50 protein-coding genes, 3 tRNA genes, 2 pseudogenes and 1 riboswitch (1 of these 56 cut by a window edge) are annotated in these 55918 nt (G+C 66.8%); of the genes and pseudogenes, 31 read left to right on the top strand and 24 right to left on the bottom strand.

Features of this window, described 5'->3' with window-relative positions:
* Together ABIB14_RS13160 and ABIB14_RS13155 are read left to right on the top strand one after the other, a co-directional pair.
* Positions 1 to 1789, top strand: the 3' portion of a protein-coding gene (locus ABIB14_RS13160) for a prolyl oligopeptidase family serine peptidase (protein ID WP_354236344.1). It extends 458 nt beyond the left edge of the window; 1789 of the gene's 2247 nt are visible here — the last part of the coding sequence; its start codon lies off the left edge, out of view; it ends in the stop codon at positions 1787 to 1789.
* 181 nt (positions 1790 to 1970) lie between these two features.
* Positions 1971 to 2058, top strand: a tRNA-Ser gene (locus tag ABIB14_RS13155).
* 117 nt (positions 2059 to 2175) lie between these two features.
* Here ABIB14_RS13155 and ABIB14_RS13150 read toward each other — a convergent pair.
* Complete coding sequence (locus ABIB14_RS13150; protein WP_354236343.1) at positions 2176 to 4377, bottom strand: RecQ family ATP-dependent DNA helicase; 2202 nt, start codon at positions 4375 to 4377, stop codon at positions 2176 to 2178.
* A gap of 135 nt (positions 4378 to 4512) precedes the next feature.
* Here ABIB14_RS13150 and ABIB14_RS13145 point away from each other — a divergent pair, with 135 nt between their 5' ends.
* From ABIB14_RS13145 to ABIB14_RS13130, 4 genes are all read left to right on the top strand, one after another.
* The gene (locus ABIB14_RS13145) at positions 4513 to 5931 is read left to right on the top strand and encodes a phosphomannomutase/phosphoglucomutase (RefSeq protein ID WP_354236342.1); all 1419 of its coding nucleotides are present in this window, start codon (positions 4513 to 4515) and stop codon (positions 5929 to 5931) included.
* Between the two features lie 5 nt (positions 5932 to 5936).
* Complete coding sequence (locus ABIB14_RS13140) at positions 5937 to 6446, top strand: hypothetical protein (RefSeq protein ID WP_354236341.1); 510 nt, start codon at positions 5937 to 5939, stop codon at positions 6444 to 6446.
* 14 nt (positions 6447 to 6460) lie between these two features.
* The gene (locus ABIB14_RS13135) at positions 6461 to 6910 is read left to right on the top strand and encodes an RrF2 family transcriptional regulator (RefSeq protein ID WP_354236340.1); all 450 of its coding nucleotides are present in this window, start codon (positions 6461 to 6463) and stop codon (positions 6908 to 6910) included.
* 155 nt (positions 6911 to 7065) lie between these two features.
* Positions 7066 to 8226 carry a globin domain-containing protein gene (locus ABIB14_RS13130; RefSeq protein ID WP_354236339.1) on the top strand — a complete coding sequence of 387 codons (1161 nt, stop codon included), beginning with the start codon at positions 7066 to 7068 and terminating at the stop codon, positions 8224 to 8226.
* Position 8227: 1 nt separating this feature from the next.
* Here ABIB14_RS13130 and ABIB14_RS13125 read toward each other — a convergent pair whose 3' ends face one another.
* The 3 genes from ABIB14_RS13125 to ABIB14_RS13115 form a co-directional block, all read right to left on the bottom strand.
* On the bottom strand, positions 8228 to 8503 hold the full coding sequence (locus ABIB14_RS13125) for a histidine kinase dimerization/phospho-acceptor domain-containing protein (protein WP_354236338.1): 276 nt from the start codon (positions 8501 to 8503) through the stop codon (positions 8228 to 8230).
* Between the two features lie 2 nt (positions 8504 to 8505).
* Positions 8506 to 8796: a hypothetical protein gene (locus tag ABIB14_RS13120; protein WP_354236337.1), complete on the bottom strand. Its 291-nt coding sequence runs from the start codon at positions 8794 to 8796 to the stop codon at positions 8506 to 8508.
* Between the two features lie 84 nt (positions 8797 to 8880).
* Entirely contained in the window at positions 8881 to 9141 is a 261-nt protein-coding gene (locus ABIB14_RS13115; RefSeq protein WP_354236336.1) for a hypothetical protein, read from the bottom strand.
* 171 nt (positions 9142 to 9312) lie between these two features.
* Here ABIB14_RS13115 and ABIB14_RS13110 point away from each other — a divergent pair, with 171 nt between their 5' ends.
* Entirely contained in the window at positions 9313 to 9606 is a 294-nt protein-coding gene (locus ABIB14_RS13110) for a hypothetical protein (protein WP_354236335.1), read from the top strand.
* A 431-nt stretch (positions 9607 to 10037) separates the two neighbouring features.
* On the opposite strand, the gene ABIB14_RS13105 is transcribed toward ABIB14_RS13110, so the two are convergent.
* Entirely contained in the window at positions 10038 to 11147 is a 1110-nt protein-coding gene (locus ABIB14_RS13105) for a C45 family autoproteolytic acyltransferase/hydrolase (RefSeq protein WP_354236334.1), read from the bottom strand.
* 248 nt (positions 11148 to 11395) lie between these two features.
* Between ABIB14_RS13105 and ABIB14_RS13100 the strand changes: the two genes are divergently transcribed.
* The 3 genes from ABIB14_RS13100 to ABIB14_RS13090 all read left to right on the top strand — a co-directional run bounded on the left by ABIB14_RS13100 (position 11396) and on the right by ABIB14_RS13090 (position 15073).
* A complete protein-coding gene (locus ABIB14_RS13100; protein ID WP_354236333.1) occupies positions 11396 to 12772 on the top strand; it encodes an amino acid permease in 1377 nt (458 codons plus the stop codon).
* Between the two features lie 73 nt (positions 12773 to 12845).
* The gene (locus tag ABIB14_RS13095) at positions 12846 to 14141 is read left to right on the top strand and encodes a pyridoxal phosphate-dependent aminotransferase (RefSeq protein WP_354236331.1); all 1296 of its coding nucleotides are present in this window, start codon (positions 12846 to 12848) and stop codon (positions 14139 to 14141) included.
* A gap of 38 nt (positions 14142 to 14179) precedes the next feature.
* Complete coding sequence (locus ABIB14_RS13090) at positions 14180 to 15073, top strand: MurR/RpiR family transcriptional regulator (RefSeq protein WP_354236330.1); 894 nt, start codon at positions 14180 to 14182, stop codon at positions 15071 to 15073.
* 205 nt (positions 15074 to 15278) lie between these two features.
* Here ABIB14_RS13090 and cynS read toward each other — a convergent pair whose 3' ends face one another.
* Positions 15279 to 15749 carry a cyanase gene (cynS, locus tag ABIB14_RS13085; RefSeq protein ID WP_354236329.1) on the bottom strand — a complete coding sequence of 157 codons (471 nt, stop codon included), beginning with the start codon at positions 15747 to 15749 and terminating at the stop codon, positions 15279 to 15281.
* Positions 15750 to 15783: 34 nt separating this feature from the next.
* Positions 15784 to 16443, bottom strand: a complete 660-nt coding sequence (locus ABIB14_RS13080) for a carbonic anhydrase (RefSeq protein ID WP_354236328.1) — start codon at positions 16441 to 16443, stop codon at positions 15784 to 15786.
* Between the two features lie 114 nt (positions 16444 to 16557).
* On the opposite strand from ABIB14_RS13080, the gene cynR reads away from it, so the two are divergent.
* The 3 genes from cynR to ABIB14_RS13065 all read left to right on the top strand — a co-directional run bounded on the left by cynR (position 16558) and on the right by ABIB14_RS13065 (position 18492).
* On the top strand, positions 16558 to 17430 hold the full coding sequence (gene cynR, locus ABIB14_RS13075) for a transcriptional regulator CynR (RefSeq protein ID WP_354236327.1): 873 nt from the start codon (positions 16558 to 16560) through the stop codon (positions 17428 to 17430).
* A 121-nt stretch (positions 17431 to 17551) separates the two neighbouring features.
* Positions 17552 to 17794 (top strand): hypothetical protein, encoded by a 243-nt coding sequence (locus tag ABIB14_RS13070; protein ID WP_354236326.1) that lies wholly within the window; start codon positions 17552 to 17554, stop codon positions 17792 to 17794.
* Positions 17791 to 18492, top strand: a complete 702-nt coding sequence (locus tag ABIB14_RS13065; protein ID WP_354236325.1) for an amino acid ABC transporter ATP-binding protein — start codon at positions 17791 to 17793, stop codon at positions 18490 to 18492. The genes ABIB14_RS13070 and ABIB14_RS13065 overlap by 4 nt, the downstream gene beginning before the upstream one ends.
* Before the next feature lie 135 nt (positions 18493 to 18627).
* Here ABIB14_RS13065 and ABIB14_RS13060 read toward each other — a convergent pair whose 3' ends face one another.
* A complete protein-coding gene (locus ABIB14_RS13060; RefSeq protein WP_354236324.1) occupies positions 18628 to 20460 on the bottom strand; it encodes a phosphoenolpyruvate carboxykinase (GTP) in 1833 nt (610 codons plus the stop codon).
* Positions 20461 to 20737: 277 nt separating this feature from the next.
* Between ABIB14_RS13060 and ABIB14_RS13055 the strand changes: the two genes are divergently transcribed.
* The 6 genes from ABIB14_RS13055 (at position 20738) to ABIB14_RS13030 (ending at position 26704) form a co-directional block, all read left to right on the top strand.
* Positions 20738 to 20814 (top strand) — tRNA-Arg (locus tag ABIB14_RS13055).
* A gap of 243 nt (positions 20815 to 21057) precedes the next feature.
* On the top strand, positions 21058 to 22515 hold the full coding sequence (locus tag ABIB14_RS13050) for a dihydrolipoyl dehydrogenase family protein (RefSeq protein WP_354236323.1): 1458 nt from the start codon (positions 21058 to 21060) through the stop codon (positions 22513 to 22515).
* A gap of 81 nt (positions 22516 to 22596) precedes the next feature.
* Positions 22597 to 23292: a sugar ABC transporter ATP-binding protein gene (locus ABIB14_RS13045; RefSeq protein ID WP_354236322.1), complete on the top strand. Its 696-nt coding sequence runs from the start codon at positions 22597 to 22599 to the stop codon at positions 23290 to 23292.
* Complete coding sequence (locus ABIB14_RS13040) at positions 23289 to 25334, top strand: YhgE/Pip family protein (protein WP_354236321.1); 2046 nt, start codon at positions 23289 to 23291, stop codon at positions 25332 to 25334. The genes ABIB14_RS13045 and ABIB14_RS13040 overlap by 4 nt, the downstream gene beginning before the upstream one ends.
* On the top strand, positions 25331 to 25972 hold the full coding sequence (locus ABIB14_RS13035; protein WP_354236320.1) for a TetR/AcrR family transcriptional regulator: 642 nt from the start codon (positions 25331 to 25333) through the stop codon (positions 25970 to 25972). Before ABIB14_RS13040 ends, ABIB14_RS13035 begins: the two co-directional genes overlap by 4 nt.
* Before the next feature lie 33 nt (positions 25973 to 26005).
* The gene (locus ABIB14_RS13030; RefSeq protein WP_354236318.1) at positions 26006 to 26704 is read left to right on the top strand and encodes a hypothetical protein; all 699 of its coding nucleotides are present in this window, start codon (positions 26006 to 26008) and stop codon (positions 26702 to 26704) included.
* 110 nt (positions 26705 to 26814) lie between these two features.
* Here ABIB14_RS13030 and ABIB14_RS13025 read toward each other — a convergent pair whose 3' ends face one another.
* From ABIB14_RS13025 to ABIB14_RS13010, 4 genes are all read right to left on the bottom strand, one after another.
* A complete protein-coding gene (locus ABIB14_RS13025; RefSeq protein ID WP_354236317.1) occupies positions 26815 to 27324 on the bottom strand; it encodes a hypothetical protein in 510 nt (169 codons plus the stop codon).
* A 115-nt stretch (positions 27325 to 27439) separates the two neighbouring features.
* On the bottom strand, positions 27440 to 27967 hold the full coding sequence (locus tag ABIB14_RS13020) for a SixA phosphatase family protein (protein WP_354236316.1): 528 nt from the start codon (positions 27965 to 27967) through the stop codon (positions 27440 to 27442).
* 207 nt (positions 27968 to 28174) lie between these two features.
* Entirely contained in the window at positions 28175 to 29044 is an 870-nt protein-coding gene (locus tag ABIB14_RS13015; RefSeq protein WP_354236315.1) for a winged helix-turn-helix domain-containing protein, read from the bottom strand.
* A gap of 535 nt (positions 29045 to 29579) precedes the next feature.
* Positions 29580 to 30464 carry a hypothetical protein gene (locus tag ABIB14_RS13010; protein WP_354236314.1) on the bottom strand — a complete coding sequence of 295 codons (885 nt, stop codon included), beginning with the start codon at positions 30462 to 30464 and terminating at the stop codon, positions 29580 to 29582.
* A 247-nt stretch (positions 30465 to 30711) separates the two neighbouring features.
* Here ABIB14_RS13010 and ABIB14_RS13005 point away from each other — a divergent pair, with 247 nt between their 5' ends.
* Positions 30712 to 31452, top strand: coding sequence for a response regulator transcription factor (locus ABIB14_RS13005; protein WP_354236313.1), 741 nt, complete (start codon positions 30712 to 30714; stop codon positions 31450 to 31452).
* Positions 31453 to 31455: 3 nt separating this feature from the next.
* Entirely contained in the window at positions 31456 to 33126 is a 1671-nt protein-coding gene (locus ABIB14_RS13000) for a sensor histidine kinase (RefSeq protein ID WP_502909663.1), read from the top strand.
* Between the two features lie 91 nt (positions 33127 to 33217).
* On the opposite strand, the gene ABIB14_RS12995 is transcribed toward ABIB14_RS13000, so the two are convergent.
* Positions 33218 to 33784, bottom strand: a complete 567-nt coding sequence (locus tag ABIB14_RS12995; RefSeq protein WP_354236311.1) for a PASTA domain-containing protein — start codon at positions 33782 to 33784, stop codon at positions 33218 to 33220.
* A 323-nt stretch (positions 33785 to 34107) separates the two neighbouring features.
* Here ABIB14_RS12995 and ABIB14_RS12990 point away from each other — a divergent pair, with 323 nt between their 5' ends.
* The 5 genes from ABIB14_RS12990 (at position 34108) to ABIB14_RS12970 (ending at position 40914) form a co-directional block, all read left to right on the top strand.
* Positions 34108 to 35559 carry a bifunctional glycosyltransferase family 2/GtrA family protein gene (locus ABIB14_RS12990; RefSeq protein WP_354236310.1) on the top strand — a complete coding sequence of 484 codons (1452 nt, stop codon included), beginning with the start codon at positions 34108 to 34110 and terminating at the stop codon, positions 35557 to 35559.
* Positions 35560 to 37668 carry a glycosyltransferase family 39 protein gene (locus tag ABIB14_RS12985; RefSeq protein ID WP_354236309.1) on the top strand — a complete coding sequence of 703 codons (2109 nt, stop codon included), beginning with the start codon at positions 35560 to 35562 and terminating at the stop codon, positions 37666 to 37668.
* A 6-nt stretch (positions 37669 to 37674) separates the two neighbouring features.
* Complete coding sequence (locus tag ABIB14_RS12980) at positions 37675 to 39489, top strand: ArnT family glycosyltransferase (protein WP_354236308.1); 1815 nt, start codon at positions 37675 to 37677, stop codon at positions 39487 to 39489.
* The gene (locus ABIB14_RS12975; protein WP_502909664.1) at positions 39489 to 39704 is read left to right on the top strand and encodes a mannosyltransferase YkcB-related protein; all 216 of its coding nucleotides are present in this window, start codon (positions 39489 to 39491) and stop codon (positions 39702 to 39704) included. The genes ABIB14_RS12980 and ABIB14_RS12975 overlap by 1 nt, the downstream gene beginning before the upstream one ends.
* A gap of 241 nt (positions 39705 to 39945) precedes the next feature.
* A riboswitch (cyclic di-AMP (ydaO/yuaA leader) is annotated at positions 39946 to 40115 on the top strand.
* Entirely contained in the window at positions 40114 to 40914 is an 801-nt protein-coding gene (locus ABIB14_RS12970; RefSeq protein ID WP_354236306.1) for an aggregation-promoting factor C-terminal-like domain-containing protein, read from the top strand. (Overlaps the previous riboswitch by 2 nt.)
* A gap of 104 nt (positions 40915 to 41018) precedes the next feature.
* On the opposite strand, the gene ABIB14_RS12965 is transcribed toward ABIB14_RS12970, so the two are convergent.
* Genes ABIB14_RS12965 through ABIB14_RS12955 form a run of 3 tightly spaced genes read right to left on the bottom strand, consistent with a single transcriptional unit; the run spans position 41019 to position 42983 of the window.
* Entirely contained in the window at positions 41019 to 41396 is a 378-nt protein-coding gene (locus ABIB14_RS12965) for a glyoxalase superfamily protein (RefSeq protein WP_354236305.1), read from the bottom strand.
* Positions 41397 to 41445: 49 nt separating this feature from the next.
* Entirely contained in the window at positions 41446 to 42081 is a 636-nt protein-coding gene (gene upp, locus ABIB14_RS12960; RefSeq protein ID WP_175323800.1) for a uracil phosphoribosyltransferase, read from the bottom strand.
* A complete protein-coding gene (locus ABIB14_RS12955) occupies positions 42027 to 42983 on the bottom strand; it encodes a phosphatase PAP2 family protein (RefSeq protein WP_354236304.1) in 957 nt (318 codons plus the stop codon). The genes upp and ABIB14_RS12955 overlap by 55 nt, the downstream gene beginning before the upstream one ends.
* Before the next feature lie 82 nt (positions 42984 to 43065).
* Between ABIB14_RS12955 and ABIB14_RS12950 the strand changes: the two genes are divergently transcribed.
* Positions 43066 to 43569 carry a nucleoside deaminase gene (locus tag ABIB14_RS12950; RefSeq protein WP_354236303.1) on the top strand — a complete coding sequence of 168 codons (504 nt, stop codon included), beginning with the start codon at positions 43066 to 43068 and terminating at the stop codon, positions 43567 to 43569.
* A 76-nt stretch (positions 43570 to 43645) separates the two neighbouring features.
* On the opposite strand, the gene ABIB14_RS12945 is transcribed toward ABIB14_RS12950, so the two are convergent.
* From ABIB14_RS12945 to ABIB14_RS12930, 4 genes are all read right to left on the bottom strand, one after another.
* The gene (locus ABIB14_RS12945) at positions 43646 to 44740 is read right to left on the bottom strand and encodes a DNA glycosylase AlkZ-like family protein (RefSeq protein ID WP_354236302.1); all 1095 of its coding nucleotides are present in this window, start codon (positions 44738 to 44740) and stop codon (positions 43646 to 43648) included.
* A 204-nt stretch (positions 44741 to 44944) separates the two neighbouring features.
* Positions 44945 to 46120: a glycosyltransferase gene (locus ABIB14_RS12940; RefSeq protein ID WP_354236301.1), complete on the bottom strand. Its 1176-nt coding sequence runs from the start codon at positions 46118 to 46120 to the stop codon at positions 44945 to 44947.
* Between the two features lie 7 nt (positions 46121 to 46127).
* Complete coding sequence (locus ABIB14_RS12935) at positions 46128 to 46526, bottom strand: 6-pyruvoyl trahydropterin synthase family protein (protein ID WP_354236300.1); 399 nt, start codon at positions 46524 to 46526, stop codon at positions 46128 to 46130.
* A 3-nt stretch (positions 46527 to 46529) separates the two neighbouring features.
* Positions 46530 to 47570 carry a dehydrogenase gene (locus ABIB14_RS12930; protein ID WP_354236299.1) on the bottom strand — a complete coding sequence of 347 codons (1041 nt, stop codon included), beginning with the start codon at positions 47568 to 47570 and terminating at the stop codon, positions 46530 to 46532.
* 169 nt (positions 47571 to 47739) lie between these two features.
* Between ABIB14_RS12930 and ABIB14_RS12925 the strand changes: the two genes are divergently transcribed.
* A tRNA-Ser gene (locus ABIB14_RS12925) sits at positions 47740 to 47829 on the top strand.
* A gap of 429 nt (positions 47830 to 48258) precedes the next feature.
* Here the strand turns inward: ABIB14_RS12925 and ABIB14_RS12920 are convergent.
* Positions 48259 to 49051: pseudogene (locus ABIB14_RS12920) on the bottom strand (transposase).
* A gap of 179 nt (positions 49052 to 49230) precedes the next feature.
* On the bottom strand, positions 49231 to 50160 hold the full coding sequence (locus ABIB14_RS12915; protein ID WP_354236297.1) for a LysR family transcriptional regulator: 930 nt from the start codon (positions 50158 to 50160) through the stop codon (positions 49231 to 49233).
* A gap of 129 nt (positions 50161 to 50289) precedes the next feature.
* On the opposite strand from ABIB14_RS12915, the gene ABIB14_RS12910 reads away from it, so the two are divergent.
* The 3 genes from ABIB14_RS12910 to ABIB14_RS12900 are packed head-to-tail and all read left to right on the top strand — an operon-like array spanning position 50290 to position 54060.
* Positions 50290 to 51603 (top strand): MFS transporter, encoded by a 1314-nt coding sequence (locus ABIB14_RS12910; RefSeq protein ID WP_354236296.1) that lies wholly within the window; start codon positions 50290 to 50292, stop codon positions 51601 to 51603.
* 33 nt (positions 51604 to 51636) lie between these two features.
* Complete coding sequence (locus ABIB14_RS12905) at positions 51637 to 53094, top strand: aldehyde dehydrogenase (RefSeq protein ID WP_354236295.1); 1458 nt, start codon at positions 51637 to 51639, stop codon at positions 53092 to 53094.
* Between the two features lie 9 nt (positions 53095 to 53103).
* Entirely contained in the window at positions 53104 to 54060 is a 957-nt protein-coding gene (locus ABIB14_RS12900) for an NAD(P)-dependent oxidoreductase (RefSeq protein WP_354236294.1), read from the top strand.
* Positions 54061 to 54445: 385 nt separating this feature from the next.
* On the opposite strand, the gene ABIB14_RS12895 is transcribed toward ABIB14_RS12900, so the two are convergent.
* Entirely contained in the window at positions 54446 to 54841 is a 396-nt protein-coding gene (locus ABIB14_RS12895; RefSeq protein ID WP_354236376.1) for a beta-ketoacyl-[acyl-carrier-protein] synthase family protein, read from the bottom strand.
* A pseudogene (locus tag ABIB14_RS12890) lies at positions 54801 to 55505 on the bottom strand (beta-ketoacyl synthase N-terminal-like domain-containing protein). The gene ABIB14_RS12895 and the pseudogene ABIB14_RS12890 overlap by 41 nt, the downstream one beginning before the upstream one ends.
* Positions 55506 to 55918 lie beyond the last annotated feature (413 nt).

The following is a 55918-nucleotide window of genomic DNA, read 5'->3' as shown; positions in this document are numbered from 1 at the left end:
GTTACTGGCGCTCTCCCCCGACGGCGGCGACGCGAACCGCTACCGCGAGTTCGACGTCGAGACCCGCAGCTTTGTTGACCCCGCCCAGGGCGGCTTCGACCTTCCGACTGCCAAGGGCAACGTGTCGTGGCTCGACGCGGATACTTTGCTGGTCGCGAGTACGGCCGCGGGACTGCCGCGCACCAGTTCCTCGTACGCCCGGACCGGGGTGGTCCTGGGCCGCGGCGATTCGCTGGACTCGGCCGAGCGGCTCTTCGAAATTCCCGAAGACCACATGATGGCGCTCCTGGCGCATGACTCCACCCCCGGCTTCGAACGGACTTTCGCCGTGGATTGGATCAGCTTCTTCGAAAAGCGGACCTCGGTGCTGCGCGACGGCCAGTGGCTGGAAATCGACGTGCCGTCGGACGTGAACCTGAGTTCGCACCGGGAATGGCTGCTCTTCCGCCCGCAGCGCGAGTGGACCGTCAACGGCACCAGCTACCCCGCCGGGTCCCTGCTGGCGGCCGACTTCGAGGACTTCCTGGCCGGCGGCCGGGAGCTCTCTGTGCTCTTCACCCCGGACGCGCACACCTCCCTCCAGTCCTGGAGCTGGACCCGGGACTTCCTGCTGCTGAACCTGCTTCGGGACGTTTCCTCCGAGATCCGGGTGCTGGACCCGCAGCGGCCCGGCACCGACGTCGCCTGGGCCGCCAGCGTGCTGGATGCCTGCCCGCCCCTGCACGATGTCAACGCCTACGCCGTCGACGACGAGGACGACAGCGGCGACGGCGACACCGACGGCACCGACGGCACTGCCGGGAACGACTTCTGGCTGGTCGCCACCGGCTTCGCAACACCGAGCACCCTGACCCGCGGCACCCTGGCGCGGGCCGGCGTGGACGGCGTCGTCAGCAGCCACGAGGTGATCCGGACCGCGCCGTCGTTCTTCGACGAGGAGGCCTACGAGGTGCAGCAGCATTTCGCCGTCTCGAGGGACGGCACCCGGGTGCCCTATTTCCAGGTCGCCGCCCGTGACCTGGTGCTCGACGGACAGAACCCCACGCAGCTCTCCGGCTACGGCGGATTCGAGATTTCCCGGACTCCGGCCTACAGCGGTGCTGTCGGCCGGGCATGGCTGGAACGGCGCACAGAAGCAGCAGCGGGCGCGGACGGCGAGGCGGCTCCCGGCCGCGGCGGGGTTTACGTCGTCGCGAACATCCGCGGCGGCGGCGAATACGGCCCCTCGTGGCACCGTGCCGCGCTGCAGGACCAGCGGCACCGCGCCTACGAGGACTTCGCCGCCGTCGCACAGGACCTGATCTCGCGCGGCGTGACGTCTCGCCAGCGGCTGGGCTGCGTGGGCGGCTCCAACGGCGGTCTGCTGGTCGGGAACATGCTCACCCAGTACCCGGAACTATTCGGGGCCGTGTCCTGCGGGGTTCCGCTGCTGGACATGCGCCGGTACACCAAGCTCTCCGCCGGGTACTCCTGGATTGCCGAATACGGCGACCCGGACGTGCCCGAGCAGTGGGAATTCATCCGGACCTTCTCGCCCTACCACCAGCTCCGCGACGGGGTGGAGTACCCGGAAACCTTCATCTGGACCGCGACCTCGGATGACCGGGTGGGCCCGGTGCAGGCCCGCAAGATGGCCGCCCGGATGCAGGCCATGGGCATCCCCACCGTCTGGTTCCACGAGGCGCTCGAAGGCGGCCACGCGGGAGCCTCGGACAACCGCCAGGCCGCTGCGCTGCAGAGCCGCAGCCAGCATTTCCTGTGGCGCGCGCTGGCAGGCGGGGCAGCCTGAGGCAGGCCGCTCACCGACGGCGGCAGGCAACGCGGGTGTCACTTCCCGCCCGTACGGCAGCCCTCGATGGGCCGGGGGTGACCGTTTACTGGGCTGGTCGTGACCCCGAGTTGCTCCGGACGGGCCGTTTTGCACTGCGTGGCCCCTTCTGCGTATTCTTGGTGGGCTAGGAATAGCGATTGGAGACGTGCCAGAGCGGCCGAATGGGCTTCACTGCTAATGAAGTGTGGGGCACAACTCCACCGGGGGTTCAAATCCCCCCGTCTCCGCGTTTGGCCCCGGTCCTGGACCGGGGCCTTTTGCGTCCCTGGGGCAATTTAGCCTGGCCGGGCGTACGGCCGGGCGTTCGACGGCGTCGGGCAGTCCTGAGCCCGGCCGGCCGCGGTTCAGCCGGCCTGGCCGAGTACGAGCGGCAGCACGGCCCCGGCACCCGCGAGCCGGAGGGCACGTCCGGCCACAGTCACGGTCCAGCGGCTGTCCACCAGATCGTCCACCAGCATGATGCTCCGGACCTGGAGGCCCTCCAATGCTGCGGCCAGCTCCGGACCGACCTGGAGCCGGTCCCAGACGCCCGCGAGGCGGTAGGCGCTGTTGCCGCCGCGGCTCCCGGTGGGTCCGCCGTGGGCGAGCTGCAGCTGGCCCAGGTAGGGCAGCCGGCCGATCTCGGAGATCCCTCTCGCGAGCGACTCCACCAGTTCGGGTTTGCTGCGGGAGGGAATGCTGACGACCGCCGCGGGCCGGCCCGCGCCGCTCCAGCCGGGCGTGCGGGCATCGCCGGTTCCCCACTCCCGCAGGACCTGCACGCAGGCCCGCAGCATTCCCGGGTCCACGGCGCGGTCCGGGGCGCCGGCGGCGAAGGTTTCCCGAAGCGCCCCGCCCCAGCCGAGATCCGTCAGCCGCGCCAGCACACGGCCGTTAGCCAGGCTTTCCTCCGGCTTGATCTTGCCCTTCACGCTCACGCCCAGCCGGTCCATGCCGCTGGGCCACTGCAGCCGCGGCTCCAGCACCGTCCCGGCCCGGCTCAGGGTCGCGCCCGCCGCGGCGGTGGCGTCGGTGGCGATGTCGGCCGGGAACCACCGGCCGGCGCAGTTGTCGCAGCGGCCGCAGGCCCGGGCCGTCTCGTCATCGAGCACCGAGGTGATGTACTCCATCCGGCAGCCTGCGGTGTCCTGGTAGATCACCATGGAATCCTGCTCATCCACCCGCGCCTCGGCAATCCGGCGGTACCGTTCGGCGTCGTACGTCCACGCCTGCCCGGTGGAGCGCCACCCGCCGCCCACCCGTTCCACGGCACCGTCCACGGCCAGCACCTTCAGCAGCAGTTCCAGCGGCGTCCGCCGCAGGTCCACCCTGGCCTCTAGCGCCACGGTGGAGACTGCAGTGCCCGCCTCGGCGAGGGCGCTTAGAACGGCAGCGGCCTTTTCTTCGGAGGGCATCGAAGCGGTGGCGAAGTACTGCCAGATGTCGCGGTCCTCGGAACCGGGCAGGAGCAGCACGTCGGCGTTTGCAGCGCCGCGGCCGGCGCGGCCCACCTGCTGGTAGTAGGCCACGGGGGACGACGGCGCGCCGAGGTGCACCACGAAGCCCAGGTCCGGCTTGTCGAATCCCATGCCGAGGGCCGAGGTGGCCACAAGGGCCTTCACCTGGTTGTCCTTGAGCAGTTGTTCGGCGCGTTCCCGGTCCGCGGGGTCGGTCCTGCCGGTGTAAGCGAGCACTTCGTGGCCGGCTTCGGCCAGGAGACGGGCGGTGTCCTCGGCGGCGGAAACGGTGAGGGTGTAGATGATGCCGCTGCCGGGCAGGTCCTTCAGGTGCGTGAGCAGCCAGCCCAGCCGCTCCCGGGAGTCGGGCAGACGCAGGACGCCCAGCCGCAGCGACTCACGGCCCAAGGCGCCCCGGATGGTCAGCACGCCCTCGCCGAGTTGCTCCTCGATATCGTGCACCACCCTGGAGTTGGCGGTGGCAGTGGTGGCCAGGACCGGCACGCTGTCCGGCAATTGGGTGATCAGGTCCGCGATCCGCCGGTAATCGGGGCGGAAGTCGTGGCCCCAGTCCGAGATGCAGTGGGCCTCATCAATCACCAGCAGGCCGGTCCGGCGGACCAGCTCGGGCAGCTGGTTCTCGCGGAACGACGGATTGGTCAGCCGCTCCGGGGAGACGAGGAGCACGTCCACCTCATCGGCCGCGAGCTGTTCGCGGACCGTGTCCCAGTCCAGCTGGTTGGCCGAGTTGATGGCCACCGCCCGGACGCCTGCCCGCGCGGCGGCGGCGACCTGGTCGCGCATCAGGGCCAGGAGCGGGGACACGATCAGGGTGGGGCCGGCGCCGCGGCGGCGCAGCAGCAGCGACGCAACGAAGTACACGGCCGATTTTCCCCAGCCGGTACGCTGCACGACCAAAGCGCGCCGGCCGCCGTCGACGAGGGCCTCGATGGCCTCGAACTGGCCGTCGTGGAATTCCGCGCCCGGGTGTCCCACCAGTTCACGCAGCACCGCCTGGGCCTGGTCACGTGTCCCGCCGCCCGCGGCGGCCGTGCCGAACGCGGCAGGTTCGGAAGCGGAAAGGACTGCAGCGTTCTGGTTATTGGCCATTGATTCAGTATCCCAGCCCGCTCCGACAGCCGCGACGCAGACGGATGCCTATGTGTAGATTCCTTGTCCACCTACGCCTCCGCCTCCGGCGGCACGCTTCGGCGGCCCCGCTCCGACGGCCCGTAAGATGGTCCCGTGACTAGCGACCAGACAAAGACTTTTGACCTCTCGGCTTCCTTCAAGGCATACGACGTGCGCGGAATCGTGGGCGAATCGATCACCGCGGAAATCGTCGAGGCCGTGGGGGCTGCCTTCGTGGACGTCCTTGGCCTTGCCGGGCAGACTGTGCTGGTCGGTGGCGACATGCGCCCCTCCTCCCCCGAGTTCAGCCGGGCCTTTGCCGGCGGAGCAGCCACCCGGGGGGCCAACGTGCAGCTGCTGGATTTGATCTCCACCGACGAGCTGTACTACGCCTGCGGCGCCCTGAACGCCGCCGGCGCCACCTTCACCGCGAGCCACAACCCGGCCGAATACAACGGCATCAAGATGGCCAAGGCGGGCGCCGTGCCGATCTCCTCCGAAACCGGCTTGAAGGAGATCCAGGCCCTCGCCGAGGACTACCTCGATGACGGTGCCATCCCCGCCCACGGCACCCGCGGCCTGATCAGCGTGCACGACGTGCTCAAGGACTACTCCGAGTACCTGCGCAGCCTCGTTGACCTCCGCGGCTCCCGCCCGCTCAAGGTAGTAGTCGACGCCGGCAACGGCATGGCCGGCATGACGACCCCGGCCGTGCTAGGTGACACGCTGCTGCCCAAGCTGCCGCTCGAGATCATCCCGCTCTACTTCGAGCTCGACGGGTCCTTCCCGAACCACCCGGCCAACCCGCTGGAGCCGGAAAACCTGCGCGATCTGCAGGCCGCGGTTATCGAGCACGGCGCGGACATCGGGCTGGCGTTCGACGGCGACGCCGACCGTTGCTTCGTGATCGACGAAAAGGGCGAACCGGTCTCGCCGTCGGCCGTCACCGGCATGGTGGCCCGCCGTGAGATCGCCCGGGCCAAGGCCAACGGCGAGGACAAGCCGACGATCATCCACAACCTTTTGACCTCGCGGGCAGTGCCCGAGCTGGTGGCCCACGACGGCGGCCGCGCGGTCCGCACCCGGGTGGGGCACTCCTTCATCAAAGCCGTGATGGCCGACGAAGGTGCGGTGTTCGGCGGCGAGCACTCGGCGCACTTCTACTTCCGGGATTTCTGGAACGCGGATACCGGCATGCTGGCCGCCATGCACGTCCTGGCGGCCCTCGGCGAGCAGGACGGACCGCTGTCGGACCTCGGCCGCGAGTACGAGCCCTACCGGTCCTCCGGCGAGATTAACTCCGAAATCGAGGACAAGGCGGGCGCCGTGGAGCGTGTCCGCCTGGACTTCCACGCCGAGGACGTCGCGGTGGACCACCTTGACGGCAGCACCTTCATCGCGGCGGACGGAAGCTATTGGTTCAACCTGCGCCCCTCCAACACCGAGCCCTTCCTCCGCCTGAACGTCGAGGCCACGGACCAGGAAACCATGGAACGCGTCCGCGACCGGGTGCTGGCCGTGGTCCGGGGCTGACCGGCATGACGGATACAGCCGACACCGGGGCCGCCATCCTGCAGCCGGCAGACCCGCCCGGGGACTCCTGGCGCGGCTCGGTGCCGGATTACAGCGCCACCGATCTGGAGAACCTGCTGGGAACCGGCGTGGGGGCTGCCCAGGAGCAGCTGGAGCGCAACGGCGGCTTCCTGCCCTTCGCCCTGGTCGTGGAAAACGACGGCGAGGTCCGCCTCGTCGCTGTCACGCCGGCCGACGCCGCCGGGGACAGCGACGACGACTTCGACGCCGACGATATGATCAAGGACCTCACCGAACTGCTCCGGCAGCACCGTGACGAATTCCGCGCCGCCGCGATCGTCTGCGATATCACCTTGCTGGAAGAGGACTCTGACGCGATCCACGTGGCCGCCGAGCACCAGGACGGCTCCGTCTTCGCGGCAGTGCTGCCCTACGGCGCTGACCCGGCGACCAACGAGCTGGAGTTTGGTGAGCTCTCCGCCGACACCAACGAACCCGTGGTCTGGGTGGACTAGACCAGGACGGTGCCATGAAGATCAACGCCTTCGCGGACGTCAGCCTGCGCGCAATGATGGTCCTCGCGGCCGTGGCCGACGGCGGATTGCTCACCACGCAGAGCATCGCGGACGCCGTCGGCACACCCTACAACCACGTCAGCAAGGCGATGGCAAAACTGCGCGAGCTGGGCCTGATCGACGTCGAACGCGGCCGCAACGGAGGCTCCCGGCTCAGCGCCGCGGGCCGCGCTGCCACCGTGGGGCAGCTACTGCGTGCACTGGACACCCGGACCGACCCGGCCGACTGCGTCGCCGCCGCCGGCAGCTGCCCGCTGATCAACGAGTGCCGGCTCCGCTCCGCCCTGGGCCGCGCCCGCGAGGCGTTCTACCGTGAGCTTGACGACATGGTCGTCGCATCACTGCCCACCTCGCGGCAGATGAACCCGGTTTTCCAGTTGATCGGCGTGCGGCCCGGCCTCTAGCGGCCACCAACCGCCCCGGGCCCTGCCACCGCAACACCGATTTGCACTGCTTTTCTACGCCGTGTAGAACTGAGGTATGAATACTTGTATTTCAGATGCAGGTATTTAGGAACGGTCCGGTGGAAGACCCCGGGCCTCTATCTCAGGAGTCAGCAATGCTCTCGGACAAGTCCTTCCCCGTCATCGAGGCCACCCTCCCACTGGTCGGATCCCGGATCGGCGAGATCACGCCCAAGTTCTACGCCCGGCTCTTCGCCGCACACCCCGAACTCCTGGACGGGCTCTTCAGCCGGTCAAATCAGCGCAACGGCAACCAGCAGCAGGCCCTGGCCGGAAGCATCGCCGCTTTCGCCACCCACCTGGTCAACAACCCCGGAACCTTGCCGGAGACCGTACTGGCCCGCATCGCCCACCGCCACGCCTCCCTCGGCATCACCGAACCGCAATACCAGGTGGTCTACGAGCACCTCTTCGCCGCCATCGCCGAGGATCTGGCCGGGGTCATCACCCCCGAAATCGCCGAAGCGTGGACCGAGGTCTATTGGCTCATGGCAGACGCGATGATCAAGCTCGAAAAGGGCCTCTACGCCGCGCAGGCCAACGGAAAGATGTGGACCCCGTGGACGGTGGCAGCCAAGACCTCCGCCGGCACCGGCGCCATGACGTTCGTCCTGGAACCGTCCGACGGCACCCCGGTCACCCCTGCCCTTCCGGGCCAGTACGTCAGCGTCAAGGTGACCCTCCCGGACGGCCTGCGCCAGGTCCGCCAATACTCACTTTCCGGCGACGCCGGCACCAGCCGCAGCTTCACGACCAAGCTCGACGACGGCGGCGAGGTCTCCCCCGTGCTGCACAACACCGTGGAGGTGGGCGACATCCTCGAGATCTCTAACCCCTACGGCGAAATCACGCTCAAGGAGGGCGACGGCCCCGTGGTCCTGGCGTCGGCCGGCATCGGCTGCACGCCCACGGCGTCCATGCTGCGCTCCCTCGCCGAGTCCGGTTCGGACCGCCAGGTACTGGTCCTGCACGCGGAAAGCACCCTGGACAGCTGGGCTCTGCGTGGACAGATGACGGACGACGTCGAGCGGCTCGAGGGCGCCAACCTCCAGCTCTGGCTGGAGCAGCCCGTTGGCGGAGCCAAGGAAGGCTTTATGTCGCTGCGCGAGGTGGACCTGCCGGCCAATGCCTCGCTGTACCTGTGCGGTCCGCTGCCGTTCATGAAAAACATCCGCAACGAAGCCATCAACGCCGGCATTCCGGCCACCAGGATCCACTACGAGGTTTTCGGCCCGGATATCTGGCTCGCCAACTGAATTATTCAACGACGGCGGCCCCGCACCTTGGGAAAGGTGCGGGGCCGCCTTCGTTGGTTTTCGCCAACGTAAGGAGGTCCTCCACCAGGCAACGCATCCGTGCCGTTTCGCCGGCCAGGATCGCCTTCATTTCCTGCCAGGTGACCCCCGACGAATCAGCGGCCGCGATCTCCACCCCGGCGCTCAGCGTCGCCAGCGGGCTGCGCAGCTCGTGGCCGACGTCGGAGACGAAGCGGCGCTGTTCAAGGTCCGAGGCCTGCGATCTCCCCAGCATCATGTTCATCGTCTCGGCCAGCGCCTGGATCTCATCGGAGGTGGGGGCACGTCCACGCGCCCGTCCAGGCTCCGGGCACTGATACCTGCGACCTGGCCGCGGATCCGCTCCACCTGGCGCAGCGACCGGCCGACCAGCACCCAGACGGAAACGGCCACGACCGCCAGCGGCAGCGGCAGCGGTGTGGCGCCCAGGATGAACCAGGCCACAGTGGAGACGGTGTCGGCCTGGACCTGGACCGTCGCCGCGACGAGCACCGTGTAGAGCCGCCCGCCGACGTCAACACCGGTAGCCACGATCAGAAAATCGTCATTGTCACGCAGGCTGCGCAGCCCGGACACGTCCTGCGTCTGCGTTTCTCCCGGGGCCAGGATCTGGATTTACTGTCCGGTGTGGGCGGTCGAGGCAATGTACTGGCCGGCTTCGGTGACATCCTGCCCGGAGATCTGTGCAATGGCGTCGGCAGCCTGCCGCCGCGCAGCCGTTTCCGTTGACGCCACCAGGGACGTTTGGAGCAGCACGAGCAGGACCAGCCCGCCCACGACCAGCGCCGCCGCCACCGGGACAGCTGTAGCGGTGGCGCGTTTGCACACACCCCAGTGCGCGCGGCGGGAGGGCGGCAGAACCCGATCAGCATCCATGTTCCAAGGATTCGTCCGGCACCGGGCAGAAAACAAACCCCGCAGCGCCATCCTCAGCTCCACCGCCGCCGCGCCAAGGGTCCTCTCAGGCCCCCCGCACGAGGCTTGAACCATCGCCCCCGCACCGGGAGGCGCCGGCGGACCCACAGTCCGCCACGAAAGGAGCCCGACATGAACGTCAAAGACCTTCAAACCAGGACCAAGGTCCTCATCGTAAGCGCAGGGATCCTCGGCATGGCCGGGGTCGGTATCGGAGCCGCAAATGCTGCAACGCCGCCGCCGGCTACGACGCAGTCGGGCGACGTCGCGGACGCCCCGGGGGACGTCGCGGACGCCCCGGCCGCTGGCGAGGCACCCGAAACGTCAGACGCGCCGGAGGCGCCGGGCGACACCGGCCCGAACGTCGATCAGACCGGTGACCACACCGATCCCGCAGACGCCCCGGGAGCCCCGGAAACCCCGTAATGCCACGGTACGGGCGGCACCATGAAGGACCCGCCGGTGGCCCGGCGCTGACGGCGCGCTCTTCCGGTGACGTCGGCGCCGGGGAGAACCCTCGAAACAGGCCCGCTGCTTCGAGGGTTCTCCCGAACCCCCTAGCCGCCAGGCTAAGGCGAGGCCAGCGGCCCATCGAAACTCCGCAAAAATCGTCGGGCGAGAATCAGGAACAGCATCATCGTCTATCCCCAAATGTTCCCCGTTGCGGGAAGCTTTCCCCCGGCCGGGCGCACCCGTCGCAATCCGCCACGACGGCAGCATCTGGCTTTTTGATCCCGACCCGGATTCCCAGCACTGGTCCGCCGGGGGCTCGTGGCGGTGCACCCAGCGCACAGCAGCAGCGGTGAGCAACGGCGAACCGGTCACCCGCTTGAAGTTACCCCGTCAGGACGGTCCGGCTAGTTGCTCACTCCGACGAGTTGCTCAAGCTTGATCGCTTCGGTTTCGCCGTCGGCGCCGCGCAGCATGGCCGATCCGTCCGAAAGATCCACAGCTACCGTGCACAGGGTCATCAGCGGGTCGGGGGCTGACGCGGTCCGGAAGACGCCGTCGGGAAGGCACTTGGCTGTCAGCATGTTGACGAACCAGTCCAGCTCCGGCTCGGTTTCGGGCAGCGGCAGTTGATCCAGGACCCGTCCGCGGTCCACGCTTTCGCTGTAAAGTCCCAGCTGTTGGGTTGCGGATCCTGCCGCGGTCGCTGAGCCGCCGTCGATCTCTCTTGGCAGGTTTCGCAGGTGGTTGGTATGCCATTGAAGGGGGGCATCCGTCCCGGGTTCGACGACGGACGTCCGGCCTGCTGCGGCCTCAACCACAGCGATCCGGCCGGTCGCTCGGTCTCCCATGCTGTACGCGAATCCGCCTGCCGTAGGGTGGCCTTTTAGGTAGGCGATGGCGTCTGCAACCGAGGTGCGGTGCTGCAGTGCGCGGGCAACGAAATGACGGCCGGTGGCGTTGGCCGGGTTGACGACCTGAACATGGTTGATGCCCCAGACCAGGCCGTGGGCGTTGGCGCTGAAGGCGTTGGCAGGGACAAAGCCGGGATACCACTGGGCCGTCACGGGAACGTCCCCGTCGATGAGCAGCGTGACGAACATCAGGCGGCCGTTGAGCGCCGGCGCGCCGTCCTCGTTATGGGCTATGAACGAATGGTCCCGGCGCCAGGCCAGATCTGTGCATCCGGTGCCGTCGTGCGTTCCGATGTCGCCGCGGAAGTTTGCCAGCAGCAATTCCTCGTAGTCGATGGCGGCGCCTTGGGCCATCGCTTCCAGCTCCGAAAGTTCCCGCGTGTGGTGCTCTGCGGTAGCAGCCACTAGCGCCTCCAGACGCTGTCTTCCGACCGCCGAGGCGGCCCATTGCTGAAGGCCTTCACGCTCCGGCAACGACCGCTGTACGGCATGGACGTCCTCTGCGGCGTGACGGCCCAACTGGCGAAACACCGCCGTCCGCTCGCCTTTGATGACCAGCCATCTGAGTCCGGCGATCGATTTTTCTTCTACTTTCGCGTCCATCTGAATTCTCCGTTCGGGCCGCACCGGCGCCAGCGTTGGGTGGGAGGGCGGTCAGCCCAAGGTTGATGCAATGTTTTCATTCACAAACTTTCGATACGCAAGTATAGTTGCAACCGGTTGAGCTCAGTGATCCATCCCACTCAGTGGCTTTTCAGCCCAAGATATCGATCCAATCCTCTATACAAGGTCGGGTTATCCCTATGCATGATACAAAGACGCCCGGAGGCCCAAACGGGCTCCGCGGAGCATTGAGCAACAAGCAGATGACCATGATCGCCATCGGCGGGGTCATCGGTGCCGGGTTATTCGTGGGAAGCGGCAGTGCCGTCGCCGAAGCGGGCCCGGCTGTCCTGATCGCGTATTCTGCGATCGGACTCCTGGTCATCTGTGTGATGAGGATGCTGGCGGAAATGGCTGTCGCCGACCCCGACACCGGCTCCTTCTCCAGCTATGCGCATAAGCATTTTGGCCCTTGGGCCGGACTGACGGTTGGCTGGCTTTATGCCTACCAGTGGTGCGTAACCATTGGATTCGAAGCGGTAGTCGGCGCCTCAATCGTTCACGGACTTCTGCCGGTGATCCCCACGTGGCTGGCCGCCCTGCTGCTGATGTGCGCACTGATCGCGGTGAATTTCGCCAAAGTCGAGTCCTTTGGAACCTTCGAGTTCTGGTTCGCCATGATTAAGGTCGGTGCAATTTTCGCCTTCCTGCTTGTTGGGCTTGCAGCGATCCTTGGCTTCATGCCCGGAGTGGCCGCGCCGGGATTGAGTAATCTAACCGGACAGGGAGGGTTCGCACCACACGGGTGGGGAGCCGTCCTGTCAGCATCCCTGGTGGTGTTCTTTTCCTTCTTCGGCACGGAGGTGGTGACCGTCGCCGCGGGCGAAGCAAAGGACCCCGCTGCCGCCGTCAAGCGGGGGATGCGAACCGTCCTCTGGCGCATCCTCTTGTTCTACGTCGGTTCCATCCTGGTGGTGGTGACGCTGCTGCCCTGGAACGCGACAGACGTTGCGCAGAGTCCGTACGTTGCCGTACTCAACCGCCTGGGCATTCCCTTCGCTGGCCTGGCGATGAACCTGATTGTGCTCACCGCCGTCCTGTCATGCCTCAATGCGGGGATTTACACCGCCTCACGCATGCTGTTCTCACTGGCCGAACGCCGCGAGGCGCCGAAGATCCTGGCCCGGACCAACCGGAACGGGGTGCCGGTAGCGGCGGTCATTGGGGCGTCCGCAGTAGGCCTTTTCACTGTCGTCGCGAACTATTTCTTCCCCACCGAGGCCGTGTACAAGTTCTTGCTCTCATCCTCCGGTGCGGTCGCCGTCATCGTTTATGTCAGCATTACCCTCACGCACCTGCGTGCGCGCAAGCGTCTGGAACACGAGCATCCCGAAGGGCTGTCGGTCAAGATGTGGGCCTTTCCGGTGCTTGATTGCGCGGTTTTGGCAGCACTGCTGGCGGTCATCGGGGGGATGGCGTTCAGTAATTCCTCGCGAGAATCCCTAGTGATGACTCTGGTCGTCACCGCCGTCATTGTTGCTGCGGGCGTCGGGCGCCAGCGGAAGCTCCGAGCCTCCCGGCGGCGGGGCCCCGCGGACGAGATCGCAGACAGGGTAAGAATCTGAGTAAACGCAACTACAGTTGCATAAAAGTGCTAAATTAGAATTAAAATTGCCTTTCATGAATGGATGCCAACCAATGACCATGCACTCGGCCACCCTGGCCATTAACGAAAGTCTCCAGGCAAAGAAGGCCGCCGGCGAAAGAGTGCTGCACCTCGGCTTCGGCGAAGCCGGTCTGCCCGTGCCGGAAAGCGTTGCCAACGTCCTTGCTGCTGCCGCTCCGCTGAACTCGTATGGGGCGGTGGTGGGTTCGACCGAGGCGCGCGAGGCGGCAGCGGGATGGTTTTCCCGGCGCGGCCCCAAGACTGACGCCGGGCAAATTATCTTCGCACCCGGTTCAAAGCCCCTGCTCTTCGCACTGCTGGCAATCCTGGAAGGGGATCTGGTCCTGCCGTGTCCGGCTTGGGTGAGCTACGCCGCGCAGGCACGCCTGGTGGGGAAGAACGTCATCAACGTTCCCATCCCGGAGGCCTCTGGGGGAATACCGGATCCCACACTGTTGGAATCTTCCCTCCAGGAAGCCCTCACCAACGGAGCACGGCCCGGCATCCTGCTGCTGACAGTCCCGGATAACCCCACCGGCACCGTCGCCCGGCCGGAGCAGGTGCAGGCGGTTTGTGCGATCGCCAGGAAATACGACCTGGCCGTCATCTCGGACGAGATCTACGCCGAAGTGTGCCACAGCTCCACGGCTCCCAGTCCTTTGACGCACATCCCCGAACGCACAGTGGTGACCACCGGCCTGAGCAAATCCATGGCGCTGGGCGGCTGGCGGATTGGCTTTGCCAGAGTCCCTGAGAACGAATGGGGCCGGGATGTAATGGAACGGCTGGTTGGCGTCAGCAGCGAAGTCTGGTCCAGCCTTGCAGCGCCAATGCAGGCCGCAGCCGCCCACGTGCTCTCCGATCCGCCTGCGGTGACCGAGCACATCGCCAAGGCGCGCGTTCTGCACGCTGCAGTAGCCACAGCCGTGTATGAAGAGTTCATCGCTGCCGGGGCCACCTGCCGCCGCCCCGAGGCCGGGTTCTATCTGTACCCCGACTTTGAGCCGGTGCGGGATGCCCTGGAGGCCCAAAACATCTCGACCGGTGCGGAGCTGGCCAATGCGCTACTGGAGCGCTACGGCGTTGGCATCCTGCCCGGCGCCGCATTTGGTGACGAGGAGAGCGGGTTGCGTGCGCGCGTAGCGACGAGTCTGCTCTACGGCGACACCGCCGAGGAACGCTGGCAGAGCCTGAACAGCAGCAACCCGGTTGAACTGCCGTGGATCGCCGCTTCCCTGCAGCATTTGCGGGCGGCTCTTCAGGATCTGGTCGGCGGGGGTACGGACAGCGGCACCTCCGGTGACGGCGCACTTACCGCCGTCCGCTAAATCCGGGGCGAATGCAGCCGTAATGGAATAGTAGGAGCATGAATCCGCAGTCTGCACCCACGAATTACCGGGAACTGCGTGAGCAACTGCAGGAACGTATGCCGAAGCTCGCGCAGGGTCAGCAGCGTGTTGCGACGCTGCTGCTGACCGATCCGGAGGGCACCGCCTTTCGGACGATCGCCGAGACTGCAGCGCTTGCCAACGTTCATCAGTCCTCACTGGTCCGCTTTGCCACGGGTTTTGGCATCAAGGGCTACCCCGGGCTGGTCAAGCTGTGCCGGGACTACCTGAGCGATCAGGCACATCTGGTCCGCCGCTTCGACCAGGTTGCGGGCAACTCCTCCACCGAGGGACTGCTCGCCTCCGTGCTGGAACACGAACAGCAGAACCTTTCCCGGACCTTTGCCAGGATTCCCTCCGAGCAGTGGGACAAGGCGGTTGGCCTGCTGGCCCAGAGCCCGGCCGTTTACGTCATGGGCCTGCGGAAGTGCCTGCCGGTGGCCCAACTGCTGACCTATTTGCTCCATCTGGTCCGGCCACGGGTCCACCAGGTGGCTCCTGTTGTGGGCTCGCTGGCCGACCAGCTCCGCGACTTCCAGCGTGGCGATGTTTTTGTGGCCGTCTCTATCCGCCGCTACACCTCTGACACGGTGTACGCCTTCGAGGAAGCCAAGCGACGAAACCTGTCGACCATCGTGCTGACCGACAATGCCGCCTCACCGCTAGCCAAGGACGCCGACGTCGTCTTTTTCGTGGACAGCCAGGGGGTCCACATCCTGCGGTCCATTTCCGCGTTTATTTCCATGGCGCAAACGTTGGCGACGTCTGTCGCCCAGAAGTTGGGGACGGAAAGCCGTTCGGAGCTGCTGGTCGATGAAGCATTGCTCACTTCGCTACAGGTGTATGCCGACGGCGACGCCGACGGGGATTAGGCGCTCGGCGATTCAGAGATATCGGTTGGCGCTGGTTCCGTCCGCGGGAGGGTACGCTCGACGGCGGTTCCCCCCCGGCCTCGACGTTGGCACGGGCGATATCGATGGTGCGTTGAATGAAGTCCACGAGGTTCGTGGGCTGGGAGGCAAGTTCGGGCGCAGCCGTGGCTGTGTCCTCATTTCGAGAACACAGCCACAGTGGGGATCAGAACGGTTTGGTGGGCAGGTACTTTCCGTCGAGCGTGATCACGGCACGTGAACCGCCGTCGGGGTCGTCAACTTTCTTGATGTCCAGCTTGAAGTTGATGGCACTGATGATGCCGTCACCGAACTGTTCGTGCACCAGGGCTTTCAGGGTGGACCCGTAGACCTGCAGCATCTCGTAGAAACGGTAGATGGTGGGGTCTGTGGGGATGCCGCCGGGGATGCTGCCGCGCAGCGGAATGGTCTGCAGCAGCATGGAGGCGTCCTCGCCCAGGCCCAGCCGCTCGACGACGATTTCCGCAGCGGCTTCCGGCAATGGATGCTGGCCGAGCAGGGCGGCGGTGACGAAGGCCAGGCTAAGGCCAGTGCCGTCGGTCAGTTCCTGCCAGGAGAGGTTCTTGCGCATCTTGGCATCGATAATGGCGGCGGTCAGTTCCTCGCGCGGAGCCTGGGAGTTCTGGGAATGAATCATGGTGTTTTCCTTTTCCTTGGGTGTTATCGGGTGGTTAGGCGGCCAGGCCGGCTATGGTCGGCGTGGCACAGGTCTGGAGGTTATCCGCGAGAGGGACGAAGCGGCCGGTGGCGCTGTCGAGGGTCTCGATGGTGCCCGTTTCGATGTCGTAGACCCAGCCGTGGAGGTTCAGCCGGTTCTGGTCCAGGGCCAGGGAGACCGAGGGATGGGTTCTGATGTTGGTCAGCTGGGCGATGACGTTCCCGCGGACCATGGCCTCGAGTTGCTCCTGGGCCGATCCGTGGGTGCGGGCGGCGTTGACGACCTTCGCCGCGTTGGCATGGGCAAGCCAGCTGGCCACGGCCGGTAGGTGGTCCAGGTTCGTGTCGGAGGAGATGGCAGTCATCGCTCCGCAGTCGGAATGGCCGCAGATGATGATGTCCGTGACTCCCAGGACGGCAACCGCGTACTCGACTGTTGCGGAGACACCGCCGGGCTCCGGGCCGTAGGCCGGCACGATGTTGCCGGCGTTGCGGATCACGAACAGGTCGCCCGGTTCCCGCTGGGTCAGCAACTCCGGCACGACCCGGCTGTCCGAGCAGGCAATGAACAGGGCCCCGGGGTTCTGGGCGGTGGCCAGCTCTTTGAAGAGTCCGGAGCGCTTCGGGAAGGCTTCCCGTTGGAATTTCAGAAAGCCGTCGATGATGTCTTGCATGGGCCGTCTCCTTGATGTTTTGGGGATAACTCAAGGATGACGGAAACTCTCTATAGTGTCCAAGACTTGTTTATAATGAAGTCAATAAGAATTACCTATAGCTGGAGAGCCCTGATGCTGCGCCACCTTCGTTACCTGACCGCGGTCGCGGAACACCAGAACTTCACCCGCGCTGCCGAGGCGCTGCATGTCTCCCAACCGACGCTCTCCCAACAGATCAAGCAACTGGAAACCACGCTGCACGTCCAACTCCTGGACAGGTCCGGGCGAACCGTGCGGCTGACCGACGCCGGCGAGGCCTACCTGCGCTATGCCCGCCGCGCCCTGCTGGAGCTTGACGCCGGAACCCGGGCCATCCACGACGTGCAGGATCTAAGCCGTGGATCGCTCCGGCTGGCTATGACACCCACGTTTACCGCCTACCTGATCGGTCCGCTGGTCGAACGTTTCAGCACCCGCTATCCCGGCATCAGCTTGAGCGTGCGGGAGCTCACCCAGGACCGGATCGAGGCCGCACTGGCCGCGGACACCCTCGATCTAGGCATCGCTTTCGCCCAGGCACGTTCGTCCGAGATCGAGACCCAGGCATTGTTCGTCGAAAGCCTTGGCCTGGTCGTCGGCGACAACCACCCCCGCGCCGGGACGCAGACACCCATGGACCTGCGGGAGCTGGAACATGAGAGGCTGGTGCTTCTCAGTAGCGACTTCGCAACCCGGCGCCATATCGACCAGCACTTCCGGGACCACGGCATTGACCCCCGCATCGTGATCGAGGCCGACTCCATCAGTGCGATCGTAGAAATTATCCGCCGCGGCCAGCTCGCCACCGTGCTGCCCGAAGCCATCACCCGCGAACAGCCGAAGCTCCACCTCATTAACCTGTCACCGGCCATCCCACCCCGCACGGCAGCCCTGCTCAGGAGGAAGGGCGCTTACATGAACGCAGCCAGCCGGGCCTTCACCGAGCTGTCATCGACCTGGAGCTAATCGCGTGGGCTATCTCTGACTCGGTCTGCACATCCGAGGCCGCCCGATCTTCCGGGGCGCCCCGGGACGCTCGATCTGCCGGCAGGGCCTCTGCGCCGCCTAGGGCCAGAACAACCTCATCATGGAACTACTGATCGCTGCGTCCATCTGGTACATGGTCATGACCGCGATAGCAACGTTTTTCCAATCAAAGCTGGAGGCCCGCTTCGGGACGGACGCGGTCCGCCTGGTCCGCAACCCGGGATTCATCCAGAGACTGTTCCTGCGCAGTGGAGTCGTACCCACTGCGCCCGCGCCCGCGCCCGCGCCGGCAACGCTCAAGGTCCGGGACAAAGTCTCTGCTATCGGTAAGGAACTGCCATGAGAGCTCTACTGCACGTCGAGGCCCGCGGCGTCACCAAGTCGTGCGGAGACCATCAAGTGCTCACAGGAGTCGACTTCACGGTGGCTCCCGGTGAGGTCAGCTGCATCATCGGGCCTTCCGGTTCAGGCACGTCAACCTTTCTACGCTGCCTGAATACCCTCGAAACCTACGACGCCGGCACTCTGGTCGTGGACGGGCGCCACGTCGGCTACGACTACCGGGATGGCAAGTATTACGAGTGGTCAACCAAACAGTTCGCTCTCTTCCGCTCTAATCTCGGGATGGAAGTTCGTGGTCTCAACAAGTCAGCTGCCAGGAAGCGTGCTTTCGAGGAACTCGATAAGGTCGGCCTTGCCAGCCACAGCCATAAACGGCCGCACCAGCTCTCCGGCGGACAGCAGCAACGAGTGGCTATAGCCCGGGCCTTGGCCATGGACCCGGAAATAATGCTCTTGGACGAACCTACGTCAGCCCTCGACCCGGAGCTGGTAGATGAAGTCCTTGACACGATGAAAACCCTGGCCAATCACGGCATGACAATGGTCGTGGTGACGCATGAAATGGGCTTCGCCCGGGAGGTCGCAGACACCGTGCACTTCTTCGACGGCGGGTCGATCCTGGAGTCCGGAACACCCGAAAGCGTCCTGTTAGGACCCAGCAAGGACCGCACCCGTGCCTTCCTGGCAAAGGTACCGTGAGGGGCCATATCGACGGTTCCACCACCAGATGAGTTCTTCCTGAACGATTTTCTGCGGGTCGAGGACTAACGATAACGACGGCGGCCCCGCACCTTGGGAAAGGTGCGGGGCCGCCGTCGTTGGATCATCCGAAGGCTAGTGCGCGGACATCCGTTCCTTCAGGGTGTCGAGCTCGGAGCGCAGCGCGTCCGGCAGCGAATCACCGAACTTCGCGTACCACTCTTCGATGGAGGCCAGCTCCGCGTCCCATTCCGTGCGGTCCACGCGAACGGCATCCTCCACGTGCGCGTGGGTCAGGTCCAGGCCGGTGAGGTCCAGCGAGTCGCCGGTCGGAACAAAACCTATCGGCGTCTCGACGGCGTCGGCCTTGCCCTCGATGCGCTCGATGGCCCACTTCAGGACACGGGCGTTGTCGCCGAAACCGGGCCACGCGAAACCGCCGTCGGCCGTGCGGCGGAACCAGTTGACCAGGAATATGTGCGGCAACCGCTCGGGGTTGGCCTTGCCGGAGACGCTGATCCAGTGCTTCAGGTAGTCGCCGGCGTCGTAGCCGATGAACGGCAGCATGGCCATCGGGTCGCGGCGCAGCACGCCGACCTGGCCGGCGGCCGCGGCCGTGGTCTCCGAGGATAGCGTCGAGCCCATGAAGATGCCGTTGGTCCAGCTGCGGGCCTCGGTCACGAGCGGGACCGTGGTCTTACGCCGGCCGCCGAAGAGGATCGCGGAGAGCTCCACGCCGTCGGGGCTGAAGTATTCCTCGGCCAGCATGTCGACCTGCGAGATCGGGGTGCAGAAGCGGGAGTTGGGGTGCGCGGCCGGCTTGTCCGACGCGGGAGTCCAGTCGTTGCCCTGCCAGTCGGTCAGGTGCGCCGGGACCGCGTCCGTCATGCCCTCCCACCACACGCCGCCGTCGTCCGTGAGGGCGACGTTCGTGAAGATGCTGTGCCCCTTGGCGATGGCACGCATCGCGTTCGGGTTGGTGCCCCAGCCGGTGCCCGGGGCGACGCCGAAGAGGCCGGCCTCGGGGTTGGTGGCGCGCAGCTCGCCTTCCTTGCCGACCCGCATCCAGGTGATGTCGTCACCAAGGGTCTCGACGTTCCAGCCGTCAATCGTGGGATCAAGGAGGGCGAGGTTGGTCTTGCCGCAGGCGGAGGGGAAGGCCGCGGAGATGTAGTAGTTCTTCTTCTCCGGGGAGGTCAGCTTCAGGATGAGCATGTGTTCGGCCAGCCAGCCTTCGTCGCGGGCCATGACCGAGGCGATGCGCAGCGCGTAGCACTTCTTGCCGAGCAGAGCGTTGCCGCCATAGCCCGAGCCGAAGGACCAGATGGAGCGCTCCTCGGGGAAGTGGACAATCCACTTGTCCGGGTTGCACGGCCACGCGACGTCGGCCTGGCCGGGAGCCAGCGGCGCGCCCAGGGAGTGCAGTGCCGGGACGAAGAAGGCGTTGGTGGCGGTGATCTTATCCAGGACCTTGGTCCCGATGGTGGCCATGATGCGCATGGAGGCGACAACGTAGGCGCTGTCCGTGATCTCAACGCCGAACTTGGGATCCTCGGCGTCAAGGTGGCCCATCACGAACGGGATGACGTACATGGTGCGGCCGCGCATGGAGCCGCTGAACAGGCCGCGCAGCTTCTCCTTCATTTGGGCCGGTTCCATCCAGTTGTTGGTGAAGCCCGCGTCGCGCTTGTTCTCGGAGCAGATGAACGTCTGCTCTTCGACTCGGGCGACGTCGGCGGGGTCCGAGAACGCCGCAAAGGACTTGGGGAACAGCTTCTCGTTCAGCCGGGTCAGGGTGCCGGCCGCTACGAGCTCGTCCGTGAGCCGGGTATTTTCCTCTTCCGAACCATCAACCCAGTGAATCCGGTCCGGCTGGGTCAGTTCAGCTACCTCTTCTACCCACGCCAGCAGTCCAGCATGTGTGGTGGGTGCTTCCTCAAGCAGCGGCAGTCGCGCCAGATCGCCCATTACGGTTCCCTTCCTCGGGTTCAGTGGTGTGTTTCAAATGCTAGGTGTCGCGGAGAGTTCATTTTTAGGCCCAGGCAGGAGTGGGCGGCGTAGCCAGAATCCAAAAACCCCGGGAATCCAATGTTTCGTAACTTCAAAGACCGGAAAAGTTGTGATTAAGGTCACCTAGACCGGTCTAGTCGGGCAGATTACACGGTTGCAGATTTGGAACAACGGGCCCTCTCGCGTAAAGTAATTCGAGGTTCGGGGAGCGAGAAGTTCCCAAAGAGCCAAGAATGCGCCCATAGCTCAGCTGGATAGAGCGTCTGTCTACGGAACAGAAGGCCGGGGGTTCGAATCCCTCTGGGCGCACCATAGAGTAAACATGAAGATCCGCACCGGCCCGCCGGTGCGGATCTTTTGTTTGTCCGGCTCCTCCCCCGGGGACCGGGCCGGCCGCTGCGTTCCGGGGGCACTTCGACACGGACACGCCCCGCACTGGGCCCTCGGAACCGCAACCGGATTCCAAAGACGCCCCGGACGGATGCAGCGCACCCGCGGCAATGGCACGGACAGGGGTCCCGCGGCGGTGTTTCCAGGCAGGGTTAGGCTGTTGCCATGACGGCACAGATTGAGCGTGAATTCGATGTCATCGTGATCGGGGCCGGCGCGGTCGGCGAGAACGTGGCCGAGCGTGTGGTGCGCGGCGGACTTACCGCGGTCCTGGTGGAGGCGGAACTGGTCGGCGGCGAGTGCTCCTACTGGGCCTGCATGCCCTCGAAGGCACTGCTTCGGCCGGGGACCGCGCTGCACGGCGCCCAGACCGTTCCCGGCGCCGAGGAGGCCGTCACCGGCGTGCTCGACACGGCGGCCGTCCTGAAGCGGCGGGACTACTTCACTTCCAACTGGCAGGACGGCGGCCAGGTCAAGTGGGTCCATGACACCGGGATCGAACTGATCCGCGGCCACGGCTGGATCACCGGCCCGCGCCGCGCAGAGGTGGCCGGCCTTGACGGCAACAGCTATGCGCTGGCGGCACGGCACGCCGTCGTAGTGGCCACGGGGTCACGTCCGAGCATCGCGCCGGTGGACGGCCTCGACGACGTCGACTTCTGGACCACCCGGGAGGCCACGTCCGCCCGCGGGATCCCGCAACGGCTGGGCGTGCTCGGCGGCGGTGTGGCCGGCACCGAACTCGCCCAGGCCTTCGCCCGGCTCGGGTCCTCAGTGACGCTGGTGGCCCGCGGCGGGCTGCTCGGAGCGTTCCCGGAGCCGGCGGCCGGGCTGGTCCAGGCGGGCCTGCGCGCCGACGGCGTCGACCTCCACCTCCACACGGGCACCCAAAGCGTGAAGGAGAACGAGGACGGCTCCCTGACGCTGACGCTCGAGGACGGCGGCAGCATTACGGTGGACAAGCTGCTGGTCGCCACCGGCAGGCACCCCGCCCTTGAAGGGGTGGGCCTCGAGAGTGTGGGCCTTGCCGCCGAGGAGGGCAAAGCCCTGCAGCTCGGGACGGACGCGAGCGGCCTCGTCCTGGGAGCTGACGAAAACGACGGCACCCCGTGGCTCTACGCCGTCGGCGACGCGGCGGGCAAGGTGCTGCTGACCCACCAGGGGAAGTACGAGGCACGGGCCGCCGGCGACGCCATTGCCGCCCGGGCCCGGGGCGAACTGAACGGCGAGCCCGCGGCATGGAGCCGCTACGCTCACACCGCCGACGAGCATGCCGTACCCAACGTGGTCTTTACCGACCCCGAGCTGGCGAACGTGGGCCGCAGCCTGGCGCAGGCCGAAAAGGACGGCTACCGGGCATCCTCCGTGGAGCTTCCCATCCAGGTGGGGGGCTCCTCGCTGCACTCCGAGCACTACAAGGGCTGGGCCCAGCTGGTGGTGGATGAGGACCGCAAGGTGCTGCTGGGAGCAACTTTCGCCGGCCCGGACGTTGCCGAGCTGCTGCACGCGGCGACGATCGCAGTCGTCGGGGAAGTTCCGCTGGACCGGTTGTGGCACGCTGTTCCGTCCTACCCCACGATCAGCGAGGTGTGGCTCCGGTTGCTGGAGGAGTACGGGCTCTAGCATCGGCATTCCCGCATCTATTTGAACTGACCGGTCAGTTCAGTTAGCCTTGAGGCAGATCATCTCTGCGAAAGGCATCCCTTGCTCCGCGTTCAACAGCTCCATGTGAAGGGCCGGCGGGATTTCCTGCTCCCGCCCACCTCGCTGCAGGCCACCCGGGGCGAGCTGCTGCTCGTCACCGGAAGACGCCAAGACCAGCGAACCGCGCTGGCACTAACCCTGAGCGGCCGGATGAAGCCCTCTGCCGGCACCCTTGAGTGGGACGGCGGCACCCGGATCAAGCAGCTGCGGCAGGCGAGCGCCGTCGTGGACGCCCCCGGCGTGAACGAGCCGGAACAGCACCTGAGCGTCCGTGACCTGGTCACCGAGGACCTCGCCCTGATTCCCCGCCGCTTTCGGGGCGCGCTGCTCAGCACGCCGTGGCTCAAGGTCAACCGATTCGAGGACATCGCCGGGCGCTGGGTCGAGGACCTGCCCGCGGACCGGCGCCTCGAGCTCCTGACGGCCCTGGCGCTCGCCAATCCGCGCACCGACCTGCTGGTGGTGGACTCCCCCGACCGCCACAGCGGCGATCCGGCGCACTGGCTGCCGCGGCTCCGGGAGCTGGCTTACGACGGCGGCCGCCCGCTCGCCGTCGTCGCCACCGCGGCCGCTGTGCCACCGGACTGGACCGGTCCAGTCGCGGAAATCGGCAACGCCGCCCCGGCTCCGGAGGCAACGGATACTCCGGCTGCCGAGGATGTCCCCCTTGATGTCGAAACGGAGGATGCCCGATGACCGTGCTGCGGCTGGCCCGCTCAGAACTCAAGCGCATGACTGGCGGTCCGCTGCCGAAGCTGACCATCATTGCGCTGACCCTGGTGCCGTTGCTCTACGGCGCGGTGTACCTGTATGCAAACTGGGATCCTTACGGCAGGCTGGACCAGATCGACGCCGCCCTGGTAGTTGAGGACACCGGCGCCGGGACAGCCGACGGCACCCGGCTGGAGGCCGGCCGGAAGGTCGCCGACAGCCTCGTGGACGGCCACGTCTTCAACTGGCAGACGGTCGCCAGCGCGGAGGCAGCGGACCAGGGAGTGAGCAGCGGCAAGTACGCCTTCGCGCTGAAGATCCCCCGGGATTTCTCCGCCAACCTGGCGTCGCCCGGGAACTTCGACGCCGCAAACCAGGCCATGCTGAATGTCACCACCAACGACGCCAACAACTACCTGCTCAGCACGATCGTCGACAAGCTCACCACCGCCGTCCACGCCACGGTCGCGAAGGAGGTAGGCGAGGAAACCGCCAATCAGCTCCTCACCGGCTTCGGCTCCATCCATTCCCAGATACTCAAGGCGTCGGACGGTGCCCGGGACCTCGCCGGCGGCGTGTCTTCGCTCCATGATGGCACTGTCAGTCTGCACCAGGGCACCTCGGGGCTCAAGAGCGGCGCCGGCGACCTGGCGGCCGGGCAGCGCAAGCTCGCCGGCGGCGCGAACTCCCTGAACGGCGGCGCCGCGCAGCTCGCTACGGGCCTGGGCCAGCTCAAGGACACGACCGCCGCGCTCCCCGCTGATGCCCAGCGGCTGTCCGACGGCGCCGCCCAGGTGGCGGCCGGCAACGCCGCACTGACCACCAAGCTGCAAGGCCTGGCAGGGCAACTGTTATCCGCGGAACAGTCCGCCGCGCAGGCTCAGCGCAGCCGCGTCGCGGCCTCCAACGGCCGGCTGCTGGCCGCCGGAGCGATCAACCAGACGCAGGCTGACGCCATTCTCGCCGACTTCGATGCCAACGCCGCGCCCGCGACTTCCGGCGCGGGGGCCGCCCTCAAAGGCGCCGCGGCCCAGGTCCAGCAACTCGCGGACGGTTCGGCCACCGTCAGTGCGGGGGCCAAGCAGCTGGCCGGGGCGGCCCCGGCCCTCAGCGACGGCGTGGGGAACGCCTCTGCAGGCGTGGACCGGCTCGCCGCCGGAACCGCGGAACTGGCCGGCGGCCAGCGGGACGCCCTGGCCGGCGCGGAAAAACTCGCACAGGGCGCGCAACAGCTCGACGACGGGGCGGCGCAGCTGGAGAGCGGCACGGCAACGGCATCCGACGGCGCCGGAACCCTCGCCGACGAACTCGCCAAGGGCGCCGGCCAGGTCCCCAACCCGGACGACGCACAAAAGAACAGCGTGGCCAAGGTTATGGCCGACCCGGTCGCCGTCAGCAACATCTCCCAGGCCAAGGCGGGCTCCTACGGCGCCGGGCTGGCACCGTTCTTCCTCACCCTGGCCCTGTGGATCGGCGTCTTCATGCTGGTCCAGGCCATGCGCCCGGTCACCCAGCGCGCCCTGGCATCCAACGCGCCAACCTGGAAGATCGCCGTCGGCGGCTGGCTGCCGTTCCTGGCGGTCGCCGCCGTGCAGGCCAGCCTGCTGACCCTCGTGGTGGACGTCGGGCTGGGCCTCAATCCTGCCCACCCGGTGCTTATGTGGGTCCTGATGCTTGCTGCTGCCATGGCGTTCAGCGCCATCATCCAGGGCGTGGTGGCGCTGCTGGGCTCGCCCGGCAAGCTGCTGGTGCTCATCCTGCTGGTCCTGCAACTCGTCTCCTCCGGCGGCACCTTCCCCTGGCAGACCACGCCCGAGCCGCTGCACGTTGTGCACCAGCTCCTGCCGATGGGCTACGTGGTCAACGGCATGCGGCACCTGATCTACGGCGCCGAGCTGACCAGCATCCTGCCCACCATACTGGGCATGGTTGGCTACACTTTGCTGGGACTGGCAATGTCCGCCGTCGCCGTCCGGAAGCACAAGTTCTGGACCCTCAAAACCCTGAAGCCGGAGATCGCCGTATGAGCACCACGCCACGCGCGGAGGCGACCCCCGACGCCGAGGGGGCCAAAAAGCTCCGGCCCGGGCGCACCAATGCGACCAAACAGAAGCTGTTCGACGCGTCGATGGAACTGATCGGCGAGCGCGGGGCCGCGGGCGTGACGGTTGACGAGATCGCGGCGTCCGCCGGCGTCTCCAAGGGCACCGTGTATTACAACTTCGGCAGCAAGTCGGATCTGATCGCGCAGCTCCTGCGGCACGGGGTGGACATCCTCATGGCCCGACTGCTCAGCGTCACGGACGAATCCGCGGACCCGCTGGAGGCAATGGACGAGATGATCGGGCAGGCCATGGACTTCATGGCCGAATACCCGTCCTTCGCCAGGTTGTGGATGAGTGAGAGCTGGCGGACGCCCAGCGAGTGGCAGGAAACCTTCGCCGAGCTTCGAGGCCCGCTCCTCGGAGTGATTGGCGCGGCGATCGAGGCCGTAGCCGCCAAGTACCCTGTGGACCCCGCACTCTCCCGGGGAAGCCTGGAGACCGCAATCTTCGGTGCCTGCTTTGTGGTGGGATTGGACCGCAAGACCTTCCACCCGGAACGGACCCGGGCACAAAGCATCGCCGCAATCATGGCGATCATGCGTGGCTACGTGATGAAGTAGCCCCGTTCGGGGATGATTAGTCACATGCGCCACATGGGTAAAAGCGGCAAGACTGCCATCGGGGCGTTCCTGGCCGCCCTGGCACTGCTGGTGCTGGCCGGCACCACCCTGCACGAGACCGTGGCTCTCTGGTTCCTCGCTGCTTCCGCTGTCGCCTACGTGGCGTGTGTGGCGGAGGTGGTGATCCGACGGCGGCACAAGACGCTGCTGGCGAGCGGGGTGGGCAGCATTCTCTTCATCGCCTTCGGCATTGCGTTCCTGCGCCAATGGGGACTCGCCTTCAACGCCGCCCCGGACGCGCTGTCCGCGCCCGTGGATGCCGAGTATCCGGACCTATACTTCTATCTCTGCGCAGCAGCCGGGGCTGCGACCCTGCTCCTGCTGCTCGCCGGTACAGTCCTGCCCGGCCGAGGCCCGGCACGGCGCACCGGCTTCGCGGCCCGGCGCCCGGCTACGCGCAAGCCCGCTGCCCGGCCTGCTCCCCGTCCCTCGACGTCACGGACCACTGCCCGGCCGGCGGCACCCCGGCCTCCAGTACAGCGGACCGCCGCACCGACCCCGCCTCGCGCCTCCGCCGCACGGACTCCCACTCCCCGGGCGTCGACAGGGCGGACGCCGGCACCGGCGGCCAAGCGGTCGTCGTCGACTGCCAAAGCGTCAGCGAAAGCGCCGGTCAAACCCGCCGCGAAAACACCTGTCCGGCCGCCGGCCAAAGCTCCCACCCGGCGCTGATGACCGCGGCGGCGGCAGCAGTGCGCAGGCGGCAGCGGTGCGCAGCGGCGGCGGCAGCGGTGCGCAGGCATCAGGACGCAGGCTGCTGACGCCGTCGCAGTTCCAGCGGCTCAGAGGTTGCGGGGCCGCTCACCGTGCGGGCCGTCGGTGTCGCGATGCTCCGCCGCAGTTTCTTCCCGGATTCCGGCGGCGTCAGCAGTTCCTGCCGGACGCTCGCGGTCGCTCCGGTCCCGGCGCAGTTCCTCCTGCGGCTGGGCATCGCTCGTCCGGGCGTCACCGCGCTCGGTGGTAACGACGTCCGGATCGACCTCATCGGCCCGACGGAGCTGTTCCTCGGCGCCGGCGCGGGCGGTCTCCGCCTCCTCTTGCGTGCCGCGGGCTTGCATGCGGAGGCGCTCGGCCTCGACTTCAGCGGCTTTGGCATCGGCTTCTGCGCGTGCAGCCTTGGCCTCATGGTCCCTGGCTGCCAACTGGTCGGCCTCTGCCTTCCCACGCATCTCCGCGGCCCGGTTCCGGTCCGCGACGGTCTTGCGCTTGCGGCTGAAGTAGATTGCCACTGCGATGATCGCGAGCACCACCACGACGCCGACGATGATCCCTACGAGCTGTCCTGAATCCACGGTGATCCACCTTTTCCCTCGGTCGCCAAGTAAACGCCATGAGTAAAAGCATTAACAGCATCAGTAAACAACACAATTAGCGGGCTGACTATCGGTCCGCCTGCACGCCGGGCCGCTACTTCTCCCGCGGCACCTTGAAGTGGGTCAAGCGGGCGTCCTGGCCGTCCAACTCGGCCCAGGACTTCTCCGTCTCAAAGACCGAGAGCCCGCTGGTGGGATAGCGGGTGGCCGCATCCATGTAGGCGTCGTGGTTGGAGCCGCGGGAGGCCAGGTGCATGGCGAGGTCCTGCACGCCCGGCATGTGCGAGATCACCATGAGCGTCGTGACGGTGTCCGGGACGTGGTTGATGACCGCAAGCATCCGCAGGGCCGAGGCGCTGTAGAGACCGTCCTCGAGTTTCGGCGTCGGGGCCTTGTCCCCCAGTTCACTGCACACCCAGGTGCACGTCTGCCTGGTCCGCAGGGCGCTGGAGCAAAGGATGAAATCGGGAACCACGCCGTGCTTGACCAGCCATTTCCCGGCCAGCGGCGCCTCCCGGTGGCCGCGCTCTTCCAGCGGCCGCTCATGGTCCGCAACACCGCCCGGCCAGTCGGCCTTGGCATGCCGCATGAGCACCAGACGCTTAATGTGATGGTCACTCATGCCCCAAGCGTAGCCCGGCACTGTCGCGCCCAGCGCTTTCATAACAGCCCCGACCATCGATGCCCGCGCATTGCAGGGCGGTTCCTAGTGTGGGACCGCCGGAAGAGTGCAATGCGTGACGCCCCCGAGATGCCGCTGAAGCGTGCCCGCGAAAGCGAAAGCGCCCGCCCGCCATACAGGGGACAGGCGCTCTGCGACAGGCTGAAGTTAGATGGAGTACTCCGGAGCGGCCCAGACGATGACCTCCGGGTGCTCGTAGAACCGGTAGCCCTGGCCGCGGACCGTCCGCACGGTGTTGGCAAGGCGGCCCAGCTTGGAGCGCAACCGGCGGATGTGCACGTCGATGGTGCGCTCGTTGGGAACCTCTTCGGCGTTACGCCACAGGCCCTCGAGCAGTTCGTCGCGGCCTACGGTGCGGGTGCCGTTCTCCACGAGGTAGTTGAGGAGTTCGAATTCCTTGAAGGTCAGGTTCAGCGATTCGCCGTCGAGCGCCACTTCGCGGCGGGCGAGGTCGATCAGCACGCCGGAGGGGCGCGGATCCTGCGCCTGCTGCAGCCGGGTGTTGTCGGCGCGCTGGCGGGCGCCGGCGGTGGGATCGCCAAAAGTGGACCGGACGACGTCGAGGGCGGAGCCCTGAGCGGAGGCGGGGGCAACGGCGACGGCGGCGTAGCTTTCGGCGCCGGCCACGAGGGACTGTGCATAGGCCCGGATGTCCTGGGCCAGCTTGGCGATGGAGGTGCCGGCGGCAGCCGCGGTTTCCTCATCGATGCCCATGTATAGGACGAAGCCGCGGGCCACGTTATCGCTCGGCACCGGGCGGAGCGGGTTACCGCCCGGCGCAATCACCGGGGTGGGCGCGGTGGCCGGCGCCGATTCGGCGACGGAGACGGCGCGCAACTGGCCGTAGGGGTTGGGGTTATAGCCCTGGCCTGCGTAGCCTGGGGCGGGAAAGCTGTTGCCTGGTCCGGCGGGGACGATGCTCGGCCGGCCGCCAAAGCCCTGGCGGAGGCCGGAGGCCTGTCCGGCCTTGTTGGCGTTACGGACTGAGATGTGGACGTATCCGGATGCAACTGACATGGAATGCTTACCTCAATGTGAATGGCCGTGATCGCGGCTCGAATGCTGATTCCCCACAAACTGGGGAGGGGCGCCCGACACTGGGCTGGGGCGAATGCCTAGAAACGTTCTGGGGTGGAGAAGTTAGGCGTGCATTCGACAACAGCGCATCTCGGTACCAGCTGGTGCGCTGATCCAGGAAGCTGCGGCTGCAGGTGCTGTTGAGTTCTTGTTCACAATTGAAGTGTGCAACGTAACAATGAGAACTTGCAAGTAACAAAGCACCGCGAAGTCCACAACGTGAGACGAAAAGCTGGTTTGTAGCGCAGATCACAATTCCGATCAACCACGCAAAATGCAGTCTATTTGCGGATTTCCGACACCCTGAGGCCAGATTGCCGAAGATTATTCAACCATTCAGCGATTATGGTTTCAATCATTCAATGTGAAGCGAAACTGCGGAATCACGATATCGGCCGCGCACCGTCCCCGCTGTCCACGGAGTGGTCATTCCGCCGGGCTGGACGAGCCCGGCTGCGCCGTCCGCAGCGGCCAGTCAGTTCGTTTGGCCGGTAGCGGTGGCCGCCACGACCGTGACGGCCGAGGCCGTGAAGTTCGCGCCGTCCTTGGCTGCCACGATCCGCACGGTACCGCCGGGGACTATGTCCGCCACGCTCAGCTGGGTGCCGGAGCCCCCGGCTTGCTGGCGCCGCTGCTGCAGATCGCTCACCGCCACGTCGGCGCCCAGGCCGTAGCTGCGCGTGAACCCGTCACCGCTCTTCACCGTGACGCTGGTCGAGCTGACCTCCGTCACGGTCCCGAGCTGCTCGGCCATGGTGGTGTAGGCGCTTCCTTCCAGGACAACATATTCGGCGTGCACCGCTGCGGTAAGAGCGCCCATGCCGCCGGCGGTGAAGCCGCCGGGACCGCCCCGGCCAGGCACTACCCCTCCCGCGGACCCTCCCTGCGGGGACCCGGGCACGCCTTGGGCGCCCAGGCCACGGTCGCCTGGCCCGCGGCCGGCTGCCGCTCCGGCGGCGGTACCCTTGGCCGCGGCCGAACTGGAGGTAAGGGCATACACCCCTACCCCGGCGCCGACGGCCAGGACGGCGGCCGCACCGCCGACGGCGAACCTCCGCTTGAGCGTCCATGGCTTGTCCGCGTACCCACTCCGGGCGGCGCCGCCCGACGCGCCCCACCCTGGGGCAGCGGCCGGCGTCGGCGCCTGCCGGGGCATGCCACGGACCGCGTCGTCGGCCGGGCCGGTCGAAATGGGAGGTGGTGCGCCCCAGCCGGCAGCGGGTGCGGGCGTCTGAGGGTCGTACTGACCGGGCGCGCGGCCGGCTGCGTATGGAGTAGCCACGGGATCCGGCGCCGGCGGGGCGTCGGAACCGGGTTCGGGACTGGGCCGGTTGTCGGCTCCCGGATGCTGACTGCTCATCGTGTTTCTCCTGTCAGACGGGCGGATTTGAGTTGACCCCAGAGTGCTGGGCAATCCTGTGCCGGGGCTGTGCGGGCCGACAGCCGGGCCTGTGACGTTCCGCCGGGATCTATCGCCGGGCAGGTAGCCGCCCCAACCCTGGGGGTGCTCGCTCCCGGACAGGCATCCAGCTGGGTACTCTGAGATTCACAGGTGCCGCACAGGATCCCCAAAGCAGCACCTAACCGGCAGACCGGAGAGTCGTCCCATGGCCACTTCGCACTCCCTGACCAACAACCTTCCGCTGCTCACGCATCCTGACGGATCCCCCATCCGTGCCCTCGTGGTGGACGACGAGCCCAGCCTGTCCGAGCTCATGAGCATGGGCCTGCGAATGGCGGGCTGGTCCGTAGCGGTGGCAGCCGACGGGCCCGAAGCGCTCAAACTGGCCAAGGACATCCGCCCCGACGTCCTGGTGCTGGACGTCATGCTCCCCGGGTTCGACGGCGTCGAACTCCTCAGCCGAATCCGCGCGTTTGCGCCGGAAGTTCCTGCGCTGTTCCTCACCGCCAAAGATGCCGTCCAGGACCGTATAACCGGCCTGGCCGCGGGCGGCGACGACTACGTCACCAAACCGTTCAGCATGGAAGAGGTTCTGCTCCGCCTGCACCGGCTGGTCCAGCGCTCCGGGGTGGCCGCGATGGACACTGCCGAACTCGTGGTGGGCGATCTGGTCCTCAATGTCGACACCCGCGACGTCACTCGGGCCGGCGAGGAACTACATCTGACCGCCACCCAGTTCGAGCTGCTCCGCTATCTGATGGAAAACCCCAAACGCGTCATCAGCAAGGCACAGATCCTGGACCGGGTCTGGGACTATGACTTCGGCGGTCAGGCGAACATCGTGGAGCTGTACATTTCCTACCTCCGCAAAAAGATCGATGCCAACCACGTGCCGATGATCCACACCGTGCGCGGCGCCGGCTACGTCTTGAAACCGGCGGACTGATCCGTGCCCACACTTTCCGGCGTGGCACCTGGATCCGGGCACGACTGGCGCAACCCGTCCACCTGGCATCTGCGCACTCGGCTGGTCCTCGTCACCATGGCGCTCCTCGTGGCCATCTGCGGCGCGGTGGGGGTGGTCAGCTACGTCTCCATGGACCTTTTCCTGACCCATCAGCTCGATGAGCAGCTCGGCAACGCGTCGCACCGTTCGAGCGAGTTCGGCCGGCCCGCGCCCGGCAACGGGGGCGGCCGCCCCGACCCGCTTGACGCGCGGGGCCAGGGTGTCGGCACCCTCAATGCCCGGGTGCTGGGCGGTGTCGTAGCAAGCGCCGGTTTCCTCGCCGGGGATGCCACCCTCAAGTCCCTCTCCCCCGACGACGACTCAATTCTTCTGGCGCTCACCCGCAACGGCGTGCCCGTGGACCGGACCCTCTCGGCCGGCGCCTACCGGCTCACGGCCGTGCGGGCACCCTACGGCGACATCATTGTCACCGGACTGCCGCTGACAGAGAAGGAAAACACGCTGGCCTCGCTCGTCTGGACCATGGTGGTGGTCTCCGCGGGCGGGCTCGTGGTGATCGGTCTGGCCGGCACGACCATCATCCGCCGGACCATGAAGCCGCTGGAACAGCTCTCCGAGCTGGCCACCAAGGTATCCCGCCTCCCGCTGGACGCCGGCGAAGTGGCGCTCGGGGTGCGGGTCCCGCCGTCGGCTGCCCACCCGGGAACGGAGGTGGGCAGCGTGGGCTACGCGCTGAACCAGATGCTGGACAACGTCTCCAACGCCCTGGAGGCACGGCAGGAGAGCGAGATGAAAGTCCGGCAGTTCGTCGCCGATGCCTCGCATGAGCTCCGCACCCCGCTCACGGCGATTCGCGGCTATACGGAGCTGATGCGGATGACTGAACACTTCACGCCCGACGGCGAAAAGTCACTGGCCCGCGTGCAAAGCCAGTCCGTGCGGATGACCACCCTCGTGGAGGACCTGCTGCTGCTGGCCCGACTGGACGAGGGGCAGCCGCTCAAGGTCACCGACGTCGACCTCACCCGGCTCGCCATCGAAACGGTGAGCGACGAAAAGGTCATGGCCCCGGACCGCATCTGGCAGCTCGAACTCCCGGACGAACCCGTGGTGGTGCGCGGTGACACCACCCAGCTCCACCAGGTTCTTGCCAATCTGCTTTCGAATGCCCGCAAGCACACGGAACCCGGGACGAAGGTGGTCACAGGCGTGATGCGTTCAGCTGACGGCAGCGCCGTGGTCACTGTCACGGATAACGGCAGCGGCATCGCCCCGGAATTCATCGGCCGGGTCTTCGCCCGCTTCGCGCGGGCCGACGCCGCACGCACCAATCCGGCGGACGGTCCCGCGGCGGTTGCCGCCGTCGCGACGGCGGGGCCACGGTCCGGGGGCACGACGGCGGGGCCACAGTCCGGGCCGGCCGGCCGCGCCGGTGCAGCTTCAGGCGCTGCCCGGCTTCCCGCCGGCCGTGCGGCCACCGCCGGAGCTCCGGCGTCCGAGGGCACCAGCGGGCTGGGCCTGTCCATTGTCCAGTCGATCGTGGAGGCCCACGGGGGGACCGTCGAGGTCACGTCCCGTCCGGGCCGCACAGAGTTCGCCGTCAGGCTGCCGTCCGCACCGCCCGCGGCCCGACTGTTTAACCAGCCTCGCTGAGCCCGCCACTAACGTGGGCCCGGCGAGAACAGGACGCAAGACTCCCCCCGGTACCGTCTGAAGCGGCTGTCCGGGGAGAAGCCAGCCCCGCCTAGTTCCTGATGCCACCGTGGCCGCGGCAGGCACCCTGGCGAGTCGTTCCCGGCCAGGGGTAGCCGTCATTGCAGATGATGCCTCCGTACCGCGGGGCCTCGGGGACCGCAGGGGGCACGTAAGCCGGCGGCGCGGCCGGCGCCGGCGGGACGTACGCTGGCGGGGCTACGGGAGCCGCGACCTCGGCCGGTACCACTACAACCTGCGATGGCGTCGGCGTTGGCGTGGGGGTCGGCGTGGCCTCCACGATGTGCCTGACGCCGAGCTTCACGGTGGAGCCCTTGGCTACCTGGGCATCCGCGGCGGGATCCTGGGTAATGACCTGCCAGTTGCTTTTGACGATGACCGATTTGCCGGCGTCGATGTCCTTCGCTTCGGCCTTCAGGCCGAGATCCTTTAGCTGGTCGGTGGCTTTGTCCAGGGTCTGCCCCACGACATTGGGGACAGTGATCGAGGCGACGGCTGCTGCGGTTGCGGTTGGTTCGGCCTGCTGTGCGGAAGCCTGCGTGCTGCAGCCTGTCAGCATGAGACCGGAGAGCATGACAAATACCAGTGTTTTCTTCAAGATTTCCCCCAACGAATTACGGCGCCTAGAACTGGGGCCGCTGATAATAAATTACCAGCTTTGGGGCGTGACGAAGTTTCGTGACAGCCCTTACCGATTGGGCCTGCATCTCGCGCGTAGGCCCCCTGTCGCCTGCTCACGCGACCGCCCGGGAACGGGTTTGCCAGAGAGCGGCCCCGCCACCATGCGATGGCAGTCAGCTAAGCGGACCGGAGCCCTTAAGGCGCAGGCACGACCGTCCCTACCCGCTGGGCAGTTTCTTGCACAGCCCGCACACAGCTTGAGCCCATCGGCCTCATATGGGGCACCGGGAAAGTTGGGCTATGACGTTCACAGACCAGGCCACAGGAAGCCCGTACCGGCCCTCGGCGACGCCGGCCGGTCCGGCGTCGGCCCCCGCCCCGTCCGGACTGGGCCCGGCCGGACTGGCCTTGGACGAGGCCCTCTCGGGAGCGCTGCCGGGCCCGCTGGGCGCGCTGACTCGCGCCGGCGGGCGGCGCTCAGCCGTTGACACCCGGACCGGCACCGCGGTGCTGGACGTCACCATCCCGGTCTTCAACGAGGAGCGGGACCTGGAGGCCTGCCTGCGACGGCTCCACGCCTACCTGCGTGACGCCTTCCCGCACCCGTTCCGGATTACCGTGGCGGACAACGCCAGCACCGACGGCACCCTCAGGACGGCCGAACGCGTGGCCCGTGAGCTCCGCGAAGTGAACGTGGTCCACATGGTAGAAAAGGGCCGCGGGAACGCACTGCGCAAGGTCTGGCTCGCGTCGCCGTCGCCGGTCCTGGCGTACATGGACGTGGACCTGTCCACCGATCTGGCGGCGCTCGGCCCCCTCCTTGCCCCGCTGATTTCCGGCCATTCCGACCTGGCCATCGGGACCCGGCTGACCCGCAACTCGCGGGTAGTCCGCGGGCCCAAACGGGAGTTCATCTCGCGCAGCTACAACCTCCTGCTGCACTCCTTCCTGGGTGCGCACTTCAGCGACGCGCAGTGCGGCTTCAAGGCGATCCGGGCGGACGTGGCCCGGCAGTTGCTCCCTTACACTTTGGACAACGCCTGGTTCTTTGACACCGAGCTCCTGGTCCTGGCCGAGAAGTGCGGCCTGCGCGTCCACGAAGTCCCGGTGGACTGGACCGACGACCCGGATTCCAGCGTGGACATCGTCCAAACCGCGCTCGCGGACCTGCGCGGCATGGCCAGGCTCAGCCGGGACCTGGTCTCCGGCCGGATTCCCGTTCCCGAACTGCGCGCAGCCCTGGCCCGCGGCCCTCTCCCGGCCTCCTCACGCGGCCAGGAACAAAGCCCCGGCGGGAGTCTCTTCGGGCAGCTCGTCCGCTTCGGCAGCATCGGTGTGGCCTCGACCCTGGCATACCTGCTGATCTTCCTGTTCTGCCGCGGCATTATGGACCCACAGCTGGCCAATTTCCTCGCTTTGCTCATCACCGCCGTAGCCAACACCGCAGCCAACCGGCGCTTCACGTTCGGTATCCAGGGCAGCAGCCAGGCCGTGCGCCACCACTTTGAGGGACTGCTGGTCTTCGGAATCGGGCTGGCCCTGACCTCCGGGGCGCTCCTCCTGGTCCACGCCTCCGGCGGGACTCCGGACCGCTGGCTTGAACTGATCATGGTCACCGCCGCCAACCTGGCCGCCACGGCCGTCAAGTTCCTGCTCTTCCGGCTGGTCGTCTTCCGGCGCCGGGCCAGCTCCGACCTACCGGTGCCCGACGCCGCCGACGCTTCCCTCCCCCACACAGAAACGGCCCAGTAAATGACCGCCACGATCAGCCCCACCCCCGGTGCCCAGCCAAGCCCCGCCTGGGCACCCGGCGACACCGCGACGGCCCAGCCGACAACAGATCGTCCGGCCGAGTCCCAGCCCACAACACCCGGGCCGCCCGCAGCCCGGGGACGCCGCGAGCGCCTACTGTTCGGACCGCAGCCACGGTGGGTGCGCCCGTCGGCAGCCCTGCTTCTGGCCGTCACCGCCGTGTTGTACCTGTGGAACCTGGAAGCCACCGGCTACGCCAACTCCTTCTACGCGGCGGCGATCCAGGCAGGGACCAAGGACTGGACGGCGCTGCTATTCGGCTCACTCGACGCCGGCAACGCCATCACCGTGGACAAGCCCCCGGCCGCGCTCTGGATCCCGGCCCTCGCAGGACGCATCTTCGGCTTCTCGGCACTGAGCATGCTCATTCCCCAGGCGCTGATGGGAGTGGCCGCCGTCGGACTTCTCTACCTGACCGTCAAGCGGGTGTCCGGGCCGGCGGCCGGCCTGCTCGCCGGCGGAGCCCTGGCGCTGACCCCGGTGGCGGCCGTGATGTTCCGGTTCAACAACCCGGACGCTATGCTCACCCTGTGCCTGGAGCTGGCCGCCTACCTCACCACCCGGGCCATCGAAAAGGCCGGCTGGAAGTGGCTCGCCGCGGCCGGCGCGGTGATCGGGCTGGCGTTCCTGTCCAAGATGCTGCAGGGCTTCCTGATCGTGCCCGGGCTGGCTCTGGCCTACCTGTGGGCAGCATCGACCACCCTCCGCCGCCGGCTCCTGCATCTGTTGGGCGCCGCCGCCGGGATCGCCGTCGTTGCCGGCAGCTACGTGGCCCTGTTCCAGCTGACCCCGGCCTCGGCCCGGCCGTACATGGCGGGGTCGAAGACCAACAGCTTCCTGGAACTCACCTTCGGCTACAACGGCCTGGGCCGGATCACCGGGTCCGTCGGGGGCATACCCGCCGGAGGCGACTTCGGGGGCAACGTGGGCGGCAACTTCGGCGGCAACTTCGGCGGGAACGCCGGCGGCCCGGGCGGCACCGGGAACACCGGGTTCGGCAGCACGGCCGGGATCACGCGGATGTTCGGGACCAGTTTCGGCGGCGAGGTGTCCTGGCTGCTGCCGGCGGCGCTGATTCTGCTGCTCGCCGGGCTGTGGTTCACCCGGCGCGAGGCCCGCACCTCACGAACCCGTGCGGCGCTCCTGCTGTGGGGCGGCTGGCTGGTTGTCACGGCCGTCATCTTCAGCTTCATGAGCGGCACCGTGCACCCGTATTATGCCGTGGCACTGGCTCCGGCGGTCGCCGCCCCGGTGGGTATCGGCGTCGCCGAATTGTGGCGGGGCCGCGCCTACTGGCCGGCGCGGATCATCCTGGCGGTGACGGTGCTCGCCAGCTCGGCCTGGTCCGCGGTCCTCCTGGGCCGCGACCCCGCCTGGCTTCCCGGGCTACGCGTCCTCGCCGTCGTGCTGGGCGTGCTGGCTGCCGCGGCGCTGCTCCTGCGGGTTGACGGTCTGGCGGCGCTCCCGGCCCGGCTCCAAAGGACAGCCACGGCCGGCATCGTGATCCTCTCCCTGCTGGCCGGCGGGCTGGGGACCACCGCCTGGACGCTGGCGACCACCGCCCAGCCGCACTCCGGTTCGATCCCCACGTCCGGGCCCGCCGCCTCCACTATGGGAGGCGGTTTCGGGGCGGCCGGCCGGGCCGACGGCGACCGCTCGTTCGGCGGCATCAGCGGGGCCCCCGAACGTGCTGCCGGCGGTGCCCCCGGCGGCGAAACGGCCTCGCCGGAGCTGGCCGCACTGTTGAAGTCCTCCGGCGCCAGGTGGTCCGCGATTGTCTCCGGCGCCACCCAGGCCGCTAGCCTGGAACTCGCCACCGGCACCAGCGTGATCGCACTCGGCGGCTGGAACGGCGGCGACCCCTACCCGACACTCGACCAGTTCAAGGCCATGGTGGGCAGCGGCGAGATCGGCTACTTCATCTCCGGCGGCCGGATGGGCGGCCTTGGCGGGGGCCGCGGCGGCAATTCCGAGGTCGCCGCGTGGGTAGCGGCCAACTACCGGGCCCAGACCGTAGGCACCGCCACGGTCTACAAGCTGGGGGTCTAGGCCGCCATGACCCACACCTTGAATCCCCGCCACGCCGACGCGGAGTCACCAGTCGCCGGCAGCCGTCGCGTCGACGCCCGTCGCAGCGGCACCCGGAACCTGCGGCCACGACTGGAACTGGCGGCCCTGCTGCTGGCCACGGCCGGACTGTACCTGTGGAACCTCGGCGCCTCCGGCTGGGCCAACGCTTTCTACTCCGCCGCGGCACAGGCCGGCTCGCAGGATTGGGCGGCCTGGTTCTTCGGCTCCTCCGATGCCGCGAACGCCATCACCGTGGACAAGCCGCCGGCGTCGTTGTGGGTGATGGGGCTGTCTGTACGTCTCTTCGGCCTGAGCTCCTGGAGCGTCCTGGTCCCCCAGGCACTCATGGGGGTCGGCACCGCTTGGCTGGTCTATCTGGCGGTCCGCCGGGCCGCCGCCCCCGCAACGGCCGATGCACGACTGGCCCACCGCGCCGGGCTGCTCGCCGGAGCTGTCATGGCACTGACCCCGGTGGCCGTGCTGATGTTCCGGTTCAACAACCCGGACGCCCTGCTGGTGCTACTGATGACCGCGGCCGCCTACGCCGTGCTGCGCTCCATCCAGGACGCCCGCCTGCGCTGGCTCCTGTTCGGCGGGGCGCTCCTGGGCTTTGGCTTCCTTACCAAGCAGCTGCAGGTCCTGCTGGTTGTCCCCGGTTTCGCCCTGGCCTACCTGGTGGCGGCACCGGTGGGGCTGGGCAGACGCCTCCTGCACCTCCTCGCCACGGGCGCGGCCATGGCCGTCGCGGCCGGCTGGTGGCTGGCCGCCGTCGAACTCATCCCGGCAGCGGACCGACCGTACATCGGCGGCTCGCAAAACAACTCCATCCTGGAACTGACTCTCGGCTACAACGGCCTGGGCCGGCTCAACGGCGACGAAACCGGGAGCGTGGGCGGCGGCAATGCCTGGGGTACCCCTGGACCGTTCCGGCTCTTCAACAGCGACTTCGGCGGCCAGATCGCCTGGCTGCTGCCCGCGGTGCTGCTGCTCGGGGCGGGACTGCTCTGGCTCGGAAGGCGGGCCCCGCGGACCGACGCCGTGCGGGCCTCGGTCATCATCTGGGGCTCCTGGGTGGCGGTCACCGGCCTGACGTTCAGCCTCATGGCCGGGATCATCCACCCGTACTACATGGCGGCGCTGGCGCCCGGCATCGCGGGGCTCGCGGGGCTGGGCGGGGTGCTGCTCTGGCAGCGCCGGGACCAGCGCGCGGCGGCTACGGTGCTCGCCGCGGCCCTCCTGGCGGCCGGGGCGATGGCCGCCGAACTCCTTGGCCGCACGCCGGCATACGTTCCATGGCTGCGTTGGGTGATCCTGCTGGCCTCGCTCGCCGCCGCCGGCGCGGTGCTGGCCTCCGCGGTGCCGGGCTTCAAGGCGGCAGGGCTCAGGCCGGGCGGCCCGGCGGCCTATGGGCTGGTGGCGCGCACGACGGCGGTGCTCGCTGTCGCCGCCGCCCTGGCCGGACCCGCTGTCCTACTCGTTGTCGACCGCCTCGACCGCTCACAGCGGCTCGATCGTGAGCGCCGGTCCGGCAGTGGCCGCCCGGGGCGGGGCCGGGTTCCCGGCGGTCCTTGGCGGCGTCGGCGCGTTTGGCGGCACCCCGGGAGTGAACCTCAACGGCGCGTCCACCGGTGCCGGGCGGAGGCGCGGCGGGCGGAATGGGTGGCCTGCTCGGGGCCAGCACACCGTCCGCTACCCTCGCGACGGCGTTGCAAGCAGGCGCCGGCAACTTCACCTAGGCCGCCGCCGTCGTCGGATCCAACAACGCCGCCGGCTACCAGCTGGCCACCGGGCTGCCCGTGATGGCCGTGGGCGGGTTCAACGGCACCGACCCTGCCCCAACGCTCAAGCAATTCCAGCAGTACGTGGCCGATTGGAAAATCCACTACTTCATTGCGGGCCGCATGATGCAGGGCCAAAGCGGTTCCGACGACGCCGCGCGGATCGCCTCCTGGGTGGCAGCCAACTTCGACGCCCAGACCATCGGCGGGACCAGCGTGTACCTGCTGGCAGGGTAGGCGGGCGCGGGGTATGCGGGGACCGCGCACCCGCCGATTCGACGGTTCCGTGCAGACTCGACGTTCGGCAACGTGCACCGGGCGGGGTCCCGTCGAACTGGCCGCCCAGGCCTCGCCATAGGACAAGCCGCCACGCCGCTTCCAGGAGACGTCGTTACCGAAATGTGACTTCTGGCTCGAAGTCAGGTACCGTTTTAGGGTGCGCCAGTCGATCTGGCCGCACATCCGGACTTACGCCACACTCTGCCGCTTCCCGGATTCCGATGGACCAGGCAGAGACGGGGGACCCAGAGTTCCCGGGCATCCTGCATCCATGCACCCTTAGGGTCGAGCCGCCACGACGCGATTCCGTGCGGCCGGATTTCACATCCGAACCCGACAGCTACTCCGTAGGCGTTGAGAGGCGAATATGACTGACTTTAAGGCACAATCACGCCCAGAAGGCACTGAACAGACGTTCGAAGCCGATGCCGCGCGCCACCGCGCCGAGCCGGCACCGCGCCCGGCCGGGCCCCGGCCCGCTGGCAAAGGCAAACGTGCCCGGCCCGCCGTCGGCGTACCGTCCAAAGGCAAGCGCGCCCTCGTCGTGGCCACCGCCCTCGCGGTGCTGCTCGGAGTCGGAGCCGCGGGTCAGGCCTCCGGCACCGCGCCCCACCCGGCCGAAGCCTCCAAGGCGGCTTCGATGCAGCTTCTGGACCTCGAACGGCTCGGCAGCAACATCCCTGCATCCCCCTCCGCAGTCAGCGTGGAGGCACAGGCCTCCGAGAACAAGCCCGCCGAAGCTCCCGCCCCGGCAGCACCGCCGGCCCCTGCCCCGGCTCCTATCGCTCCGCCGGCCCCGGCCCCTGTCGCTGCCCCGGCCCCCGCGGCTCCGCCGGCACCGGTGCAGCCGGTCGCCGTCGACGATCCCGCCGGCGCACAGGCGTATGCCGCCGCGCAGCTGCCGGCCCACGGCTGGGCGGCAAGTGAGATGCAGTGCCTGCTGAAGCTATGGACCAGGGAATCCGACTGGAGGACCACCGCCACAAACGCCAGCAGCGGCGCCTACGGCGTGGTCCAATCCCTGCCGGCCGAAAAGATGGCCAGCGCGGGACCGGATTACCTGACCAACTACCGGACCCAGATCAACTGGGGCCTGCAGTACGTTCAGGAGCGCTACGGCTCACCGTGCGGCGCCCTGAACTTCCACTATGCGAATAACTGGTACTGAGCCGCACTGCCGGAAGCCTATAAACCGATGGCGAGGCCCTGGATCCACCGGATCCGGGGCCTCGCGTGTGCCCGCCCGGGGCGACGCCCCCGGGGAGCGGGCGGTCAGCCGTTCGGGCGGCTGGGGATGTACTGCACAGCCCATTTGTTGCCGTCGGGGTCGGCGAAGTAGACGAACTGCCCCCAGTCCTGGACGTCGACGTCGCTGACGTCCACGCCGTTGTCCTTGAGCTGCCGGTGGGCGGCCTGGATGTCGCTGACCACGAGTTGCAGGCTGGGGGCGGTGCCGGGCGGGGCATCGGTGAGGCCCTCGCCAATAGCAATCGAGCAACCGGAGCCCGGCGGCGTCAGCTGGACAAACCTCATGCTGTCCGAGGGGCGCTCGTCGTAGTCGGCGTTGAAGCCCACCTTGTTTACGTAAAAATCTTTGGCTCGGTCCACATCGGACACGGGGACCAACACGAGTTCAAGTTTCCAGTCCATGGGCTCAGGCTAGACCCCGGCGCAGTCCACGGGAACCCCACGCTGTTGCTTAGACGGCGATGCCGTACAGCCTGTCGCCGGCGTCGCCCAGGCCGGGGACAATGTAGGACTTCTCGTTGAGCTTCTCGTCGATCGAGGCCAGCACTATAGTCACGTTGGCGTCCGAGAGCTCCTCTTCCAGCTTAGCCAGACCCTCCGGTGCGGCCAGCAGGCAGATGCAGGTAACGTCCGAGGCGCCGCGCTTGAAGAGGAACTTGATCGCCTCTCGCAGCGTGCCGCCGGTGGCGAGCATCGGGTCCAGGACGAAGATCTGCCGGTCGGTCAGATTCTCCGGCAGACGCTCGGCGTAGGTGATGATGTCCAGGGTCTCCTCATCGCGGGCCATGCCAAGGAAGCCCACCTCGGCGGTGGGGACAAGCTTGGTCATGCCTTCCAGCATGCCGAGTCCCGCCCGCAGGATGGGGACCACCAACGGGGTGGGCTTGGTAAACGCCGTGCCGATGGTGGTGCTGACCGGCGTCTCGATGGTCACCGGTTCGGTGCGGACGTCCCGGGTTGCCTCATAGGCCAGGAGCGTGACGAGCTCCTCCGTGAGTTGGCGGAAGACCGGGGACGGGGTGTTTTTGTCCCTCAGAACGGTGAGCTTATGGGCGACCAGCGGGTGGTCCACAACAAGAGTGCGCATGGGTAAAAACTATCACCCGGATGCCGGCGGCCCCCGGCCTGGCCGCCGTTACCGGCGTCGGCTGCCCCGCTCTGGCCGGCGGTCCCTGGGGGGCCGGCACGGCCGGTCGCTGCGGCGCCCTCGCGGCGGTCCAAGGAAGCCCCGCCCAGTGGGTGCACCTCGTAGTCAAACGTCGGCGCCGGACCGGCATGCTGCCGGTGCCGCAGCACATGGAAGAGCCTGTGGGCCAGGATCACGATCCCCACCCAGCCCAGTCCCAGCACCCAGCCGATAATGACATCGGTCATCCAGTGGTGGCCCAGAAAGACCCGGCTCATGCCCATCGCAAAGATGAAGATCACACCGGCCGTGATCAGGCCCACCCGGGCCAGGGTGCGGTTGACCTGCAGGCAGGCGAGATACACCACCAGCCCGATCACCACAGTGGTGTTCAGGGTGTGACCACTGGGGAACGACGGCGAGTTCTCGTAGGGCGGCACCGCATCGGCGTGGTCCGGCCGGGTCCGCCCGATCAGTTTCTTGCCCAGGGCGGTGGCGGTGACCGAGACGGCGGCGGCGCCTCCGATCAACAGCAGCGGCCGCCAGGTCCGCGAGACCCAGATCAGCCACGCAGTCAGGACGCTCGCGAGGATGGGCATGCCGATTCCGCCGCCAATGTTCGTGAAGCCGGTGACGAACGAGTCCAGGCCGGGACTGCGCAGCTGTTCCATGAACGCCAGCATGGGCTTGTCCAGGTTCGCCAGGCCGGCGGAGTCCACGACGTTGTCATAGACCTCGGCGCTCAGCAACGCCATCACTACAACCACGACGCCGCCGATCAGCATCGTGATCCACAAGGCTGCGTATGGCACGACCCATTTTCCCCAGCGCCGCGTCAGCCAACTCTCAGTCCTGGTGGTCATTGCCGTCTCCCGACTTCCTGGTGCGCCTCGCCAAGGTGCACAGTGTGCTTAGGATTCATAGCGTCGAAACTATCATTGACCCATGACAACCCCCGAGCCCCGCCATGTCGAATGGATGGGCCTGGCCCTCGGCGAAGCACGCCGGGCCCTGGCCACGGCGGATGTGCCGATCGGCGCCGTCGTGATCGGGCCGGACGGCTCGGTGGTCGGTACAGGGCGCAATGAGCGCGAGGCGCTCGGGGACCCGACGGCGCACGCCGAGATGGTGGCGATCCGGGAAGCTGCCGCCCGGCTGCGCGCGCGCCACGCGCTGGAGGGCCAGGACGACGACGGTTGGCGGCTGGCGGACTGCACCCTGGTGGTCACGCTGGAGCCCTGCGCAATGTGCGCCGGGGCCGTGGTGCTGGCCCGGATTCCCCGGATAGTTTTTGGCGCCTGGGATGAGAAGGCCGGGGCCGCCGGCTCCGTGTTCGACATTCTCCGCGAACGCCGGCTCAACCATTGGGTGGAAGTGTACGCCGGGGTCCGGGAGCCCGAATGTGCGGCGCTGCTTCGGGATTTCTTCGCCGGCCACCGCGGCGCCTGAGGCTGTAATTCGTCCGGCCGCCGGTCCGTTACCGTTCGGCCGTCGCCGTCGTGGACGGCGTCCGGCCGCCGGTCCGTTACCGTTCGGCCGTCGCCGTCATGGACGCCCGCAGCGCATCGATCCGCTTCTGCCGTGATGCCGGCGAGTCCAGGCTATAGGCCCGGAAGTCGCCCAGGTCTTCCCTGATCCAGGTCTCCAGCTCGGCGATCCGGCGGGCCACGGCGGGAGTGGACTCCCCGAAGAGCCATGCGGCGATCCGCTCCCGGTCAGTGTCGTATTGCCACAGCCCGATGATCCGGCCACGGTCAAGGATGGGGTGGTCCGGCAGGTCCGCCTGCAGCGCGAGCGACCCCAGCGCCGCCTTGCCCTGGTCCTCCCCTGCGAGCAGTTCCGAGGCGTTCCGGCGCAGCAGCACCAGCGAATCGCTCCCGGCGAGCAACTGGATTTGCTCCTCGGCGGGTTCCTCGAAGGCGGCGAGGAGGTCGACGTCGTCGGGCAGCATCCAGAGCGGGCCGCTCCCGGCGACGCCCGTCGCGGTGGGGACCTCCACGGCGCCGGCCGCGGCGAGCGCGGTCTTACTCTGCACGACCGTGAAGCCTGTGAACCACTGCGACTGCTTGAAGGTGGCCCCGCCGGTCCAGCCGAGGTAGCGCCGGACCAGCTCGGCGCGGATCTCCTCGTCGGTGAGCTCGCTCGGGCGGAGACCCCACGGCGCATAGGCGTAGCGCTGCTGGTCGAGCCGGCCGCCGGCGGGGACGCGGCGGATCCGTCCGTCGGCCTGAAGGATGCCGAGCGCGGTGGGCAACGTGGTGGTGGCGCCCTTCTTCTTGCCCTCCTCGCCGAGGTTGCGCACCGAATCGCCTAGTTCGTCCTTGAGCTGCCGCGGGTCCAGCGGCACCCCGGCTTCGGTGAGGGTGTGCAGTACCTGCTCCTCGAGCAGCGCGATTTCGCCGCGGTCCACCCCGAGCCGGCCCACCACCTTGAACGTGGCCTCGGCCGGATCCCGTCCCAGGCGCAGCGCCCAGGCGAAGTCGTCCCGGCCCAACACATAGGTGCAGCCGCGCGCCGTCGGCAGTTCCAGGACCCGGTGGGCCAGGACGTCGGCGTCCACCTGCGAGCGCCGGATGCCGGCGCGGGCGAAGAGCGTGAGGTAGGGGTTGGCGCCGCCCACGGACCGCGCCCAACCGGCCCGGGGCAAAGACCTGCTCCGCGGTGCAGCCAGCCAAGGAGCCGTCCAGTCCCTGCCGGTGCCAGGACCAGGCGCGGAGCCGGTCGGGCGTGAGGCTCTCGGCGGGCGGCAGCTGCACGGTTACGGGCTGGGTCGTCATGGGGTCATTCTCCACCAGCTTCCCCGGCGTGGGTATTGATCCTGGCGTTACGTTTGCCGCGGCGGTCCCCCGGAGCCGCCGGTTTCGAGGATCGCCAGCACTGACCGCGCGGTGGCGTCCCAGCCGGGGAGGCGCTCCCGCGCCGCCCGGGCGGCGGACCGCCATTGGGCGCGCAGTTCCGGTTCGTTAAGCCAGCGGCGCAGCACGGCTGCGAGCGGCGCCGGGTCTTCGGCGAGCACGACGGCGACGCCCGGTAGTGGTGACGTTCCGGCTTCGGCGGCCGGGGCGCCCGCGGGCTGGTTGGACGCAGCGGCCGCAGGCTGGTTGGACGCAGCGGCCGCAGGCTGGTTGGACGCAGCGGCCGGAGCGCCCGCGGCGAGGGCCTCAACGGCTCCCGTACCCTGCCGCACGATCACCGGAATGCCGCGGGCCAAGGATTCGGTGACCACCAGCCCATAGGTCTCGGCCCGCGAAATCAGCAGGCTGAGGTCAGCGGCGGCCCATTCGGCGTCCAGCCCGGCTCCGCGCAGCTCCCCCGGCAGGCCCACGCGTCCGGCCACGCCGAGGTGCTCCGTCTCCCGCCGGAGCAGGGCGGCGTACGCGGGATCTGCCGTGTCCGAGCCCGCGAGGGTGGCCGTCCAAGCCAGGTCCGTGAGCCCGGACAAGGCGTGCAGCAGCAGCAACTGGTCCTTGTTGGGCAGCAGTACGGCGAGTGCCAGCAGGTGCGGCGGCTCGGAACCGACGGCCAGCGGAGCGGGCTCGGTGCCGGGGAGCGCGACCCCGATACTGTCCAGCCCGCCCAGCCGGTCCGGCCGGTGCCGCTCCCGCAGGTCCGCCGCGCCCGTGCCGCTGATGCAGATGACCCCGGCTGCGGCCTGCAGGGCGCGGCGTTCCAGTTCCGGGTGCCCGGCCAGGGGCATGTGCAGCAGGATCCAGGCCGGCATCCCGGCCGCGGCGGCCGCTTCCAGTTCGTCCGGCGCTCCGCAGGCCACCAGGCTGTCCACGATCGTGACCCGCCCGGCGTCGGCGGTTTCGTTGAGCAGCCGCCCCAGTCCCCGACGGTCCTCCGGGCTGCCGACCGGCCAGTCGCCGTCGACCCCGCTCGACTCTGCAGCCACGCCGAGGTCCGCCAGTGCCCGGACCAGGGCGGCGTTGTAGACGTTGCCGCCGGAGTTGTGGCGCACGTTGCCGGGCAGCAACAAGCGGACGCCGGTTACCTCCACGGGGCTGCTAGCCGGCGTCGAACTCGAGCGAATAGCTGGCCCAGGCGTCCGGGGTCTCGCGCAGGGTGACGTCGATGCCCGCCAGTGCCTGCCCGTCCTGGCCGGCGCGGATCTTGGTGGCAAGGGCGTCCGTGATGTGCTGGGCCAGGGCCTCGGTGGTGCTGAGTTTGCCGGCGAAATCCGGGTGCTCGTCGAGGTTTTTGTAGTTCAGCTCGGCCAGGACGGCGTCCAGCACGTCGCCGGCTTCGCCGATGTCCAGCACGATCGAGTCCTCGTTTAGCGTCCGACGGCGGAAGGTCGCCTCGGTGACGAAAGTGGCCCCGTGCAGGCCCTGCGCGGGGCCGAAGGCGGGGCGCGGCAGGCTGTGAGCGATCATGAAATTGCGGCGGACGGTCAGGCTGAACACGGGTTACCTCGTAGTTTCTGTTGCGGGGGCGGGATCTTCCGCGGAGGGGTATCCGATGACGTGGCAGAGCGCGTCCAGGCTGCCGTCGGAGAGCCGCTGGACGACGTCGGGCAGCTCGCTGAAGCCGGAGGTGCCGGTGAGGAAGGTGTCGAAGACCGGATCGCTGAGCAGCGAGACCGCGAGTTTGAGCCGGTCCGCGTTGGTGCGGCGATGGCGGCGGGCGCGGGCGACGACGCCCACCTGGCTGGCGCGGATGGAAAGCCTCCGGGCGTGGAAGTCCTCGCCGAGCGGCAGGGTGACGTTGCGGTCCGCGTACCAGGACATCTCGATGATCTCCCCCTCGTCGCCCACCAGCTGCAGGGCGCGTTCGAGGCCGGACTGCGCGGCGGAGCAGTGGATCACGATGTCGCAGTCCGGCAGCGCGTCGTCGGGGTGGCTGAAGTCGATGCCGAGGGTCTGGGCGAAGGCGCGCTTGGCCGGGTCGACGTCGATCAGCTGCAGCCGGCCCAGCGGGAATGTTCCCAGCAGTTGGGCGACCATGCCGCCCACCAGCCCGGCGCCGATCACGGCCACGCGGTCACCGAGCCGGGGACCGGCCTCCCAGAGCGCGTTGACGGCGGTTTCCACGGTGCCGGTCAAGACCGCGCGGCGGGCGGGCACATTGTCCGGCACCTCCGTGAGGTATTCGACCGGGACGACGTAGCGGTCCTGGTGCGGGTGCAGACAGAAGATTGTCTTGCCCAGCCAGTCCGCCGGGCCGTCCTCGACGACGCCGACGGAGAGGTAGCCGAACTTCACCGGCGACGGGAAGCTGCCCGCCTGGTGCGGCGCCGCCATTTCCTTGGCAACGCACTCCGGGACCCGGGCGTTGTGCACCACCATTTCCGTGCCCTTGCTGATGCCGGAGTAGAGCGCGCGTACGAGGGCTTCGCCGGGGCCGGGCGGCGGCAGTTCCTCGCGCCGGAGTTCGCCCTTCTCCGGGCCGACGGTCCAATATGCGGTTGCGATGACAGGTACTTGGCCGGCGTTGTTTGAAGTGCTCATCTTGCTGTCGAATCTAGTGCCGCGCGCGGCCCGGGGGAAGCTTTGGCGTTGCGGACGGGCCGAGTCGACGGTCTTGCAGCCGGTCCTGGGGCGGTCTCTGGGCCGCCGGGCCACCGGGTGAGCCCTCGTTTTGGGGTTGAGCGCCTTGCTCCGGTAGCCTAGTCAGGTTGGTGACGTGTCCGAGCGGCCGAAGGTGCAACACTCGAAATGTTGTTTGGTGTAAAAGCCAACGTGGGTTCAAATCCCACCGTCACCGCCAGAGGGGATATTACGAATTAACGTGGTTCCCGATCACGAATTCCTTTGGGTAGATACCTACCCAAAGGAATTCGTCTTTAACGCCAGCAGGAACCCTGAAATGGGGTCCACAGAGTTGAGCGCCGCCGAGGCCGCCACCACGGGCTTTGGGCATCGCTGAGACCCCTTTTGACTGAAGTCGAAGGGGTCTCAGCGGGTCATCCCTAACTAGCCGGCGGTTCTCTTGTCAGTCGAAAGAGTGCGAGCCGCACGGGTGAACCCGGGGCCCGGGCCAAAGATCCACGTTTCGCCGCCTGAGGGGTTCTGCATATTTCTTCTTGAAATGCCAATCCCGCGATGTTGTAGTTCAAGGCCACTAAATGAGTCCAAGGGGTCAGTGGTCGTAGGCGGCGAGGGAGCGTCGGATGGCTCGGCCTGTCTGGTCGTTGAGTCAGATCGCAGCTGTCAGGGAGGGGATGCGTTCGATGCCGCGGGCGGTGACTCCTGCCGGGGTCCGTCCGCCGTACCGTGACCCGGCCCGGGGTTTCTCTCCCTTCCGGGCCGCGCTCAGCAGTTCCAGCCCGGCCTGTGCCTCGGCGTCCTCGAACCCGGCGCCGTAGTAGTTTTTGTCCCGGATGAGGAGCTGGCGGTGCCCGCCGGTCCGGACCCGTGCCATGGCCGGGGTGCCGGCAAGGATGTCCAGGAACGTCTGGCGTTCGTCGGCCTTGGCTCCGGTCAGCGCATACCCGACGGGCAGCCCATGCAGGGGGCAGACCAGATGCAGGCGCAGCCCCACAAAGTAGCGGCTGTGCGAGGCGCAGTAGCCGTATTCGGCCCAGCCGGCCATCTCCGAACGGCGGACCGCTTCCCGCGACCGGGCGCAATCCACCGGGGTGGAATCGACCACCCACACATCATCAGAGGAGATAGTGGCGCTGTGGACGCGCACGCAGAACAGCCCGTTCATCGTAGGCCCGAGCCGGCGCAGCCGCTTGTTGTAGCCGGCCTTTCCCGGCAGATGCAAAACATCGGGCGGAGGGACTTCCGTGCGCGGCGCAGCCACCGTGCCCCGCTGGTAAATCCCAACAGCGCCTGCATCACGGCCACCGTCACGATTTCGGCATCGCTAATCCTGGGCGAAATACCGATCCGGGGCGCGGCGGGATCCGTTCCGGATGCGCCTGCAACTGGTCATCAACCCTCACATAGAATGCAGTGGCAACGGTGTCCACGTGAGCCTCCAAGTTCGACGTTGATCACGCCGATTCTGGACGCTCTTGCCTACAAATACTTCAAGCCACTCCGGACCGGGAACCCCTGGAATTATGCATCAGACAAGCGTCCTTTGGGTGCGTGAAAGCCTCTTTGGGCTGGGCGTACGTTCGGGACTGCCGGCGACTGTGATCAGCAGTTGGCTGGACCGTCAAAGTTCGGAGGAGAATTCCAGCCTGTCGGTCAGCTCCAAAACCCTTTTCAAGGCAGGGTTCCGACTGGCCTTGTTCCAGATCAGCGTTGAATCGATGGTGTGAGGCTCCAACTCAGGCATGCGGAAAAGCTGGGTGTTCTCCCCGACCCAACGGCGGGCCGATGAGGGAATGAGCGCCACGCCGATCCCCGAATCCACTAGTTGCAGCATGGTGTAGACCTCCACGATCTCCTGCACCGTCAGCGGTGTCACCTTCCAGAGAGTGAAGATGGAACGGAGAAGATCGTAGAAGTAGGCTGGCCCGTTCTCTGCATACATGACAAAGTCCTGCCCATCCAGGGCGGCTACGGGCAGGATCGGCAGGCCGGACGCGCCCGATGAAGCATAGTTTCTGCAAAGCCCGAAGTTTTTAGGTACCGCAGCGAGCAGTGTGTCTGAGGGCAATCGTTTGCTGTGCAGCTCCAGTAACCCTGGCACCGGCCGGGACATGCCTAGGTCAATGGTTCCTTCCTGCAGCGCCGACGGCTGTCGGGCCGTGTTCATCTCATGGAGCACCAATTTCACGCCCGGCAACTCCTCCGCGGCCAGCTTTAAGAGTTGCGGGACGAAAATGTTTCCGACGATGAGGGTGAATCCAAGATGAACGGAACCTCGCAGCCCGTCGCTAGCACGGCGGACATTTACCTCCGATGCCTCAAGGAGCTCAAGGGACCTGCGGATGTCGGACAGGTACCCCGCGCCCGCAGTGGTCAGGGTGATGGCACGGCGGCTGCGGTCAAAAAGCTGGACGTGAAGATGGCGTTCAAGCGATTGGATCTGCCGGCTGAGCGGGGGCTGGGAGATGTTGAGCCGTTCGGCCGCGCGGCCGAAATGCATCTCCTCGGCGACCACGACGAACGCCCGCAACTGATCGATGGTGTAACTCATGCTATTAAGGGTATCGGTGAATGCAAAAAATGTGTTGGACGAGTATTGAAACTCGCAACTAGCATCAGGAGAAGTGAGAGATGCCACACTTGGCCGGCTTGCAAAAGCCACAAATACTTAAGGACCCCTATGAGTCAGACCACTGCTGCCAGCCGATCCGGAGCGTTAGGCAGCGACGCCGACGTGAAATCGGCAGTCAAAAAATTCTCGTCCCGCATGCTTCCACTCGTAGTGGTCATGCTGCTGATCAATCAGATTGATCGCACGAACATCGGCTTCGTCCAGCAAGTCTTCAGCAAGGAACTGGGCATTGGCGCATCTGCCTTTGGTTTCGGCGCCGGCTTGTTTTTCATTGGATACGCCGCATTCGAGGTACCAAGCAATGTCCTGCTGCAGAAATTTGGGGCTCGCGTATGGTTGACCAGAATCATGGTTTCCTGGGGACTTGTCACCATGCTCATGGCATTCACCCATAACGACATCGTGTTTTACATCCTGCGGTTTCTTCTGGGCGTGATGGAGGCGGGGTTCTTCCCTGGCGTCATCTTTTACTTCACCAAGTGGCTTCCCGACGCCTACCGGGGTCGCGCCGTCGCGATTTTCTTGAGCGCATCCGCACTCGCCTACATCGTCACCGGGCCCATCAGCGGTGGGCTCCTGGAGCTGCACGGCCTGTTCAATATTGCGGGTTGGCGGTGGATGTTCCTTATTGAAGGCGGCGTATCGATACTTGTTGGCTTCGTGGCCTTTGGCCTTCTTGTTTCACACATTTCCGAAGCCAAGTGGCTCTCCACAGCAGAAAAAACGGCCCTGCAGGCGGCCGTTGATACGGATGAATCCGTTCGCAGTGAGGACAGCAGGGGCATTTCCAAGTGGAAGCTTCTTTTCCAGCCCCAGATCCTGAAACTGTGTGGCATCTACTTCGTTTCTGTGATGACCGGATACACCGTGACCTTCTGGCTGCCGGGCATTCTGGGCAAGATTGATGGCATCAGCGCATTCCAGATCGGGCTCCTCACCTCAATCCCATGGATTGCCGCGGTCATCGCCATGTACCTGCTGGCCAGACTGACGGACAACCGCGGAGGTCGAAAGCTCCTGGTTGTTGGCTCCATGGTCCTCATGGGTGTCGGCATGTTCCTGGCAGTTACACCCAATCCCTGGTTCGCCCTGTTTGCCCTGACGCTGGCAGCAGTGGGCTACAAGGCCTGCAACTCGGTCTTCTGGTCCATGACCTCAGTCTCGCTGGATCCCAAGCTCTTGGCAGCCGGGATTGCCCTGGTCAATGCGCTGGGCAACCTTGGCGGGTTCGTCGCCCCCACGGCCTTCGGCATCATCAAGGACCGGACGGGATCCATCGAAGGCGGACTGATGGGCCTGGCGCTCTGCTCCATCGTTGGAATCGTACTGACGCTGTCGTTGAAGCTTCGCAAGGGTGTGTAGCCCGGTTTTGAAACGTGAAAGGAATATCTGCAAATGATGAACTTCCGAATGACCATTGGTTCTCGACAGGCAGAGAGCTCCGACGGGAAAACACTGCCTGCCACCAACCCCTACACCGGTGAAATATTCGCAACCATCCCGGACGCGACGGCGCAAGATACTGCCGAAGCCATTGGTGCGGCCAAGGATGCCTTTGACTCCGTCTGGAGCTCGACCAACGGATATGAGCGCTCCCTACTGATGAACAAGCTGGCGGACATCCTGGACGCAAACGCGTCCGAGTTGGGGAAACTGGAGTCCACCGACAACGGCAAGCTCGTGACGGAAACCACGAATCAAGCCCGCTTCGCAGCCCGCATGTACCGTTTTTACGCAGGTCAGGCCGACAAGATCTTCGGTTCGGTCATTCCTGTAGATCGTCCGGGCTTTTTCGATTACACCCGGCGCGTTCCGGTTGGAGTCGCCGTCCTGATCACCGCGTGGAACTCTCCGATGCAGCTGCTGTCCAACAAGCTGGCGCCAGCCCTGGCGGCCGGCAACACGGTGGTGGTCAAACCCAGTGAACACGCTTCCGCATCTACCCTGAAGTTTGCGGACTACATGCGCCAAGCCGGATTCCCTGACGGTGTGTTCAATGTCGTGACCGGTGGTCCCCACGTCGGTGAGGCGCTGACCACCGACCGCCGCGTGGGACGCATCAGCTTCACGGGAAGCGTGCAGGTCGGCCAGGCGATCCAGCGGGCAGCCGCTTCGACACTGATTCCGGTCACATTGGAACTCGGTGGAAAAAGTCCCAACATCATCTTTGACGACGCAGACATCCAGGCCGCCGTCAAAGGAGCGGCAGCCGGCATCTTTGGCGCCGGCGGCCAGTCCTGCATTGCCGGCAGCAGGTTGTTGGTCCAACGCGGCGTCTATGAACGTGTGGTCGCCGAACTTGCCGAACTGGCAGACGCGATTCGTCTTGGCAACCCGGCGGAAGCCGGGGTCCAGATGGGTCCGGTGGCCAATAAGCCGCAACACGAGCGGATCACGTCCATGGTGAGGGAAGCGTCGCGGAACGCCACTATGGCGACAAAGGGCGGGCGGGATCTGTCAGCCCTTGGCAACGGGCTGTTTGTTGAACCCGTGGTCTTCCGCGACGTAGCAAACGACTCCGACATAGCGCGCCACGAAGTATTCGGGCCCGTGCTCTCCATCATCCCGTTCGACACGGAAGAGGAAGCGATAGCCATGGCCAATGACAGTGAATTTGGCCTGGCCTCAGGAGTGTGGACGCAGAATCTTGGCCGTGCACACCGGGTTGCCGATCGTATTGAAGCCGGTACCGTGTGGGTGAACACCTACCGGGTGAGCCAGGCCCAGGCACCGTTTGGAGGCGTCAAGCAATCGGGGTATGGCCGTGAACGCGGTCTTGAAGCAATCGAGGAATACCTCACCACCAAGAACGTCATGATCAATCTGACGAACGAACCCGACAAATCTTTTTAGGAACGCAGCATGAGTGAAACGAAGAAAATTGCCATTTACGGCCTGGGAAACATGGGTTACGTCGTGGCTCAGAGAATCGCCGCACATTTTCCGGTCAAGGTCTTTGACCTGAACGCAGACCGGGCGGCTGAAGCCCAAGCTGAATTCCAGGCACAAGTAATCTCCACGCCCACGGACGCGGCCGACTGCTCCACCGTGGTGCTCTCCCTGCCGAATCCGGCGGTTTCGAGTTCCGTGGTCACCGAGCTGGCCCAGATCCTGGCACCCGGCAGCACCATCATCGAAACCAGCACGGTGAATCCGGACGACGTGCGCCATTGCGAGAAAATTCTTGCCCCGCATGGCATCAACATCATCGATGCATCCCTCCTCGCCGGCGTCAGTCAAATGGCCAACGGAAGCGCAACCCTCCTGCTCGGCGGTGATGCCGAGACGATTGCGGCCAATAAGCCGGTGCTGGATGCCATGGCACAAGCCCAAATCCACTTTGGTCCGACAGGATCGGGCGCAGCGGCAAAGGTCATCAACAACGCTGTCGCCCATGCGGTCATGGTGGTTGTTTCGGAGGCCGGCTCGATGGCAACGGCCGCCGGTATCAGCTGCACCAAGCTGGTGGACCTGCTCTCCGATGAGCGTATGGGACTGCACCGGCCGCTGACGCACCGATATGCGGAGCGCATTGTGCAAGGTGACTTCGAAGGAGGCATGCCCCTGGATGCCGCGCGCAAGGACTCCGTCCTGGCCTTGGAACTCGCCCAGAAACTGGGGGTACCACTGTTCGCCATCCAGGGCTCGCACACCGCCTACGACATTGCCGCCGCGTCCGGATACGGCCGGGAGGACTATGCGGCCGTATCGAAAATCTGGGAAGACTGGAACAAGCCGGTCTACACCGCGCTCGGATCTGAGGGGCAGCAGAGGCTGGACATCTCCGAGGATCGATCCCTGGTGGAGCTATCACGTTAGGATCCGATGGAGTAACCTCCGATTCCGGACGCAGTCCTCATATAGCCAGCCCAACCGTAGGGCGAGCAGCCGTCGTCCTCGAACCCTTCGTCAGTAAGCCGGCCCGGGGAGCTGAACCACCACCCCGGCGCCGGCCACCCCATCCAGCGCTCCGCCCGTTAGTGGCTTGTATCTCTTAAGTGGCTTGCATCCCTTAAGCACCCCCTGTTGAGGTGGGTGGCTGTCGGTTTACGGGTGACCTTGGGAGGGGACGGACTGAATGTCATCCAGGACTTAGAGACCCGTTTTTGTGCATTGCGGCCTGCTTAAACGTCACGCCTGTACTCGAGGAGCGCTGTCAGTGCCCGGAGGACTTCTTTGTGCCGGTCTTCGCTGATCGCGGTGATCAGCGGGCGACGGCGGCGCGTACCCTGGCGGGTACAACTCTGTCAGCCCCGAGCTGGCTTCGATGGTTGCGGCGGCATGTGGCCGGTAGTCGACTTCGTCGACGTGACAGGTACCTGATTCCCGCCACGGCGGCAATTGCGCTGGCCTCCAGACGGTCACCCAGCGGAGTCGACGTCGTATGGGCGTGGGCGAACCCGATGTCCGGTCCCGTGAGCGAAGCCGCAACCAAGGCCTTCTGCATCACGCGGCGCTGCATCCCAAGGCCGGCCGCGACGATGTCGCCGGCATCGGAATTAGCAGCGGCCCCGGCTATCCGCCCGTAGGCCTCGGCACGGCGGGCCCGCGCGAAGTCCTCAAGCTCCAATACGAGAATCCCGGAACCTTCTGCGATCATCACGAAGCCGCTCCGGTCCCGGTCGCGGCCCGGAGACTTGCTCCGGGCCGCGGTCGCTCGTGGACAGCGCTCGGATCTGGGCGGATCCGGCGATGGTCAGTTCGTTGATACAGGCGTCAACACCGCCGGCGCCGACGACGACGTCCACGGCGCCGGATCTGATCATCTCCGCACCTTGGGCGATCGCTTCGGCTCCGGACGCGCCTGCACTGACAGGAGTACGCGCCACGCCCCTTGCGCCCACGGCAATCGACACCCACGCCGCGGGGCCATTGGCCATAATCTGTGTAAGGGTGTGCGGAGACACCCGCCGGAGACCGCTTCTGTCCAGGGTTCGGGTCTGGGCCACGACCGTTCCCAGGCCGCCGTACCCGGAACCGATGACGACGGCGAGCCGTTCAGGATCGACTTCCGCCCGCCCCGTCTGCGCCCAGGCCTGCCGCGCCGCAATCAGCGCCAAGTGACCACAACGGTCCATCCGCCGTTAATCCCCGGTCGAGAGAAGGAGAGCAGGATCCGCTGTAACCCGACCGGCAACACGGACCGACAGCCCGCGCTCCCACGGGTCATCCAACACGCTTATCCCGGACCGTCCCTCAAGAAGCCCGTCCCACGTCACGGCCGCAGTCGCGCCTACCGGGGTCACGGCCCCCAGCCCGGTCACGACCACTCAATTCCCGGCCACAGAGAACCACTTTTACTCCATTTGGATCAAACCCGGCCCGGACGAACCCGCCATCGGCGGCGCGGCCGCACGGAACCTTACAAGACAAGGCTTGGAGCGGACACAGGCATGGACGGCATGCTAAGAACGAAGAGCATCCAGCATGATCATCAGGGCGACCCGCACGGCCGGATTCGCTGGGGAATATCACGTGGCCAGGAGTCCCTCCCGGTTTGGGTGAGACTCGAGATTCTTGCCAGTCGAGGCCGCGGCTCATGCGGGGCATACTTGCACGTAACCACGCCCGGCCAGGGCGGCCGTAACGGATTGATCACGGTATGTGGGGAACCCATCCGGGGCGGGTTTGTTGTCGAAGTACTCCTGACAGACAAACGCCGGCCCCGCCGGGGATT

This window comes from Arthrobacter sp. UYEF3, assembly GCF_040546245.1.
Classification (GTDB): domain Bacteria; phylum Actinomycetota; class Actinomycetes; order Actinomycetales; family Micrococcaceae; genus Arthrobacter.
This window is presented reverse-complemented; position numbering and strand designations above follow the sequence as displayed.

What these genes read in the sequence shown, in the direction of transcription:
- upp (WP_175323800.1), bottom strand. Translation starts at nt 42,081, where the DNA reads ATGCGCACTCTTGTTGTGGACCACCCGCTGGTCGCCCATAAGCTCACC.
- cynR (WP_354236327.1), top strand. Translation starts at nt 16,558, where the DNA reads ATGCTGCGCCACCTTCGTTACCTGACCGCGGTCGCGGAACACCAGAAC.
- ABIB14_RS12915 (WP_354236297.1), bottom strand. Translation starts at nt 50,160, where the DNA reads ATGAGTTACACCATCGATCAGTTGCGGGCGTTCGTCGTGGTCGCCGAG.
- ABIB14_RS13005 (WP_354236313.1), top strand. Translation starts at nt 30,712, where the DNA reads ATGGCCACTTCGCACTCCCTGACCAACAACCTTCCGCTGCTCACGCAT.
- ABIB14_RS13110 (WP_354236335.1), top strand. Translation starts at nt 9,313, where the DNA reads ATGAACGTCAAAGACCTTCAAACCAGGACCAAGGTCCTCATCGTAAGC.
- ABIB14_RS13095 (WP_354236331.1), top strand. Translation starts at nt 12,846, where the DNA reads ATGACCATGCACTCGGCCACCCTGGCCATTAACGAAAGTCTCCAGGCA.
- ABIB14_RS12965 (WP_354236305.1), bottom strand. Translation starts at nt 41,396, where the DNA reads ATGGACTGGAAACTTGAACTCGTGTTGGTCCCCGTGTCCGATGTGGAC.
- ABIB14_RS13030 (WP_354236318.1), top strand. Translation starts at nt 26,006, where the DNA reads ATGGGTAAAAGCGGCAAGACTGCCATCGGGGCGTTCCTGGCCGCCCTG.
- ABIB14_RS13135 (WP_354236340.1), top strand. Translation starts at nt 6,461, where the DNA reads ATGAAGATCAACGCCTTCGCGGACGTCAGCCTGCGCGCAATGATGGTC.
- ABIB14_RS13125 (WP_354236338.1), bottom strand. Translation starts at nt 8,503, where the DNA reads ATGATGCTGGGGAGATCGCAGGCCTCGGACCTTGAACAGCGCCGCTTC.
- ABIB14_RS12955 (WP_354236304.1), bottom strand. Translation starts at nt 42,983, where the DNA reads ATGACCACCAGGACTGAGAGTTGGCTGACGCGGCGCTGGGGAAAATGG.
- ABIB14_RS12930 (WP_354236299.1), bottom strand. Translation starts at nt 47,570, where the DNA reads ATGAGCACTTCAAACAACGCCGGCCAAGTACCTGTCATCGCAACCGCA.
- ABIB14_RS13105 (WP_354236334.1), bottom strand. Translation starts at nt 11,147, where the DNA reads ATGGACGCGAAAGTAGAAGAAAAATCGATCGCCGGACTCAGATGGCTG.
- ABIB14_RS13040 (WP_354236321.1), top strand. Translation starts at nt 23,289, where the DNA reads ATGACCGTGCTGCGGCTGGCCCGCTCAGAACTCAAGCGCATGACTGGC.
- ABIB14_RS13140 (WP_354236341.1), top strand. Translation starts at nt 5,937, where the DNA reads ATGACGGATACAGCCGACACCGGGGCCGCCATCCTGCAGCCGGCAGAC.
- ABIB14_RS12950 (WP_354236303.1), top strand. Translation starts at nt 43,066, where the DNA reads ATGACAACCCCCGAGCCCCGCCATGTCGAATGGATGGGCCTGGCCCTC.
- ABIB14_RS12910 (WP_354236296.1), top strand. Translation starts at nt 50,290, where the DNA reads ATGAGTCAGACCACTGCTGCCAGCCGATCCGGAGCGTTAGGCAGCGAC.
- ABIB14_RS13065 (WP_354236325.1), top strand. Translation starts at nt 17,791, where the DNA reads ATGAGAGCTCTACTGCACGTCGAGGCCCGCGGCGTCACCAAGTCGTGC.
- ABIB14_RS12980 (WP_354236308.1), top strand. Translation starts at nt 37,675, where the DNA reads ATGACCCACACCTTGAATCCCCGCCACGCCGACGCGGAGTCACCAGTC.
- ABIB14_RS13035 (WP_354236320.1), top strand. Translation starts at nt 25,331, where the DNA reads ATGAGCACCACGCCACGCGCGGAGGCGACCCCCGACGCCGAGGGGGCC.
- ABIB14_RS12970 (WP_354236306.1), top strand. Translation starts at nt 40,114, where the DNA reads ATGACTGACTTTAAGGCACAATCACGCCCAGAAGGCACTGAACAGACG.
- ABIB14_RS13070 (WP_354236326.1), top strand. Translation starts at nt 17,552, where the DNA reads ATGGAACTACTGATCGCTGCGTCCATCTGGTACATGGTCATGACCGCG.
- ABIB14_RS13015 (WP_354236315.1), bottom strand. Translation starts at nt 29,044, where the DNA reads ATGTCAGTTGCATCCGGATACGTCCACATCTCAGTCCGTAACGCCAAC.
- ABIB14_RS13130 (WP_354236339.1), top strand. Translation starts at nt 7,066, where the DNA reads ATGCTCTCGGACAAGTCCTTCCCCGTCATCGAGGCCACCCTCCCACTG.
- ABIB14_RS12990 (WP_354236310.1), top strand. Translation starts at nt 34,108, where the DNA reads ATGACGTTCACAGACCAGGCCACAGGAAGCCCGTACCGGCCCTCGGCG.
- ABIB14_RS13010 (WP_354236314.1), bottom strand. Translation starts at nt 30,464, where the DNA reads ATGAGCAGTCAGCATCCGGGAGCCGACAACCGGCCCAGTCCCGAACCC.
- ABIB14_RS12975 (WP_502909664.1), top strand. Translation starts at nt 39,489, where the DNA reads ATGGCCGTGGGCGGGTTCAACGGCACCGACCCTGCCCCAACGCTCAAG.
- ABIB14_RS12900 (WP_354236294.1), top strand. Translation starts at nt 53,104, where the DNA reads ATGAGTGAAACGAAGAAAATTGCCATTTACGGCCTGGGAAACATGGGT.
- ABIB14_RS13080 (WP_354236328.1), bottom strand. Translation starts at nt 16,443, where the DNA reads ATGCAAGACATCATCGACGGCTTTCTGAAATTCCAACGGGAAGCCTTC.
- ABIB14_RS13020 (WP_354236316.1), bottom strand. Translation starts at nt 27,967, where the DNA reads ATGAGTGACCATCACATTAAGCGTCTGGTGCTCATGCGGCATGCCAAG.
- ABIB14_RS13150 (WP_354236343.1), bottom strand. Translation starts at nt 4,377, where the DNA reads ATGGCCAATAACCAGAACGCTGCAGTCCTTTCCGCTTCCGAACCTGCC.
- ABIB14_RS12905 (WP_354236295.1), top strand. Translation starts at nt 51,637, where the DNA reads ATGATGAACTTCCGAATGACCATTGGTTCTCGACAGGCAGAGAGCTCC.
- cynS (WP_354236329.1), bottom strand. Translation starts at nt 15,749, where the DNA reads ATGATTCATTCCCAGAACTCCCAGGCTCCGCGCGAGGAACTGACCGCC.
- ABIB14_RS13060 (WP_354236324.1), bottom strand. Translation starts at nt 20,460, where the DNA reads ATGGGCGATCTGGCGCGACTGCCGCTGCTTGAGGAAGCACCCACCACA.
- ABIB14_RS12985 (WP_354236309.1), top strand. Translation starts at nt 35,560, where the DNA reads ATGACCGCCACGATCAGCCCCACCCCCGGTGCCCAGCCAAGCCCCGCC.
- ABIB14_RS13090 (WP_354236330.1), top strand. Translation starts at nt 14,180, where the DNA reads ATGAATCCGCAGTCTGCACCCACGAATTACCGGGAACTGCGTGAGCAA.
- ABIB14_RS13050 (WP_354236323.1), top strand. Translation starts at nt 21,058, where the DNA reads ATGACGGCACAGATTGAGCGTGAATTCGATGTCATCGTGATCGGGGCC.
- ABIB14_RS13115 (WP_354236336.1), bottom strand. Translation starts at nt 9,141, where the DNA reads ATGGATGCTGATCGGGTTCTGCCGCCCTCCCGCCGCGCGCACTGGGGT.
- ABIB14_RS12895 (WP_354236376.1), bottom strand. Translation starts at nt 54,841, where the DNA reads ATGATCGCAGAAGGTTCCGGGATTCTCGTATTGGAGCTTGAGGACTTC.